At 63.0% G+C, this 45072-nt stretch carries 46 protein-coding genes (1 of these 46 only partly in view); 33 read left to right on the top strand and 13 right to left on the bottom strand.

Going from position 1 to position 45072, the window contains the following annotated elements; translation table 11 throughout:
• A partial coding sequence (locus NKI79_RS04805; RefSeq protein WP_352800169.1) for a transposase occupies nt 1-372 on the top strand: 372 nt, incomplete at its 5' end.
• A 284-nt stretch (nt 373-656) separates the two neighbouring features.
• Here NKI79_RS04805 and clpS read toward each other — a convergent pair.
• The 3 genes from clpS to NKI79_RS04790 form a co-directional block, all read right to left on the bottom strand.
• Nucleotides 657-962, bottom strand: coding sequence for an ATP-dependent Clp protease adapter ClpS (clpS, locus tag NKI79_RS04800; protein WP_023679498.1), 306 nt, complete (start codon nt 960-962; stop codon nt 657-659).
• Between the two features lie 256 nt (nt 963-1218).
• Entirely contained in the window at nt 1219-1434 is a 216-nt protein-coding gene (locus NKI79_RS04795; protein ID WP_352450529.1) for a hypothetical protein, read from the bottom strand.
• A gap of 36 nt (nt 1435-1470) precedes the next feature.
• Nucleotides 1471-1815, bottom strand: a complete 345-nt coding sequence (locus NKI79_RS04790; RefSeq protein ID WP_292665026.1) for a hypothetical protein — start codon at nt 1813-1815, stop codon at nt 1471-1473.
• 237 nt (nt 1816-2052) lie between these two features.
• On the opposite strand from NKI79_RS04790, the gene NKI79_RS04785 reads away from it, so the two are divergent.
• Complete coding sequence (locus tag NKI79_RS04785; protein ID WP_352800167.1) at nt 2053-2769, top strand: response regulator; 717 nt, start codon at nt 2053-2055, stop codon at nt 2767-2769.
• A complete protein-coding gene (locus tag NKI79_RS04780; RefSeq protein ID WP_352800165.1) occupies nt 2766-4175 on the top strand; it encodes an ATP-binding protein in 1410 nt (469 codons plus the stop codon). Before NKI79_RS04785 ends, NKI79_RS04780 begins: the two co-directional genes overlap by 4 nt.
• Before the next feature lie 70 nt (nt 4176-4245).
• Here NKI79_RS04780 and choV read toward each other — a convergent pair whose 3' ends face one another.
• The 3 genes from choV to NKI79_RS04765 form a co-directional block, all read right to left on the bottom strand.
• Nucleotides 4246-5427, bottom strand: coding sequence for a choline ABC transporter ATP-binding protein (choV, locus tag NKI79_RS04775; RefSeq protein ID WP_254819159.1), 1182 nt, complete (start codon nt 5425-5427; stop codon nt 4246-4248).
• Complete coding sequence (gene choW, locus NKI79_RS04770; protein ID WP_254819158.1) at nt 5424-6278, bottom strand: choline ABC transporter permease subunit; 855 nt, start codon at nt 6276-6278, stop codon at nt 5424-5426. The genes choV and choW overlap by 4 nt, the downstream gene beginning before the upstream one ends.
• Before the next feature lie 118 nt (nt 6279-6396).
• On the bottom strand, nt 6397-7332 hold the full coding sequence (locus NKI79_RS04765) for a choline ABC transporter substrate-binding protein (protein ID WP_254819157.1): 936 nt from the start codon (nt 7330-7332) through the stop codon (nt 6397-6399).
• 237 nt (nt 7333-7569) lie between these two features.
• Here NKI79_RS04765 and NKI79_RS04760 point away from each other — a divergent pair, with 237 nt between their 5' ends.
• The 8 genes from NKI79_RS04760 (at nt 7570) to NKI79_RS04725 (ending at nt 17653) form a co-directional block, all read left to right on the top strand.
• On the top strand, nt 7570-8181 hold the full coding sequence (locus NKI79_RS04760; protein ID WP_352800163.1) for a thymidine kinase: 612 nt from the start codon (nt 7570-7572) through the stop codon (nt 8179-8181).
• A gap of 126 nt (nt 8182-8307) precedes the next feature.
• On the top strand, nt 8308-8697 hold the full coding sequence (locus NKI79_RS04755) for a c-type cytochrome (RefSeq protein ID WP_352800161.1): 390 nt from the start codon (nt 8308-8310) through the stop codon (nt 8695-8697).
• Nucleotides 8698-8818: 121 nt separating this feature from the next.
• On the top strand, nt 8819-9907 hold the full coding sequence (locus NKI79_RS04750) for a hypothetical protein (protein ID WP_352800159.1): 1089 nt from the start codon (nt 8819-8821) through the stop codon (nt 9905-9907).
• Nucleotides 9908-9942: 35 nt separating this feature from the next.
• A complete protein-coding gene (locus tag NKI79_RS04745) occupies nt 9943-11088 on the top strand; it encodes a hypothetical protein (RefSeq protein ID WP_352800157.1) in 1146 nt (381 codons plus the stop codon).
• A 24-nt stretch (nt 11089-11112) separates the two neighbouring features.
• Nucleotides 11113-13023, top strand: a complete 1911-nt coding sequence (locus tag NKI79_RS04740; RefSeq protein ID WP_352800155.1) for an AAA family ATPase — start codon at nt 11113-11115, stop codon at nt 13021-13023.
• Nucleotides 13024-13221: 198 nt separating this feature from the next.
• Nucleotides 13222-14526: a DUF6638 family protein gene (locus NKI79_RS04735; protein WP_254819151.1), complete on the top strand. Its 1305-nt coding sequence runs from the start codon at nt 13222-13224 to the stop codon at nt 14524-14526.
• A gap of 15 nt (nt 14527-14541) precedes the next feature.
• Nucleotides 14542-15666, top strand: a complete 1125-nt coding sequence (locus NKI79_RS04730) for a DUF2333 family protein (protein WP_023679513.1) — start codon at nt 14542-14544, stop codon at nt 15664-15666.
• A 307-nt stretch (nt 15667-15973) separates the two neighbouring features.
• A complete protein-coding gene (locus NKI79_RS04725) occupies nt 15974-17653 on the top strand; it encodes a formate--tetrahydrofolate ligase (RefSeq protein WP_352702951.1) in 1680 nt (559 codons plus the stop codon).
• Nucleotides 17654-17725: 72 nt separating this feature from the next.
• On the opposite strand, the gene NKI79_RS04720 is transcribed toward NKI79_RS04725, so the two are convergent.
• Nucleotides 17726-18373: a cysteine hydrolase family protein gene (locus tag NKI79_RS04720; protein WP_352800152.1), complete on the bottom strand. Its 648-nt coding sequence runs from the start codon at nt 18371-18373 to the stop codon at nt 17726-17728.
• A 129-nt stretch (nt 18374-18502) separates the two neighbouring features.
• Between NKI79_RS04720 and NKI79_RS04715 the strand changes: the two genes are divergently transcribed.
• The 3 genes from NKI79_RS04715 to NKI79_RS04705 all read left to right on the top strand — a co-directional run bounded on the left by NKI79_RS04715 (nt 18503) and on the right by NKI79_RS04705 (nt 20666).
• A complete protein-coding gene (locus NKI79_RS04715) occupies nt 18503-19492 on the top strand; it encodes a helix-turn-helix domain-containing protein (RefSeq protein WP_352800150.1) in 990 nt (329 codons plus the stop codon).
• A gap of 188 nt (nt 19493-19680) precedes the next feature.
• The gene (parS, locus tag NKI79_RS04710) at nt 19681-20160 is read left to right on the top strand and encodes a type II RES/Xre toxin-antitoxin system antitoxin (protein WP_352638288.1); all 480 of its coding nucleotides are present in this window, start codon (nt 19681-19683) and stop codon (nt 20158-20160) included.
• Nucleotides 20157-20666: an RES family NAD+ phosphorylase gene (locus tag NKI79_RS04705; protein WP_352800149.1), complete on the top strand. Its 510-nt coding sequence runs from the start codon at nt 20157-20159 to the stop codon at nt 20664-20666. The genes parS and NKI79_RS04705 overlap by 4 nt, the downstream gene beginning before the upstream one ends.
• A 58-nt stretch (nt 20667-20724) precedes the next feature.
• On the opposite strand, the gene NKI79_RS04700 is transcribed toward NKI79_RS04705, so the two are convergent.
• Complete coding sequence (locus NKI79_RS04700; RefSeq protein ID WP_352800147.1) at nt 20725-21282, bottom strand: sugar O-acetyltransferase; 558 nt, start codon at nt 21280-21282, stop codon at nt 20725-20727.
• A gap of 147 nt (nt 21283-21429) precedes the next feature.
• On the opposite strand from NKI79_RS04700, the gene NKI79_RS04695 reads away from it, so the two are divergent.
• From NKI79_RS04695 to NKI79_RS04675, 5 genes are all read left to right on the top strand, one after another.
• The gene (locus NKI79_RS04695; protein ID WP_352800145.1) at nt 21430-21891 is read left to right on the top strand and encodes a DUF4126 domain-containing protein; all 462 of its coding nucleotides are present in this window, start codon (nt 21430-21432) and stop codon (nt 21889-21891) included.
• Nucleotides 21888-23264: an FAD-containing oxidoreductase gene (locus tag NKI79_RS04690; protein WP_352800143.1), complete on the top strand. Its 1377-nt coding sequence runs from the start codon at nt 21888-21890 to the stop codon at nt 23262-23264. The genes NKI79_RS04695 and NKI79_RS04690 overlap by 4 nt, the downstream gene beginning before the upstream one ends.
• 130 nt (nt 23265-23394) lie before the next feature.
• A complete protein-coding gene (locus tag NKI79_RS04685; RefSeq protein ID WP_352800142.1) occupies nt 23395-24462 on the top strand; it encodes a M14 family metallopeptidase in 1068 nt (355 codons plus the stop codon).
• Nucleotides 24463-24689: 227 nt separating this feature from the next.
• A complete protein-coding gene (locus NKI79_RS04680) occupies nt 24690-26879 on the top strand; it encodes an anthranilate synthase (RefSeq protein WP_254819140.1) in 2190 nt (729 codons plus the stop codon).
• A 33-nt stretch (nt 26880-26912) separates the two neighbouring features.
• A complete protein-coding gene (locus NKI79_RS04675; protein ID WP_502894339.1) occupies nt 26913-27842 on the top strand; it encodes a cation diffusion facilitator family transporter in 930 nt (309 codons plus the stop codon).
• A 223-nt stretch (nt 27843-28065) separates the two neighbouring features.
• Here the strand turns inward: NKI79_RS04675 and NKI79_RS04670 are convergent, their stop codons facing one another.
• Complete coding sequence (locus NKI79_RS04670) at nt 28066-29166, bottom strand: hypothetical protein (protein ID WP_352800140.1); 1101 nt, start codon at nt 29164-29166, stop codon at nt 28066-28068.
• 102 nt (nt 29167-29268) lie between these two features.
• On the opposite strand from NKI79_RS04670, the gene NKI79_RS04665 reads away from it, so the two are divergent.
• The 4 genes from NKI79_RS04665 (at nt 29269) to NKI79_RS04650 (ending at nt 32412) form a co-directional block, all read left to right on the top strand.
• The gene (locus NKI79_RS04665; protein ID WP_352800139.1) at nt 29269-29721 is read left to right on the top strand and encodes a DsrE family protein; all 453 of its coding nucleotides are present in this window, start codon (nt 29269-29271) and stop codon (nt 29719-29721) included.
• A 172-nt stretch (nt 29722-29893) separates the two neighbouring features.
• Nucleotides 29894-30691, top strand: a complete 798-nt coding sequence (locus NKI79_RS04660; protein ID WP_352800137.1) for an SDR family NAD(P)-dependent oxidoreductase — start codon at nt 29894-29896, stop codon at nt 30689-30691.
• 49 nt (nt 30692-30740) lie between these two features.
• Entirely contained in the window at nt 30741-31046 is a 306-nt protein-coding gene (locus tag NKI79_RS04655; RefSeq protein ID WP_352800135.1) for a putative quinol monooxygenase, read from the top strand.
• Between the two features lie 277 nt (nt 31047-31323).
• Nucleotides 31324-32412, top strand: a complete 1089-nt coding sequence (locus tag NKI79_RS04650; RefSeq protein WP_352800134.1) for an AbrB family transcriptional regulator — start codon at nt 31324-31326, stop codon at nt 32410-32412.
• Nucleotides 32413-32429: 17 nt separating this feature from the next.
• Here NKI79_RS04650 and NKI79_RS04645 read toward each other — a convergent pair whose 3' ends face one another.
• On the bottom strand, nt 32430-32744 hold the full coding sequence (locus NKI79_RS04645) for a nuclear transport factor 2 family protein (protein ID WP_254819134.1): 315 nt from the start codon (nt 32742-32744) through the stop codon (nt 32430-32432).
• 617 nt (nt 32745-33361) lie between these two features.
• On the opposite strand from NKI79_RS04645, the gene leuA reads away from it, so the two are divergent.
• The 4 genes from leuA (at nt 33362) to NKI79_RS04625 (ending at nt 38800) form a co-directional block, all read left to right on the top strand.
• Nucleotides 33362-35098: a 2-isopropylmalate synthase gene (gene leuA / locus NKI79_RS04640; protein WP_352800132.1), complete on the top strand. Its 1737-nt coding sequence runs from the start codon at nt 33362-33364 to the stop codon at nt 35096-35098.
• Nucleotides 35099-35241: 143 nt separating this feature from the next.
• Nucleotides 35242-37032, top strand: a complete 1791-nt coding sequence (locus tag NKI79_RS04635; RefSeq protein WP_352800130.1) for a tetratricopeptide repeat protein — start codon at nt 35242-35244, stop codon at nt 37030-37032.
• 213 nt (nt 37033-37245) lie between these two features.
• Nucleotides 37246-38049: an alpha/beta fold hydrolase gene (locus NKI79_RS04630; RefSeq protein WP_352800128.1), complete on the top strand. Its 804-nt coding sequence runs from the start codon at nt 37246-37248 to the stop codon at nt 38047-38049.
• Nucleotides 38050-38182: 133 nt separating this feature from the next.
• Nucleotides 38183-38800, top strand: a complete 618-nt coding sequence (locus tag NKI79_RS04625) for a hypothetical protein (RefSeq protein WP_352800126.1) — start codon at nt 38183-38185, stop codon at nt 38798-38800.
• A gap of 77 nt (nt 38801-38877) precedes the next feature.
• Here NKI79_RS04625 and NKI79_RS04620 read toward each other — a convergent pair whose 3' ends face one another.
• The gene (locus tag NKI79_RS04620; protein ID WP_352800183.1) at nt 38878-39822 is read right to left on the bottom strand and encodes a metallophosphoesterase family protein; all 945 of its coding nucleotides are present in this window, start codon (nt 39820-39822) and stop codon (nt 38878-38880) included.
• A 53-nt stretch (nt 39823-39875) separates the two neighbouring features.
• Here NKI79_RS04620 and NKI79_RS04615 point away from each other — a divergent pair, with 53 nt between their 5' ends.
• Both NKI79_RS04615 and NKI79_RS04610 read left to right on the top strand, forming a co-directional pair.
• Nucleotides 39876-40376 carry an NUDIX domain-containing protein gene (locus NKI79_RS04615; protein ID WP_352478058.1) on the top strand — a complete coding sequence of 167 codons (501 nt, stop codon included), beginning with the start codon at nt 39876-39878 and terminating at the stop codon, nt 40374-40376.
• 57 nt (nt 40377-40433) lie between these two features.
• A complete protein-coding gene (locus NKI79_RS04610; protein WP_352800124.1) occupies nt 40434-40913 on the top strand; it encodes an ABZJ_00895 family protein in 480 nt (159 codons plus the stop codon).
• Nucleotides 40914-41027: 114 nt separating this feature from the next.
• Here NKI79_RS04610 and NKI79_RS04605 read toward each other — a convergent pair whose 3' ends face one another.
• Nucleotides 41028-42017, bottom strand: coding sequence for a glutathione S-transferase family protein (locus NKI79_RS04605; RefSeq protein WP_352800122.1), 990 nt, complete (start codon nt 42015-42017; stop codon nt 41028-41030).
• 278 nt (nt 42018-42295) lie between these two features.
• Here NKI79_RS04605 and NKI79_RS04600 point away from each other — a divergent pair, with 278 nt between their 5' ends.
• The 4 genes from NKI79_RS04600 to NKI79_RS04585 all read left to right on the top strand — a co-directional run bounded on the left by NKI79_RS04600 (nt 42296) and on the right by NKI79_RS04585 (nt 44948).
• Nucleotides 42296-42832, top strand: a complete 537-nt coding sequence (locus tag NKI79_RS04600; RefSeq protein WP_254819127.1) for a GNAT family N-acetyltransferase — start codon at nt 42296-42298, stop codon at nt 42830-42832.
• Nucleotides 42833-42896: 64 nt separating this feature from the next.
• Nucleotides 42897-43658, top strand: a complete 762-nt coding sequence (locus NKI79_RS04595) for a 3-hydroxyacyl-CoA dehydrogenase (protein WP_352800120.1) — start codon at nt 42897-42899, stop codon at nt 43656-43658.
• A complete protein-coding gene (locus tag NKI79_RS04590) occupies nt 43630-44436 on the top strand; it encodes a HugZ family pyridoxamine 5'-phosphate oxidase (RefSeq protein ID WP_352800118.1) in 807 nt (268 codons plus the stop codon). Before NKI79_RS04595 ends, NKI79_RS04590 begins: the two co-directional genes overlap by 29 nt.
• Nucleotides 44437-44609: 173 nt before the next feature.
• Nucleotides 44610-44948 (top strand): ArsR/SmtB family transcription factor, encoded by a 339-nt coding sequence (locus NKI79_RS04585; RefSeq protein ID WP_254819124.1) that lies wholly within the window; start codon nt 44610-44612, stop codon nt 44946-44948.
• A gap of 72 nt (nt 44949-45020) precedes the next feature.
• On the opposite strand, the gene NKI79_RS04580 is transcribed toward NKI79_RS04585, so the two are convergent.
• Nucleotides 45021-45072, bottom strand: partial view of a L,D-transpeptidase gene (locus tag NKI79_RS04580; protein WP_352800115.1) — the 3' portion only. 953 nt of this gene lie beyond the right edge of the window; 52 of the gene's 1005 nt are visible here — the last part of the coding sequence; its start codon lies off the right edge, out of view — the gene reads right to left on this strand; the stop codon is at nt 45021-45023.

Below are 45072 nucleotides of genomic sequence, written 5' to 3'. Positions count from 1 at the left end.
ACGGTGATTACCACGCCAGCCAACGTCAACGACACGGTGATGGCCGATAACTTGATCTGCGGCGACGAGAAGACGGTGTGGGCGGACGCCGCCTACGACACCCCTGCCCGCCGCGCCCGGCTCAAGGCCGAGGGCAAGAAGGTGCGCATCGCGCGCCGCCCCAACAAGCACCATGCGCTGCCGCCGCGGCTCAAACATTACAACCGCCTGATCGCCAGACGGCGAGCGGCGGTGGAGACCACTTTCGCCACGCTCAAGAACGGCATGAAGCTGACCAATATCCGCTATGTCGGACTGGCGAAGGCCACCGCCCAGGTGACATTGGCGGCGATCGCCTTCAACATGCGCCGATGGGCCGCCATCACGGGATAGGTGCGCCCGCGGCCCGGCCGCCCGGGCCGAAACCGCCGCCGAAACCCCAAACATGGGGGCGGAGCTCACAAAGACGAGCGAAATCCCTGCGATCCCGCCCCATCCAAACATCCCCGGTTACTGCGCAACAGGCCCCTTGTGGGAGAAGGTGGATTGGCGCGAAGCGCCAAGACGGATGAGGGGTGCCGGAAGAAATGAGGCGTCGGCGTTCCCTGGAACACCCCTCATCCGACCGAGCTTCGCTCGCCCACCTTCTCCCGCAAGGGGAGAAGGGAAAAGGAGCCCTACTCCTCCGGCTCCGTCGTGAACATCAGCGGGTAGCCCTTGGCCTTGCCGGCATCGGTCGCCCGCGCTGCCTTGGTCTCGGCGACATCCCTGGTGAAGACGGCGACGACGCAGACGCCGCGCCGGTGCGCAGTAATCATTATCCTATGCGCCTGGTCTTCGCTGAGCTTGAACTCGGCCTTCAGCACAGTCACGACGAACTCGCGCGGCGTGAAATCGTCATTGACCAGGATAACCTTGTAGAGCTTCGGCCGTTCGACTTTCGGCTTTGTGCTGGTACGGGGTTTTGTCGTGATTTCAGGCATTGGACCGGCAATTGAGTACGACGGCTTTGCGGTCATTTTGACATGGGCAAAAGCGGTCGTCCATTCAACCGCGCGCGAGCGGCTTCCCGGCGGACGCAGTTCAAAAATCCGTGCCTATGTGGGAACTGCCGTCTGGCGTTCAACGGGGGTGTGGGCCGGGACTGCCCGTATTGTCTGCACGCAACAAAAAAGACGACCGCTCCAGGCAAATCGCAACTGGAGCGGTCTTCTCATAGGGTAGAAAGATGTCGCTTGATCAGGCCTTCGGAGCTGCCTTGACCGCGTGCTTCTTGTGCTTCTTGACGGTCTTCTTGGCAGCGACCTTCTTCACGGCCTTGGCCGGCGCAGCGGTCGTCGTTGTCGTCGCAGCCGGGGTGGTGGTCGCGGCATTGGCGCTGCTGGCGCCGAGAACCGGCATCGAGACGGCCAGCGCGATGGCGAGACCGAGGGCGGAGAGGAGAGACTTTTTCATGGCTTCACTTCCTTTTTGTGCAGATCGGATTGAGTGTCACTGAACGGGATCGATCGGTGTCACTCCAAGCAGCTTCAAGGCGTTCGCGAGCATCCGGATTCCCTGTGCCTGTTTCTTGTTGGCGCAGAACCGGTTTCCCTTTCTTTGAAGTGCTTTCGCCGCGGTGACCTGCGTTGCCGCGGCATGGGTTTCGAGGGCTTCGTCAAACTGGCGGTTCAGATCGATGCAACGCTCGCTGCGGGTGGTCGCCACCTTTGCATCGGCCGCCTTTGCATTGGCCACCTTTGCATCGGCCAGTTTTGCATCGGCTTGTTCAACCGCGGCCGTGACGAGCGAAATGGAAAGCAACGCACCCATCAGACTGATCGAGAACCTTTGCATTGCTCTATCCGTAATCCCGTAACGCGTGTCGCAGCCGATGACCTGACCGCCACGGCACCACTTATGACCTTGATTTTTTTCGGCAGTTTTTCCGGATTGTAGAATTTTGTTTCTGGATTGTTTCTGGGCAGCCCGGATCGGGCCGCCGATCTTCACTGGCCAACTTATGGCCTGAATTCTATCGTCTGGCTGACGGCCGAAGCACCGCTTGGGCGATCCAAAAATGACAGGTTTCCTGTGAAATCCGACCCTCACATACTGATCGTCGACGACGACAAGGGCATTCGCGACCTGCTTCAGGAATTCTTCCAGAAGCGAGGGCTGCATACATCTGTCGCCGCCGACGGCATCGAGATGGAGACCATCCTGCGCCGCGCCCAGGTCGACCTGATCGTCCTGGACGTCATGCTGCCCGGCAAGAGCGGGCTGGAGCTCTGCCGCGAGTTGCGCGCCAATTATTCGACGCCGATCATCATGCTGACCGCGGTTACCGAGACAACCGACCGCGTGGTTGGGCTGGAGATGGGCGCGGACGACTACGTGCCGAAACCCTTCGATCCGCGCGAGCTGCTCGCCCGCATTCGTGCCGTCTTGAGACGCAATGGCGCCGCCGAGCCGCGACGCGCCGCCTCGCGGCAGATCTACCATTTCGCCGGCTGGACGATGGACTGTTCGCGCCGCCGGCTGATGGCGCCCGGCGACGTCAGGATCGAGCTGACGATGGCCGAATTCAATCTCCTGCAGACCTTCGTCAAGAGCGCGCAGCGCGTACTGAGCCGCGAGCAGCTGATCGAGCTGTCCGGCGGCGACAGCGGCTACAGCTTCGACCGCAGCGTCGACATTCTGGTCAGCCGGCTGCGGCGCAAGATGGAGGACGACCCGAAAACGCCGAAACTGATCCTGACTGTGCGCAGCGGCGGCTACCAGTTCCTGCCTGAGACGACCTCCGAATGAGACGCATCCTGCCGCAAACGCTGCCGGTCTGGGTGCTGCTCATCGTCATCGCCGGCCTGCTGATCAGCCAGATCGCGACCCTTTACATCGTTTCGCGCGACCGTGCCGCCGCCAATGACGTCGTCGATCTCTATCGGCTGAACGACCGCGCCTTCTCCCTGGTGCAGCTGATGCATGATGCCACCCCAGAACAGCGCAAGGCGACGGCCTCCGGGCTGTTCAACGCCACCTATGCGCTCACCGTCTCCGACACGCCCGCCGTCACCTCGTCGATAGCGGGCGACGACGAGCTGGCCGAACTGGAAGACATATTGGTCGGCCGGCTGTCGAAGTTCGGCATCACCGATGCACGGGTCCGCCGCGACCCGGCAACGCACGAAGCCGACGCTCCCGGTGGGACGGTCGCCGGTCCCGATATCGGCCAGGTCGAGCGCGACCTGCTGGTGCTGGCGGCCGATTTCGCCCAGAGCGACAAGCTGACGGCTTCGCTTCGCTTTGCCGACGGCCAATGGCTGAACTTCACCGAACCGAACACGCCGGCCGGGCCGATACTGAGCTTCGATAGCCTGCCGCTCTATGCCTTGATCGCCGGGCTGGTGGTGGCTTCCTCGATCTGGTCGCTGCGCCGGCTGACGGCGCCCTACCGGATGATGGAGACCGCGGTGAAGCGGATCGGCGAGGACCTGAAAAGCCCGCCGATCGCTGAGAGCGGCAGCCGCGAGGTGCGTACCGCGGCAAAGGCGGTCAATGCCATGCAGGCGAGGCTGCGCGCCTACGTCGAGGACCGCGAGCATCTTGCGGCCGCACTGGCGCACGACCTGCGCACGCCGCTGACCAGGATGCGGCTGCGCCTCGAACTGCTGAGGAATTCGTCCGTGCGCGCCGCACTGGCGCACGACCTCGCCGACATCGAAGGCATTGCCAGCTCGGTCATCGACTTCGCCACTTTCGAGGTGACCGAGGAGAAGAGCGAGAGGATCGATTTCTGGTCGCTGGTAGAATCGATCGCCGACGGCTTCGACGAGGTCTCGTTCGAGAATGAAGACGGGCGCTCGCGCGGCCTGATCTGCATGGCGCGCCCGGTCGCGCTGCGGCGCTGCGTCACCAACCTCGTCCAGAACGCGGTGACCTATGGCAAGAGGGCGCATCTCAGCCTGGGTCAATCAGGCAAGACAATCACGCTGGCGATCCATGACGAAGGACCGGGCATACCGCAGGCCGAGCTCGACGCCGTGTTCGGCTCGTTCGTGCGCCTGGAACAGTCGCGCAACCGTCAGACCGGCGGCCTCGGCCTCGGCCTGACCATCGCCCGCAACATCGCCCGCGGCGCCGGCGGCGAGGTCATCCTGTCCAATCACCCCGATGGCGGCCTGTTGACGGAACTGAGATTGCCGCTGGCGGTTTAGCTTGCGGTATCGGGCTAAGCCGGCGTTCCTTCGCGCGGCGTTTGGTCTCGGTTCTCGCCACGGAGAAAAATTATCTTCGCAGCACCGCGCTCAGCACATCCCTGACGCCGATGGCGCCGACGAAGCGCGACTGGTCGTCGAACAGCGCCACCGGTGCGGTCTGCGAGCGATGCATGGCCAGCATCACGGTCTTCAGCGAGGTGCCGGGATTGGCCCAGAACACCTGCGCCGTCTCCTCCGGCTGGGCTTCGACATCGGCGCAGGACACCCATACCGCCGGCTTGCCGTCGCGCTCGGCCGCCGCCACCAACCCATGCTCGTCGATCTTGAAGCGCGTCGTCTTGCGCCGGTCGAGCCACACCCAGCCGTTCTCGCCATGTTCGAGGTCGCGGCGGTCGCGCATGACGTTCCACGCGGTCAACACCGACAGCGGGTTCACATTGGCGATGAAGTCGCGGACATAGTCGTTGGCGGGCCGCAGCACGATGTCTTCCGGCGCACCGGTCTGCACGATGCGTCCGCCCTCCATGATAGTGATGTGGGTGCCGATCTTCAGCGCCTCCTCGAGGTCGTGGCTGACGAAGATGATGGTCTTCTTCAGCTCGGCCTGAAGCTGCAGCAGCTCGTCCTGCAGCTTGGTCCGGATCAGTGGGTCGAGTGCCGAGAACGGCTCGTCCATCAGCAGGATCGGCGCCTCGGTGGCAAAGGCGCGCGCCAGGCCGACGCGCTGCTGCATGCCGCCGGAAAGCTCATGCGCGTATTTCTTCGACCACTGGTCGAGATGAACCAGCTTCAGTTGCTTATTCACCCGCTCCTTGCGCTCGGCTTCAGGCACGCCGGCGAGCTCGAGGCCGAGGCCGACATTTTCCTCCACCGTGCGCCACGGCAGCAGACCGAACTGCTGAAACACCATCGCCACCTGTTTCTGCCGCAACCGCCGAAGCGTCGCCTCGTCGCAGGTGACGACGTCGACCGTGCCGTCGCCGTCCTTGACCAGCACCTGGCCGCGCGAGACCACGTTCAGCCGGTTGACGGCCCTGAGCAGCGTCGATTTGCCGGAGCCGGAAAGCCCCATCAGCACCGAGATCTCGCCCTCGTTCACGGTGAGGCTGGCGCCGGCGCAGCCCAGTACGTTGCCGGTCTGTTCGAGGATTTCGGCGCGGGTGGCGCCGCTGTCGATCAGCGCCAGCGAGCCTGCCTGGTCGGCGCCGAAGACGATGTCGACATTCCTGAAATCAACGGCGACGGTCATTTCTTGCCTCCCACGCCGATGCGCGTCATTCGGTCGAGCACGATGGCAAGCACGACGATGGCCAGCCCTGCCTCAAGCCCTAGGTCGATCCGGCGCGAACCGAGCGCGCGGTTGATCTCGGTGCCGAGGCCGCCGGCGCCGATAAGGGCGGCGAACACCACCATCGACAGCGACAGCATAATCGACTGGGTCAAGCCGGCCATGATGGTCGGCAGCGCCGAAGGCAGCTCGACCTTCCACAGCAGCTGGCGTTTGGTGGCGCCGAACGCCTCGCCCGCCTCGACGATCGATTTCGGCACCGAGGTGACGCCGAGATGGGTGAGCCGAACCGACGTCGGAATGACGAAGATGATGGTGACGATGAGGCCGGGCGCATTGCCGAGGCCGAACAGGGTCAGCACCGGGATCAGGTAGACGAAGGTCGGTAGCGTCTGCATCAGGTCGAGCACCGGCAGCATGACGCGATACACCTTCGGCTTGTGCGCGGCCCAGATGCCGAGCGGCACGCCGATGGCCATCGACACGGCGGCGGCGGCGACCACCAGCACTAGCGTCTCCACCGTCTGCTTCCACAGGTTCTGGTTGAGGATGAACAGCAATCCAATGAATACCGCCAAAGCGAGGCCTTTCGAGCGCTGCAGGAAATAGGCGAGCAGAGCGATCAGCGCGATCAGCAGAACCGGCGGCAGCAACAGCAGCCCGTCGACGATGCCGTCGAGCAGGAAGTTGAGGCTGTTGGAAAAAGCCCTGAAGATGGTGTCGAAATTGTCGGTGAGAAAGCCGAAAAACGCCTTCCCCCATGCCCCGATGGGAATCTTGTAACTGACCAGGAATTTGGAGATCGGATCCATCTAGCCCCTCTTCTGCTGGCGCCGTCCTTCGCCGCACGGTCATCTTGTCACAGGATATGAAAAAGGGCAGCCATTTCTACCGTGGCTGCCCCTTGTCTCGTCATGCCAGATGATCGGGTCAGCTTCCGAGCGCCGTTTTCACCGCTGCCGCCGCATCGCCGCCGTCGAAGGTGGTGACGCCGGCGATCCAGGGGGTGATCGCGTCAGGGTGTTTCTTCAGCCAGTCGGTCGCGGCGGTATTGGCGTCGGCGCCCTTCAGGATCGCGTCCATCATCTCGCCTTCCATGTCCAGGTTGAACTTCAGATTGGCGATGAACTTGCCGGCGTTCGGGCATTCGCTCATGTAGCCCTTGCGCACATTGGTATGCACGGTGGCGGCGCCGAAGCCGCTGTCGCCCATCCCCTCGAGATAGGTGATCTTCATGGCGCCCATCACCGGATGCGGCGTCCAGCCGAGGAAGGCGATCCATTCATTGTTCTTCATCGACTGCTCGGCCTGGGTGAGCATGCCGGCCTCGGAAGACTCGACCAGTTCGAAGCCTTCGAGATTGGTCTTCGGATCCTTGATCATATCGAGGATGATGCGGTTGCCGTCATTGCCGGCCTCAATACCATAGATCTTGCCGTCGAACTTGTCCTTGAACTTGCCGAGGTCGGTCAGCGTCTTGACACCGGCATCGGCGACATAAGTCGGAACGACGATGCCATAGCCGGCACCGCTGAGATTTTCGCTGACGGTCTCGACCGAGCCTTCGGCGGTATAGTCCTTGATGTCGTTGGTCATCGACGGCATCCAGTTTCCAAGGAACACGTCGAGGTCTTTGTTCTTCAGCGATGCATAGGTCACCGGCACCGAAAGCTGGATCACCTGCGGCTCGTAACCGAGCGCCGTGAGCAGTACCGAGGCGACGCCGGTAGTCGCCTGGATGTCGGTCCAGCCGACATCGGACAGCCGCACCGTCTTGCAGCTTTCCGCATCACCGGCGAAGGCCCCAGTCGTGGATAGAAAAGCCGCCAGGCCGAGGCCGGCGACGAATGAACTCATGCGCGACATAGAAATTCTCCCATTTCAGTTCTCGGTGAAGCGAAGTGGCGGTTTTATCTCCACCTTTGTTCCGTCAGCCAAACACCATTCTGCTGCGGTTTCAAGCACTAAGGCAATCACGAACAACGGCGCAGACTGGCCGATCGGCGACACGCCCGCCGCTTTACGGATGGAAGTCGTCTTTTCCCGGTGGAATGTAGGCGCTCCCCCTCCCCGCTTTGTTGCAACTCGGCTTAAAAGGACGGCATGGCCAAGCTGTACTTCCATTATGCGACGATGAATGCCGGCAAGACGACGATGCTGTTGCAGGCCTCGTACAATTACCGCGAGCGTGGCATGACGACGATGCTGTTCATCGCCGGCCACTACCGCAAGGGCGATACCGGGCTGATCTCGTCGCGTATCGGCTTGGAGACGGAGGCCGAGATGTTCCGCGACGGCGACGATCTGTTTGCCCGGGTCGCCGAGCATCATGACCACGCCACGGTGCATTGCGTCTTTGTCGACGAGGCGCAGTTCCTCGAAGAGGATCAGGTCTGGCAACTCGCCCGCATCGCCGACCGGCTGAACATTCCGGTCATGTGCTATGGCCTGCGCACCGATTTCCAGGGCAAGCTGTTTTCCGGCTCGCGCGCCCTGCTGGCGATATCAGACGAACTGCGCGAGGTGCGCACAATCTGCCGTTGCGGCCGCAAGGCGACGATGGTGGTACGCCTAGGGGCCGACGGCAAGGTGGCGCAACAGGGCGAACAGGTGGCGATCGGCAAGGACGTCTATGTCTCACTCTGCCGCCGCCATTGGGAAGAGGAAATGGGCCGCGCCATGCCCGACGATTTCATCGGCTTCATCAAAACCTGACCAGCGCGTTGCGTCCATCCGACCGCCCAGCCAACATTCGTTCGGCAATCGCGTCATCGTGCGGCGCTTGTTAAGGCCTGCTTCCTATTTTCAAAACCTCTCAGCCAGAGCCGTCGGGGAGTTCCCATGTTTCGAGCCATCTCATCTGCAACTGCTTTCCTCTTCGTCGGCGCTCCTGCCGCGCATGCCGACGGCGATGCCGCTCTCGGCAAGAAGGTCTTCAACAGATGCATGGCCTGTCACGAGGCAACGAGCGAACGCGACAAGGTCGGCCCGCATCTGCTGGGTGTCGTCGGTCGCACCGCCGGTACCGCGGACAGTTATCTCAGCCGCTACTCGCAGGGGATGAAGGACGCCGGCGCCGCCGGCCTGGTCTGGGACGAAATAAACCTTGCCGAATACCTGCGCGCGCCGCGGCAGAAGGTCCCCGGCAATAAAATGGCCTTCTCCGGCCTGACCAGCGACGAGGACATTGCCAATGTCATCGCCTACCTCAAGGCCGATCCCAAGCCCTGAGCGTGACCCCAGTTGCCTCGTTTCCTGGTGTCGCCCGTCTTCCGTCTTTCATTCGCCAAACCCGGCACATATAGTCACGGCGGTTTGCGACACGAAACCGATGCCGAAGCGGGAGGCCCCAATGGCGACATTGCAGAATTTCGATGCCGAGATTGCCAAGACCAAGCAGGTCGTAGAGGACATGCGCGCCAAGATCGAGCAGTCCGGTAGCGTGCTCGACACGCTCGCCACCGCCGACAAGAAGATCGGCGACGCCAATTTCGACATCGAGAATGCCCGCATCGAGGACGTGCTGAAGCAGCAGAAGGTGATGGAAGGCAATATCGCCGACCTGATCATCGGCCTGGAGGACGCCACCAACGTCTTCGGCGCCGAATTCGAGAGCATGAAGAACTACACCGGCTGGGAGAATTTCGTCGGCGTCTTCTCCAGCCAGCGCAAACAGCGCATGCGCACCGACCGCGTCCGCAACATGTCGCTGGCCGGCAATTTGCAGGAGCTGTTGGCGAAATCCGACACCATCGTCGGCATCCTCAAGGCGCAGAAGCAGGTTCTCGACACGCGCTACAAGACCTCCGAGGCTAGCCTGTCACAGGTGATCGAGCGCCGCAAGACAACCATGTCCAATCTCGAGACCGTGCAGAAGCGCATCGAGGAACTCAACCCGATGCTGCTCGACATCGAGAACAAGATCGCCGCCTCGACCAGCCAGAAGGAGCGCACGCAGCTTGAAGGCGAACGCTCGAAACTGGCCACGGAATACAACGAAAAGCAGGCCAAGGAGCAGGAATTGCTGGCCGAGAGCCAGACGCTGGAGCGCTACACCTCGATGTTCCAGACCTTCGTCGATTCGCTCAACAATCAGATCGCGGCGCAATCGACGCTGATCAACAAGCTGACCATCGATACCGAGCAGCGCATCGTGCTGTACAAGGCCCTGGAAGATTCGCTGAAGACCGCCGCCCAGCAGGATGTCGCCCACAAGATCAACACGCTGGGCAGCCAGGTCGACAACACTGCCGAGGAGACCATGGCCGGCATTGGTGCCGCCTCGCAAAAGCACATCGGCGATCTGCTTGAAATGCACGAGAAGAACATGGTCGCCACCGCCGACATCCAGCGCCGCAAGAAGCTCGCCGACGATGCCTTCGCCCGCCGCTTCGACGATGTGATGAAGAAGCACAATTCGGCAAATTACGTGCAGTCGTAATTGCTGCACGTGCACTGCTCCCAAGGGCTGGCAGCATGACCCCCGAAAACGAAGCCGCGGCGCGCTATTTCTCGGCGATCGCGGCGGCACTTGGCGGCCTCGAAGTGTTCATGCGCGACGATCGCTCGCCGCTCTATCGGCACGGCATCGTCGCCAAGGTCGTCGCCGAATATATTGCGCGGCTCGACAAGTCGTTCTCGTGCTGGCGCAACCGGCTGGGTTTCACCGAGACGTTCCGCATCTCGCGCGCCGAAAGCGGTTTTCCGGTTTTCCAGAACCTGCTCGAACTGGAAAACGACCGCCTCCAGGCCGACAGCCGTCTCGCCGTCATCCCTTCGGCCAGCGAGCTGCGCGAGGAAATGGCCGACTTCATCCTGCGCCACAAGGAATTTCCCGAAGCGTTGCAGAAGTCGATGGCCGAGCGGCTTTACCTCGAAGACGTCAAGAGCGGGACCACCTTCGGCCCGTTCACGCTCGCGCAGACGGCCAAGGTTTCGGTCAACCCGAAGACGCTGCGGCCCTATTATCTGGTCCACTGGGCCTGCTTCGACGGCAGCGCCAACCTGCCGCTGGTCTACATGGCGACGGTCGAGGATTCCTCCGACGACATGATCCGGCAGCTGGTCGATAGTAGCGGCAAACTTAATGAGAGGGTCGATATTCCGCTGCCGGTCGACGGCTTGCTCAATCCCGAACTCGCCCACCGTTTCGACGATTTCACCGAGAAGAATTCCGCCTACACGCTGTCGCCGGCGACGATCGCGGTCAACCTCGACAAGGATTTCGAGACGCTGCATCCCAAGCAGCTGCGCCGCGTCGTGCTCGGCCCGTTCTATTCTGCCGGCATTACCGACAACAATTCGACGGTGAACGAAGTGCTGGCCAAAGTGCGCAAGCCGGAAAACGCCTGGCTGCTGACCTGGACCATCCAGGAGGTCTTTTCCAAGGCCGAGAAGCCCGGCCGCAAGGGGCTGTTTTCGAGCGAGAAGACGACGCAGGAATTCTTCATCAACACCGACGATCTCGAGGCCGCACGCCAGGGCGTGTCGAGCTACGAGAACCACGCGCTGATTCCACATGAGGCCTATCAGTCGCTTTACGCCGCCGGCGAGGCGCAGAAGATCTTTTCGGGCTACAAGGTCCATATCCTGTCCAAAGGGCAGGTCATCAGCGACGTCTGACCATCAAATCGCGGAGCATCCTCCATGGACACCGGTCTGACCACCATCCCGGAAGCGGCAATCGAAAAGCACCGCGCCACTGCGCAAAGTTTCATCACCCGCATCGTCGTGCTGGAAGACCCATCGCGCGAATCCGGTACCGCGCTTGCCGGCACCAACCGCCGCTTCGTCTCGACCGTTTCGGTCGGCTCGGTTCGCCGCACGCGCGAGGTCGAGCTCGCCAAAACCGTCGCTGCCGTCCATCCCGACGACCAGCTGCTGACCATCCCGCAGCACATGCTGCTGTTTCGCGCCCGGCGTGGGCTGGCCATTGCGTTGGCAATATCCGATGTCTTCGCCGAAGGCTCTGACCTCGAAAGCCTGCAGGCGAAAAACGCCCGCGCGCCGCTCGAAGGCGACGAGGCCGCCACATTCAAAAAGCTGCTGTCGGCTTCGGCCTATATTTCCGCCTTCAGCTTCGCCTCCTATCTGTTCCAGCTGATCGATAGCGACGGCGAGGCGCCGAACGACACGCCCGAGCCGGACTTTCTGTTCGACACGCCCCAGGACGCGGTGAAATCGATCGTGGCCGGCCTCGACAGGGCGATATCAGGCGCGAAGGACGACGCCGACCTGATGACCCGGGCGCGCGCCTTTGCCCGCATTGCCATCGATGGGCTTTTGGCGCGAAAAGGCCGCTTCGACGGCATCGGCCCGTTCGAGAACGCGCATATCCGCATCGACGTCGACGATTTCACGCTCGATGGTTTCGACGTCGCGCCGGGCAAGCGGGCAAAACCGTTGGTCATGACCTTCAAAAAACCAGAAGAGGTCGTCGGCAACCACATCGCCAAATACCAGTCGGTCAAGCTCGCCAAGATGCTGATGGCCTACGACTTCGAGCGCGAGCTGAACCCGTTTGTCGAGCTTGGCGGCTTCCTGTTCACCTTCATCGGAGACGGCGCGCCCGGCACCGGCAAGACGACGCTGATCCAGATGATCGCCGGTCTCGTCAACGGCTACTGCCAGGTCGCCGGCTATCCCTTCGCCTACGAGAATTTCGGCGTCGACCAGATCTCCTCCTACCAGGGCAAGTCCGGCCAGAACTGCCGCCAGTTCATCAACAATGTGCTGAACCCGCGCGTCATCGGCTTCGGCACAATCGACGATATCGACCAGGTCGCCGCACGCCGCTCAGACGACCGTGCCTCTGCCGGCCAGCAGGAAATCACCGGCGTCCTTATGGACGCGTTCGGGGGTGCCGGCACCGTGGTGCGCGGCAATTGCTCGTTCGGCATGTTTTCCAACTATCCCGAGAACGTCGACGACGCATTGCGCCAGCGCGCCGGCGCGCGCTGGCTGGTCGATGGCCCGCAGAGCCGCGACGACTACATCGACATCTTCGTTCTGCTCGCCGGCAAGAACCACAAGATCCCGCTCGGCGATCACAAGCTCTATGCGGCGCAAGAGATCCAGCGCGCGGTGATGGAAGCCTATGAGGAGCATGAAAAGCCGCACGAAGACGGGCTGATGAAGGTCTACGAGCGCTATATGAAGGAGAACGGCGCACCGAAGACGATGGCCGACATCGGGACTTATCTGCACATGATCAAGGATGCCGAACCGCGCTTTACCGGCCGCGCCATCAAGAACGTCACCGACGCGATCAAGATGCGCGCCATGGACATCGAATTGCCCGACGAGTGGTTCGAAAAGCCGGAAGCCTTCATGCACAAGGGTTACGACGACAAGAAAGCCATGATCGAGGAACTGCGCGGGCCATTCTCGATGGACATGGTCATGCAGGAGATCAATCGCTATGCGGATTCCGAATTCCGTTATTCCGACAAGTCCGACGACGCCGCGGTGAGCAAGATGATCCGCGATACTCGGCTGCGGGAGCGTGCCGTCCGCGAGATCGAGGAGATGAAGAAGAAGGGGCTATGGAATGCGTGAGATGCGCCGACGCCCCCTTCTCCCCTTGTGGGAGAAGGTGTCGCCGAAGGCGACCGATGAGGGGTATTCGTCAAGCTGGAACACCCCTCATCCGACCGAGCTTCGCTCGGCCACCTTCTCCCACAAGGGAAGAAGGAGCGTTCGCGCTCCTCATCCGCCGTTCGGACACCTTCTCCCCGTGAACGGGAAGAAGAAAGCATGAGCCCCGCCAAGAAGCCCGATCTGTTGCGCGACAACGAGCTGATCTACGGCCGGCTGCTGACGATCGACGAGCCGCACCTGATCCAGCGCTACAACAAGGCGATGATCGCGTTCGGCTTGAAGCCGACCAAGTTGAAAAGCTTCGAGATCGATCGCACCGGCTTCTCGCCGCAGGTCGCCGAGGAATGCGGCGACTACAGCTACCTCGATCCGAACGAGGTCAACCGCCGCTTCATCATCCTGACGCCGTCGCAGATCGACCTGCCGGTGGTGCACACGGCATTCTCCAACACCTCGCTGCTGATGTACGAATTCATGTCGAAGAACCAGCGCGCCATCGATGCGCTGACGATCAAGGACGTCATCTACGGCGAGATCGAGGACTCGGTCCCCAAGGTCGACGACATCGAGGACCTGCTGTCGATCAACCAGGTCGAATTCAAGGTGCTCTCGGCCGAGGATGTGCTCGGTAAGGCCGCCGAACTCGGCAAGCTGGTCGACCGGCTGAAGCAGGAGCCGGATGCCTGGCGCGACAACGCCATGCTGGCCCACATGGTCGAGCTGGCGAAGATCTGCGGCGACATCCGCGAGAATGCGCTGGTGCCGGACCAGGTGATCTTCCGTCACAATGCCTATTGGACCAGCCATTTCGGCGGGCTCTATGTGTTCGTCGATCCCGACGTGACGACGGTGATCAGCGACCCGGCAGCGCCCGGTTTCCGCCGCTCACGGCCGTGGCAGGTGAGTTACCTTTCGATCCACGATGCCGACAAGGTGTTCAAGTTCCTCGCCTCGACCGGGCGCATCGAGCTGCCGCGCGCCTCATGGATCGAAACCTCCGGCTATCTCGAGCATCGCGCCGAAATGGTGGTGCGCGCGCTGATCCGCGACGCCGAGCCCGACCGCAATCTGACCGATGTCGACAAGGTCTGGCTGCAGACCTGGATCCACGGCCATGCCGATCTGATCACCAGGGACGGCAATTTTCCCTTCCTCAACGCCGCCAAGCGCGAGATCGCCCAGCTCGGCCATCTCAAGATCGAGGATGTGTTCCCGCAGCAGCGCTTCCTGGTCATCCGGGCCAAGCCGGACCATCCCGACGCCTGGCTGACCAACCAGCTGATCTCGGACTTCGTGCCGCAGGACTTCGTCTCGCGTTACGTCTTCAACAAGCCGGGCTTCTACAGGGATTATGACGGCTTCAGCGACGCCTGGCGATCGCATGTTGTGGACGTTCTGAAAACCACATATTTGAAGGACAAGGTGGCGTTTCGCACACGCCTCTACGGCTTGACTGACTGAGGGGGTGACATCGCCATGCTTGATCCGATCGTGAATTTCTTCACCCGGATTTTCCAGTGGATTGGCCGCGGCATTGGTCTGCTCATCGGCGCGATCCTGTGGCCGTTCCTGTGGGCGGGGCGCTGGTACACGCAACGCGGCTGGATCCTGAAGGCGGTGCTCGGCCTGGCTGTGCTCGTGCTGATCGGCCTCTATGTCAATTTCTTCTATGCCACGCAGTGGTGGAACAATTTCGACCCGAATTACGTCGACAAATACACTTTCGAAAAACGCAACAGCTCCGCCGGTGAACAGGTTTCCGCCGGCGCCGGCACCGACACGGCCAAGACCTGCGGAAATTCAGCCATTGCCCAGGTTGCTGCCGACCTGACCGACTTCAACGTCAACCAGAATGCCTGGGTGTCGTCGATGATCCTCTACAAGCTCGGCCTGTTCGGCATCGACTGGGACCACACGCCGTTCATGGACAACAAGGCTTCGTTCCAGCGCGGCATCAACCAGGCGGTGCGGCGTACGGCGACCGAGCTTGCCGATAATCTCGGCCGCGTCCGCACCACCTCGCAGATCGACGCCGACCTGCAGGACGCCCGCGGCAATCTGCAGTTCGATGAGGAAACCTGGTATTTCGGCTTGAACCCGTTCGGCCCCAAGACGCCGACGCCGAGCTACTATCGCGACGCGGTGCGCAAGCTGCGCTCCTTCAACGCCCGCCTCGCAGCCTGCCAGGCGACATTCGATGCCCGAGCCGACAATCTCAAGCAGTATATCGACCGCATCTCGTCCGATATCGGTTCGACCTCGGCGATCCTCAAGGAGCGTGCCGAAAACCACAATAATGGCTGGTTCGACACGCGCGCCGACGATCGCTTCTGGTTCGCCTATGGCCAGCTCTATGCCTATTACGGGCTGATGAAGGGCGCACAGGCCGACTTCGAGGACGTCATCAAGGAAAAGCACCTGCAGAACCTGTGGGATACGATGGACGCGCAATTCGTCTCGGCGCTGCGCATCCAGCCCTTCATCATCGCCAATGGCCGCGAAGACGGCTGGCTGCTGCCGACACATCTGACGACGATGGGGTTTTACATACTCAGGGTGCGCTCGAACATGGTCGAGATCAGCAACGTGCTGACGCAGTAGCCGATCGTTCCGCACAGCCGGCGCTGGTGAATTTGCGCCGTTGCTTCTGTCGCTTTTCGCGTATTAGGCGGCTGTTTTGAGACGGCGGAAGCGCCCCTGCTCTGGCTTCTATACGGCGCTGCGACCGGCGCAAAAAAGAACCTGTAGCAGAGCGGCCGGCGGCAGAGGTATTTTCTTCGCAGGAAACATAGTTGCATGAAAGTTGACGCCGCGGCAGCGACAGGGGTAGAACATGCTCGCGCCTGCAATGCCGGGCTGTTCTTGCGACCACACTAGTCAAATCCGTCCAATCCAGAGGGAAGCCGTCATGGCCGAAGTGAAGTCCGACATCGAGATCGCGCGCGGCGCCAGGAAGAAGCAGATCCAGGAGATCGGCCAGAAGATCGGCATTCCGAGCGAACATCTTCTGCCCTACGGCCATGACAAGGCGAAGATCTCGGCCGAGTTCATCAAGTCGGTGAAGGGCAACAAGGACGGCAAGCTGATCCTCGTCACCGCCATCAACCCGACACCGGCCGGCGAAGGCAAGACGACGACGACGGTGGGCTTGGGCGATGGCCTCAACCGCCTCGGCAAGAAGGCCATCGTATGCATCCGCGAGGCTTCGCTCGGACCGAATTTCGGCGTCAAGGGCGGTGCCGCCGGCGGCGGCTACGCGCAGGTCGTGCCGATGGAGGACATGAACCTCCACTTCACCGGCGATTTCCATGCCATCACCACCGCGCATAATCTGCTGTCGGCGCTGATCGACAACCACATCTATTGGGGCAACGAACTCGGCATCGACACCCGCCGTGTCGTCTGGCGCCGCGTCATGGACATGAACGACCGGTCGCTGCGCGAGATCATCTGTTCGCTCGGCGGCGTCGCCAACGGTTTCCCGCGCGAGGCCGGTTTCGACATCACAGTCGCCTCGGAAGTTATGGCCATCCTGTGCCTGTCGACCGACCTGAAGGACCTGGAAAAGCGCCTCGGCGACATCATCGTCGCCTATCGTCGCGACAAGTCGGCCGTCTATGCCCGCGACCTCAAGGCCGACGGTGCAATGGCCGTACTCCTGAAGGACGCCATGCAGCCCAATCTCGTGCAGACGCTGGAGAACAACCCGGCTTTCGTCCACGGCGGCCCCTTCGCCAACATCGCGCATGGCTGCAACTCCGTCGTTGCCACCACGACGGCGCTGAAGCTAGCCGATTACGTCGTCACCGAAGCCGGTTTTGGCGCCGATCTCGGTGCCGAAAAGTTCTTCGACATCAAATGCCGCAAGGCCGGCCTGAGGCCGGCAGCGGCGGTCATCGTCGCCACGGTTCGCGCCATGAAGATGAATGGCGGCGTCAAGAAGGAGGACCTCGGCAAGGAGAACGTCGAGGCGGTCAGGAAGGGATGTGCGAATCTCGGCCGCCACATCGAGAACATCCGCCAGTTCGGTGTGCCAGCTGTGGTCGCCATCAACCATTTCTACTCCGACACAGAGGCCGAGATCCAGGCGATGAAGGACTACGTCGCCTCGATGGGCGAAGAGGCGATCCTGTGCAAGCACTGGGCCCAGGGATCGGCCGGCATCGAGGAACTGGCCAAAAGGGTCGTGGCATTGGCCGAATCCGGCGCGTCGCAATTTGCCCCGCTCTATCCCGACGCCATGCCGCTGTTCGAGAAGATCAACACCATCGTCCAGCGCATCTATCGCGGTTCCGAAGCGATCGCAGACAAGTCGGTGCGCGATCAGCTCCACGCCTGGGAGCACGCCGGCTACGGCCACCTGCCGGTCTGCATGGCCAAGACGCAATATTCCTTCTCGACCGATCCGAATCTGCGCGGCGCGCCGACCGGCCACACCGTACCGGTGCGCGAGGTCAGGCTGTCTGCCGGCGCCGGCTTCGTCGTCATCATCTGCGGCGAGGTCATGACCATGCCCGGTCTGCCCAAAGCGCCATCCTCGGAAAAGATCTTCCTGAACGAAATCGGCCAGATCGAAGGCCTGTTTTAGGGATAATCAGTGCTCGTACGGCAAAGGGCGCCGCAACGCTGCGGCGCCCTTCTGCCTGTCCGCAATGGTCTCCTACGCTGCGCTCCGCGCCAGCGCGCGCTGGTTGGAGGCATAGGGTGTGTCGTGCTGGGGTACCACGCCGGTCTTCAGGCACTCGATCCATTCGGCGGTTTTGAGAACGGCCGCGAAGCGCGATTGCAGGACGATCGTCACGACGCGATGGATTTCCTCCCCCGACGCGTAGCCGGCGCTGTTGGCGTATGGCAACGACCCCGTTGCGTCCGATAGGAACTCAACCTCGAAGCCCATATGCACGGCGTGGATGACCGTCGACAGGTCACAATTATGCGTCATATAGCCGATGACCGTGATCGTATCGATAGAGTTGGCGCGCAGCCACTCCTCAAGGTCTGTGCCGGTGAAGGCGCTGGGCAAGTTCTTTTCGATGTAGTGGTCACGGTTTCGCCTGGCGATTTCCGGGTGCAACTCGGCGCCATGGCTGCCCTTGGCGAAGACCGGCGAGGTTTCCGGTGCCAACTGCTTGATGACCACCACCTTGACGCCTGCCTCGGTGGCCGCGTCCATCGCTCGCGCCACATTGACGACGCTGTCGCGGAAGGGCGGATGCTGGATGGCGAGGTTGCCGCCGTCATAGTCGTTTTGAACATCGATGACGATGAGGGCGCGGCGTGGAGCTTTGCCTTTGGCTGGTTCCGACATGGGGTTTTCCTTTCCTGTTTGAAATTAATGGGGTGGACGATAAGCTCGGCGTCGGATCGCAAAAAGTGTCCCAATTGACATTATTCGAAAGAATTGGGACAATCGGCCTCGCCCGTTGCTGGAGCTCCCATGACCGATCCTGCCGTTGCCGCCATCGCCTTCGATGGCATCAGCCCGTTTCATCTCTCCGTGCCGTGTCTCGTGTTCGGCGCGGATCGCACGGAGCTCGGCCTGCCGCGCTTCGACTTTCGGGTCTGCGCGATTGAGGACGGGCCGATCCGCACCGATGCCGGGCTGACCATCAGCGTCCCGCACGGGCTTTCCGCGTTCGATGACGCCGACATCGTCATCGTGCCAAGCTGGAAGGATCTCGGGAGCTCGCCTCCAGCCGCATTGATCGACGCGTTGCTTGGCGCGCACGAGCGCGGCGCGCTGATCGTCGGGCTGTGCTTGGGAACGTTCGCTGTTGCGGCGACCGGACTGCTTTCGGGGCGGCGAGCGGCGACGCACTGGGCCTACGCGGATCAGCTGCAGGAACTCTATCCCGACATTCTCGTCGAACCGGAAGTGCTCTACATCGACAATGGCGACGTCGTGACATCCGCCGGCGTCGCCGCCGGGCTCGACTGCTGCCTGCACGTCGTACGGGCTCGTTACGGCGCGGAGGCGGCACTTCGCCTGGCCCGGCAGATCGTGCTTTCTCCGCATAGGCAGGGCGGGCAGGCTCAATTCATCGAACGTCCCATCGCCAGGACCGGCAATGCGGACCGCTTCACCCAGGCTCTCGAAGCGGTGCGCAAAACCCTGGGTGAGCCGCACAGTCTGGACAGCGTTGCCGGTGACGCCGGCCTTACCCGCCGGACGTTCACGCGCCGTTTCCAGAAAACGATCGGCACCAGTTTCGGTGACTGGCTGACCGAACAGCGCGTCCAGCTGGCGCAGCGGCTGCTGGAGGCAACGGAAAAATCGATGGACACGGTTGCCTTCGAGGCCGGTTTCGGCAGCGCCACCTCGCTGCGCCAGCATTTCGCGGCGCGGCTCAGAACCTCGCCGGCGCAGTACCGGCGCGAATTCTCGAAGAGTGCTCAGGAGGAGCGCGTGGCGCACATGCCGAGGTGAAATTCGGCTCGCGCTCGATTCCAGGGCAATCGCTTCAGTGCCAACGTTGGACTGCCATCTGGCCCGAGCAGGCTATCTTTTTTTCTCGAAGCGATTGCCCTGCTCTCGATCCTGTCGTGCTTGAAAGGCTCTGCGTCATCTGTCATATATTAAAGCGACAGATGACGCGAAGAGGGCTCGCCGTGGCGATGGCATTGGAAAAGGCTGCGCCAGCAGCAAAAAACAATGAACTTCAGAAGGTGGCGAAATTGCTAGGCGGAAGCCGCATTCTGGCAAGGCGCCTCAGCAGCGCTCTGGATGCCCACGAGTTGCTTCTGCACGGCCTGCCGGCTTCAGCGCTGGACCATCTTATCGGGCAACTCGTCTTCATCCAGAAGACTGATTCGCTGGAGAAGGCCGTCGGCATGAGCCTGCGCACTTACCAGCGCCGCAAGGATGCTCCTTCCAAGCCTCTCAGTCAGGACCAGAGCGGACGAACCTGGAAGTTCGCGGAGATCCTGTCGAAAGCGACCGACGTGTTCGGTTCGCAGGCAGAGGCAGAGCAATGGCTGGAGCGCCCGGCGATTGGGCTCGACCAGCGTCGTCCAATCGACCTTCTGGCGACACCGGCGGGGATCGAGCTTGTAGAAGACTATCTGGAACGGCTTGAATATGGCGTTTATGCATGACGCCGCTGCCGGCGGCGCTTGGTGGTTCCGACCTCATCGGATGGCGCCTCGATCAAGCCGCGTTTGCGCCTGCATGGGATAGTGGCGAGGGCGCATACAGGGTGGGCGGACGCTGGAACAGCAAGGGCGTGCGCGCCGTCTACTGCTCGATCGATCCGTCGACTGCGATCCTCGAAGTTGCGGTCCATAAGGGCTTCAGGGTGCTCGACACGATAGCGCATGTCATGACGGCAGCGATCGTCAGCGATGTCGCGGATGTGCATATCGTCGACCCCGCGGCCGTGCCCAACCCCAACTGGTTGCGCCCGGGCATTCCGAGCTCCAGACAACAGGTGTTTGGCGACGATCTTCTGCAACGGCACCGGTTCGTTGTAATTCCGAGCGCCGTATCGCAGCATAGCTGGAACCTGATCTTCGACGCGAGCCTCGCCAGAGGGGCATACGCCATGAAGACGCAGGAGGCGTTTGCGCTCGACACACGGTTGCATCCACCTCCGGCCAAGTAACACAGCCGCCCCCATGTCCATCAGAACGAGGACATGACCGGCGACGGAAGCACGGTGCTCAGCCGTTGCTGATTATCCGTGCCGGACTGCCGACCACCGTGGTGTTCGCCGCGACGTCGCGCGTCACCACGGCACCGGCGCCGACGATGGCGCCGTCACCGATCCTGACCCCGCCGAGGATGATGGCACTGCCGCCGATCCAGGCATTGTCGCCGATCTCGACGGGCCTGGCGATCTCCAGCCCTGCCTGCCGCCCCGCAGCCTCTTTGTGGTGCTCGGCGCAATAGATCTGCACATTGGGGCCGAGCAGCGTTCCCTTGCCGATGCGCACTGGCGCCGTGTCGAGGATGGTGCAGCCGGCATTGAGGAAGACGCGGTCGCCGAGAAAGATGTTGAAGCCATAGGCACAGTGGAACTGCGCTTCGATCCGGGCGCCCTCGCCCGCAGCGCCGAGCAGCGTCCGCAGTCCAGGCCCGATATCGCCACGCTGCCGCGGTGGCAGGCTGTTGTGCTCGAACACCGCGTCGCGCGACGTAATGCGCAGCGCCTCCAGTTCCGGATCGAGGCAGCAATACCACTCGCCCGCCGCCATTTTCGTGCGTTCGCTCGCCGTCATGGCCGCAACTCCAGTTTCAACTTTGCCAAAGCACAAGTGGTGAAAATACGGAAGCGCCGGCGGCGACACCACCTCTGGTCAAATACCCGACCTATGGTAGCTTGCTCTCTCGGACCTGTCCCAAGCCGGCCATCGAGGGGATCGATCATGCTGTACATTCTTGCACTCCTGATTGGCGTCGTTGCCGGGCTTCGCGCCATGACTGCGCCCGCCGCGGTCGCCTGGGGCGCCTGGCTTGGCTGGTTGCCGGTCGCCGGCACCTGGGCGAGCTTCATGGGCCACTGGATCGCCGTCGGCGTCTTCACCATCCTGGCCATCGCCGAACTGGTCACCGACCAGCTGCCATCGACGCCGAGCCGCAAGGTGCCGCAGCAATTCGGCACGCGTATCGTCCTGGGCGCTTTCACCGGCGCGGTGATCGGCGCCACCGGCGGCGCCATCATCGGCGGCCCGATCGCCGGCGCCATCGGCGCGGTGATCGGCACGCTGGGCGGCGCCGAGGCGCGCAAGCGCCTGGCCATCGCCTTCGGCAAGGACCCGCCCGCCGCCTTCATCGAGGACGCGGTGGCGATCGCCGGCGGGCTTCTGATCGTGGCGGCGGTGGCATGACGGCAAAGACATTCGATGCCATCATCGTCGGTGCCGGGCAGGCCGGCCCGCCGCTCGCCGGCCGGCTGAATGCGGCCGGCATGAGCGTGGCGCTGATCGAGCGAAAGCTGGTCGGCGGCACTTGCGTCAACACCGGCTGCACGCCGACCAAAACGATGGTGGCAAGTGCCTATGCCGCGCATCTCGCCCGCTCCGCCGCGGATTACGGGGTGACGCTCTCCGGTCCCGTCGGCGTAAACTACAAGGCGATCAAGGCGCGCAAGGACAAGGTCTCCAACGACGCCCGCGGCAATCTCGAAGACTGGATTGCCGGCATGGACAAATGCACGCTCTATCGCGGCCATGCGCGCTTCGTAAGCGCCAACACGGTGCGCGTCGGCGACGATCTGCTGAGCGCCGAAAAGATATTCCTCAACACCGGCGGGCGCGCCTCGGTGCCCGACCTGCCCGGCATCGACGGCATTTCTTACCTGACCAACTCGTCGATGATGGATCTCGACGAGCTGCCGCGCCATCTCATCGTCGTCGGCGGCAGCTATGTCTCGCTCGAATTCGCGCAGATGTTCCGCCGCTTCGGTTCCGAAGTCACGGTCATCGAAAAAAGCCCGCGGCTGATCGGCCGCGAGGACGGGGACGTCTCGGACGCCATTTTGTCGATCCTCGAAAACGAAGCCATTGCCGTCCATCTCGGCGCCGACGACATCCGCTTCGCCAGGCGAGGCAACGAAATCGCCGTGACCTTCTCGCCAGGCAAGGCGGCTGCGGTCGGCTCGCATGTTCTGCTGGCGCTCGGCCGCACGCCAAACACCGACGATCTCGGCCTCGACAAAGCCGGCGTCGAGGTCGACAAACGCGGCTTCATCGTCGTCGACGACCAGTTGCGCACCAGCGTGCCCGGCATCTGGGCGATGGGCGACTGCAACGGCAAGGGCGCCTTCACCCACACCTCCTACAACGATTACGAGATCGTCGCCGCCAACCTGCTCGACAACGATCCACGCAAGGTCAGCGACCGCATCGAGGCCTATGCGCTCTATATCGACCCACCACTCGGCCGCTGCGGCATGACCGAGACAGCGGTAAGGAAATCCGGCCGCCGCGCCTTGGTCGGCCAGCGGCCAATGACCCGCGTCAGCCGTGCAGTCGAAAAAGGTGAGACGCAAGGCTTCATGAAGATCCTGGTCGATGCCGACACCAGGGAGATCCTCGGCTGTTCGGTGCTCGGCCCGGGCGGCGACGAGGCGGTGCACTGCGTGCTCGACCTGATGTATGCCAAGGCGCCGGTCAGCACGCTGGCGCGCGCCGTGCACATCCACCCGAACGTCTCGGAGCTTCTGCCGACCATCGCCCAGGAACTCAAGCCGCTGGTGTGAACCGGGCGTATCGCGCGAACCCTCGCGCATCCCGCCGAGAGGCTCATTGCGCCCATAGCGCCGCTGGCTGGACCAATCGACAAGCGCGCCGGCGACGGGCATGTCTTCCGAACTCTTGACGGAGGACAGCATGCAGAAATCCATCGAACGCATCGCCGGCGACAGCGAAGGCGTTTCCTACGAATTCCCCGTCTTCCGCTTCGCCGGGTCGGACAAGACGGCGCCTTCCGCCTATCTGCAGGCGGCGCTTCATGCCGGCGAATTGCCGGGCGTCGTCGCCATCGACACGCTGATGCCGATGCTCAGCAAGGCGGAAGCCGAAGGCCGCATCACCGGCAATATGACCATCGTGCCCTGGGCCAATCCGATAGGCCGCGCGCAATATCTTTACGGCGACCATCAGGGCCGCTTTCATCTGGGCACGCGCACCAATTTCAATCGCGGCTTTCCGCGGCTCGCCGCGCCCGACGTCGCCCTGCTGCCGACGCACGGCACGGTCGACCAGCGGCTGAAAACGCGGCTGCTGCAGCTCTCCATCGGCCACGACATTGTGCTCGACCTGCATTGCGACGATGAGGGCCTCGCCTATCTTTATGTCCACACCAGCCTGTGGCCGGCCATGGCGGATTGTGCAGCGGCCATGGGCGTCGATGCGGTGATGCTGTGGCACGAAGATCCCGACGGCACCTTCGAAGGCGCCTCGATCATGCCGTATCAGAACGCTCCAGCCGACGTGGCGCGCCTGGACCGGCGTGTCGCCACCACGGTTGAATATCGCGGCATACTCGATGTCGACGGCGCCCTGGCCGGCGCCGATGCCGAAGGGCTTTACCGGCTGCTGGTGGCGCGCGGCGTCATCCAGGATCAGGCGCTGCCCGCGCTTGGCAGCTTCGTTGGGCCCAGTTTTTTTACCGGTATTGTCGCGCCGCTCGAAAACATCGAGATGATGCCGGCGCCCCGCTCGGGCGCGATCCTCTACGACGTGAAGCCGGGCGACCGCGTCACCAAGGGTGCGCGCCTTGCCACCATCGTCCACGCGCCCGGCGAGCCCGACGGCCGTACGGAAGTGTTGGCGCCGCAGGCGGGCCTCATCCTGACGCGGCGTTCCCGGCGCATCATCCGCGCCGGCGAAGACCTCTTGAAGCTGGTCGGCGACAGGACGAGCGCCGATGCAAGGTCGGGAACGCTGGAGGACTGAGGGCCTTCATTTGAATCCAGTTGCGCGGCCGTCCAATCGCCGCTATGGGAATCGCCATGAATATGCGTTCGATCAAGACCATTTGGTGGTGGGCTCGCTGACAGCGGCCTGTTCGAACGCGTTCGCGTGACAATAGAGGGTGGCCGCAGCGGAATGTCCGGGCGGCCATTTGTTTTTTCAAGCCATTCCCGGGTCCGTTGCCCCAAAAGACGCTGATGGAGACGGCAATGACGACGAAAATTCTGGAGAATGGAGCCGAGCGCTTCGTCACCGCGGGTGGCGTGGCGATCACCCGCCAGCGCCACGACCGGCCGTATGAGGGAGCGATCGATGGCTATGTCGACGGGCTGAATTCGCGCCGCGGCGCTGTGTTTTCCTCGAATTACGAATATCCCGGCCGCTATACGCGCTGGGACACCGCCATCATCGATCCGCCGGTGGTGATCTCGGCACGCGGCCGTGCCATGCGCATCGAGGCGCTGAACCGCCGCGGCGAGGTGCTTTTGCCGGTAATCGGCACGGTGCTTGCCGGCCTTGACGATGTCACGATCGCCGAGACGTCGAACAAACTCGTCCGCCTCGAAGTCGCCAAGCCCGGCCGTGTCTTCACCGAGGAGGAACGCAGCCGCGTTCCCTCCGTCTTCACCGTGCTGCGCGCCATCACCGCCTTGTTCAAGACCGAGGAAGATGCCAATCTCGGCCTCTATGGCGCCTTCGGCTACGACCTCGCCTTCCAGTTCGATCCGGTCGACTACAAGCTCGAGCGCAAGCCAAGCCAACGCGATCTCGTGCTGTTCCTGCCCGACGAGATCCTCGTCGTCGACCACTATTCGACCAAGGCCTGGACCGACCGCTACGACTATTCCGGCGATGGCTTCTCGACCGAAGGCCTGCCGCGCGACGAAATCGTCGAGCCGTTCAGGACCGCCGACCGCATCCCGCCGCGCGGCGACCACGAGCCCGGCGAATATGCCAAGCTGGTGCGCAAGGCGATGAAGAGCTTTGAGCGCGGCGACCTGTTCGAAGTCGTGCCGGGGCAGATGTTCTACGAACGCTGCGAAACCCAGCCCTCCGAGATTTCCCGCAAGCTGAAGAGCATCAACCCTTCGCCCTATTCCTTCTTCATCAATCTCGGCGAGGGCGAATATCTGATCGGCGCCTCGCCGGAAATGTTCGTGCGCGTCAACGGCCGCCGGGTCGAGACCTGCCCGATCTCCGGTACCATCAAGCGCGGCGACGACGCCATCTCCGACAGCGAGCAGATCCTGAAGCTGCTCAATTCGAAGAAGGACGAATCCGAACTCACCATGTGCTCGGACGTCGACCGCAACGACAAGTCGAGGGTCTGCGAGCCGGGCTCGGTGCGCGTCATCGGCCGCCGCCAGATCGAAATGTATTCGCGCCTGATCCACACCGTCGACCATATCGAGGGGCGGCTGCGCGAAGGCATGGACGCCTTCGACGCCTTTCTGTCGCATGCCTGGGCCGTCACCGTTACCGGGGCGCCGAAATTATGGGCGATGCGCTTCATCGAGCAGAACGAGAAGAGCCCGCGCGCCTGGTATGGCGGGGCGATCGGCATGGTCAATTTCAACGGCGACATGAACACCGGCCTGACGCTTCGCACCATTCGCATCAAGGACGGCATCGCCGAGGTGCGCGCCGGCGCCACGCTGCTCTTCGACAGCATTCCCGAGGAAGAAGAAGCCGAAACCGAACTGAAGGCATCCGCCATGCTCTCCGCCATCCGCGACGCCAAATCAGGCAACGCCGCCAGCACCGAACGCAGCACCGCGCGTGTCGGCGATGGCGTCAATATCCTGCTGGTCGACCACGAGGACAGTTTCGTCCATACGCTCGCCAACTATTTCCGCCAGACCGGCGCCAACGTCTCGACGGTGCGCACGCCGGTGCCGGACGAGATCTTCGACCGGCTGAAGCCAAACCTGGTCGTGCTGTCGCCCGGCCCCGGCACACCGAAGGACTTCGACTGCGCCGCCACCATCAAGCGGGCCCGTGCGCGCGACCTGCCGATCTTCGGCGTCTGCCTCGGGCTGCAGGCGCTGGCCGAGGCCTATGGCGGCGAGCTGCGCCAATTGCACATCCCGATGCACGGCAAGCCGTCGCGCATCCGCGTGTCGAAGCCGGGCATCATCTTCTCCGGCCTGCCCAAGGAGGTGACCGTCGGCCGCTACCATTCGATCTTCGCCGATCCGGTGCGGCTGCCCGATGGTTTTGTCGTCACCGCCGAGACCGAAGACGGCATCATCATGGCCTTCGAGCACCGCAAGGAGCCGATCGCCGCGGTGCAGTTCCATCCGGAATCGATCATGACACTCGGCCACAATGCCGGCATGCGCATCATCGAGAACATTGTCGCGCACCTGCCGCGCAAGGCCAAGGAAAAGGCCGCTTAAATTCGAGGGCTCAGTGTTGGGATTTCTTCCCCAGTGACCGCGGTGGATAACAAAGCCGCCGCCAGGCAGAAGGTCGCCAGCCTCGCCTTCTGGTCGATCGTCGTCGCCTTCGTCGTACTCGGGCTGAAGCTGGTGGCCTGGTACGTCACCGGTTCGGTTGCGCTTTATTCGGACGCGCTGGAATCGATCGTCAACGTCATTGCCTCAGCGGCCGCCTATTGGGCGATCCAGGTCAGCTACAAGCCGGCCGACCAGGACCATCCGTTCGGCCACCACAAGGCCGAGTATTTCTCGGCCGTCCTGGAAGGCGTGCTGATCGTCCTTGCCGCCCTGCTCATCCTCAACGAGGTCTGGTGGTCGTGGCAGCATCCGGCCCCGCTCGAACAGCCATGGACCGGCCTCGCCATTAACGGCGTCGCAACGGTCATCAACGCCGTCTGGGCCTTGACGCTTATCCGCACCGGACGACGTGAAAAATCACCGGCGCTCGTCGCCGACGGCAGGCACATCATGACCGACGTGGCGACCTCGGTCGGTGTGTTTATCGGCCTGGTCGGCGCCGTGCTGACCGGCTGGCAGGTTCTCGATCCGGCTCTTGCCGTGATCGTCGCGCTCAACATTCTGTGGCAGGGCTGGCACGTCATCGGCTCGTCGATGAACGGCCTGATGGACCGCGCCGTCGATACCCAGGAACATATCCGTATCCGCGACATCATCTCGGCCAATTGCAAGGGCGCGCTCGAGGTCCACGACCTGAAGACGCGCATCGCCGGCCGCGCCACCTTCATCGAGTTCCATCTGGTTGTCGACGCCGATATGTCGGTCGGCGCCAGCCACGTCATTTGCGACCGCATCGAAGACGCGCTGAAGGCCGAAATCCCTTCCGTGCGGGTCATCATCCATGTCGAACCCGACGACGAGGCGAAACTGCCCAAGGGCACGACGGCCGTGCCCTTCGCGTGAGGTGGCGTCGCAGAGAAAACATCGCTCAGTCGTGATCCTTCGCGCCCCCTCTGTCCTGCCGGACATCTCCCCCTCTAGTGGGGAGATTGGATGTCGCTTCGGGCTTCGCCAATCTCCAACGACAAGCGCTGTCGGCGAAGCTGCCGATCTCCCCCCTTGAGGAGGAGATGTCCGGCAGGACAGAGGGGGGCGCTGTCCCGCCGGCATCGCGGTTCTCAACTGCTCAAAGCCCGCAGGCAGCCTGCGGCATCGGCTGCAGCCGGTAGACCTTGTCGTCGGACATTGTGTCGCCTGCCGCCGCCTTCGAGCACAGGTCGACGATCGGCAGGCCGCTGTTCGGGTTGGCCAGCATCATCGTGCCGTTGGCGCCGCGGCGAAGGAAGACCTCCTTTTGCGCGATATCGCAGGAGGCAGCACCCGTCTTCGCGCTCGCCGCGCAGCGCCACTGGTCGCCCTCGCCCTGACAGTTGTAGACCTGCGTGACCTTGGCAGATTTCTGCCGCGTGGTAACCGAAACGGCGATATCGGCGCCGCTTGGCCAATTGGCCGGATCGCCCTCCTTGGCGAAAGACGCCAGCTCGACCGGTCCGCGGAAAACCCTGATCGACTGGGTCAGCTGATCGGGATGCGAGCCGAGATGCGCGGCGTCGTAGTCGCGTCCGTAGCAGAAGGCCTGGTCCGGCTTCAGTCGCTCGCGCAATGGCGGGCCAAGGGCCGGATCGATCGGGTCGATGCGCGCGAACTCCGCCTTGCAGGTCGCGGCCGGCATCGGGTCGAGCCTGAAGCCGTTATCGTCCTTGCCCAGCGCCTGCCTTTCGTACTCCGCCTTGCCGAGCTCGTCTTCCGAGCCGGCGTCGAGATAGAGGTCGGGCTGCACGTCCGAGACAATCAGCCGGCCTTTGTCGTCGACCTTCAGCGAAGCCATGGTGCGGTCGCAGTCCATGCCGCAGCGGATCGGGCCGGTCTTGCCATCCTCCGACTCATGACTGCACCAGCCACCGAGCCATTCCGGCGCCTCGGCGCCGCGCACCGTCGTCGCCATGAAGCCATTGTAGGAGGAGTCGATGCCGGCGCTTGGCTCCTCGTTTGGCCGGCTGACCGGATCGCGGCCGTAATAGAAGAAGATGCGCGCCACCTTCTGGTGCGGATGCGACTTGAGATGCGCGGCGTCGTAGACGCGGCCGAAACAGGCGTCCTTGCCGTCCGGGCTGAGCTCGGTGAGTTTGAGCATGTCATCGGCGAAAGCAGCGCCGGCGACGGCGGCAAGCAAGGCAACCCCAACTCCGGCGCCCACAATGGTCCCCATTATGGTCCTCGACGTCATGCTACCCCTCCATTGCCCCGACAAGACGTGGCGTCAATTTATGCTAGGATCGCGGCCGAGGCCACGCAATTTGCGCCGGCCGGCCAAATGGGAGATGAAGCCATGCGACGCCGCGATATTTTCCGCGTCGGTCTTGCCGGAGTTGCCGGGCTTTTCGGGCTGCGCCCGACCAAGGCGGCAGCCATTGAAGTCAAGGCCGTCGAAGAGGAAAGGCAAAAGGTCGCCTATCACCTCAGCGACCTCGACAAGGTCAATTTCGTGCTCGGCAACATCAAGAACCACTTCGAAGGCACCGACGGCAATGTCGACATCGCGCTTGTCGTGCACGGCCCAGCACTTGCCGCCTTCAAGTCGAAGGGCATATCGGCCGCCATTTCCGGGCGATTCGCCGGCCTTGTCCAGGACGGGCTCAGCCCGCACGCTTGCGCCAACACCATGCACGGCATGGATATCGGCCTGGCCGACCTGCTCGACGGCTTCCATGCAGCCGACAGGGGCGGCGTCGTCAAGCTCGCCGAATTGCAACGCCAGGGCTACGCCTATCTCAGGCCATAGGGCAATTCCAGGAAAAGTGTGAAACGGTTTTCCGTCCGGAATTGCGTCAAGACAAAGAAGGAGCGGTTCGCCGTTTCCGTGAAACAGTGAACCACTCTAAACTTTTACGGACTTGAATGCGAGGACTGCGAGGGCCTACGAAGAGCAGGCAGAGTCCCCCGGAGGAATAGACGTGCCAGCCACCACCACCCTTGTCAGGCCCTCTCTGGTCATCCCCGACCTTGCCGGAAAGGCGGTGCTGGTCACCGGCGCCTCGACCGGCATCGGCGCGGCGCTTGCACTTGCCTACGCCGCGCAGAAATGCCGCGTCGCGCTGCATTACAATTCGAGCCGCGCGGCTGCCGAAAACCTGGCCGCGACCATTCGCAACGGCGGCGGCGACGTGTTCCTCGCCCAGGGCGATTTCTCGATCCCCGCCGATGTCGAGCGCGTTGTCGAGGACAGTGCGCAACATTTCGGCCGGCTCGACGGCCTCGTCAACAATGCCGGCGGCATGCTCGGCCGCGTGCCCTATGCCGAGCAGACCGAAGCGCATTACGACGCGGTGATGGATCTCAACGCGCGTTCCGTGCTGACAGCTTCGCGCAAGGCGATCCCATGGCTGAAGCGGCAGGGCGGCTTCATCGTCAACACCTCCTCGATCGCCGCGCGCAACGGCGCCGGTGGCGGCGCCGGCCTTTACGGCTCGGCCAAAGCCTTCGTCTCCAACGTCACGCGCGGCATGGCCAAGGAGCTGATCGGCTTCAACATCCGCGTCAACGCGGTGGCGCCCGGCACCATCGCCACCCCTTTCCACGAGCGCTACTCGACCGACGACCAGATGAAAGGCATGATCGCCACCATCCCGCAGGGCCGCGCCGGCACGGCCGAGGACTGCGTCGGCGCCTATCTGTTCCTCTCCTCCGATCTGTTGAGCGGCTACATCATCGGCCAGGTGATCGAGGTCAATGGCGGGCAGTTGATGCCGTAGACGGCGAACTGCATACTCCTGGTTGCGTCATCTCAACGGAGCAAAGCGAATGTACGGACTGATCGGCAAGATGCGGGCGATGCGCGGCCAGCGTGACGCAATGATGGATATCCTGCTCGCCAGCACCGGCGCCATGCCCGGCTGCCTGAACTACATCATCGCCACCGATCCGGCCGATGCCGACGCGATCTGGGTGACCGAGGTGTGGACCGATGCCGAAAGCCACAAGGCTTCGGTGCAGCTGCCCGAAATCCAGGCGGCAATCGCCAAGGCACGGCCGATCATCGCCGGGTTCGAGTTCCAGGTGGAGACGCATCCTGTTGGCGGGTTCGGCTTGCCAGTGAAGGCGGAATAGAGGGAGAGGCCGGCGGGACAGCGCCCCCCTCTGGCCTGCCGGCCATCTCCCCCTCAAGTGGGGAGATTGTCCGTCATCTCGGCTTTCGCCAATCGCCAAACGCCACAGGAATGAGCGGGGCCCTGGAACAGCCGATCTCCCCCCTCGTGGGGGAGATGTCCGGCAGGACAGAGAGGGGCGCGAAGGATCGCCACAGAAGCCGTAGTGCAGTCGTCACCCAAGGCCAACCCCGCAAAAAGGGTTCGCATTTTTTCGCGGCCGGTCTAAGAGCCCATCTATGGATTCTTCCCCCAACCCGCCGGCCATCGAGCACCTGGCGCGGATCCACAAGGCCTGGCAGTGGCCCGTCCTGGTGGTGGTCTCGGTGCTGTTTGCCGGCGCGCTGGAACTCGCCGCCCTGCCGGCCGCGCTCTTGATCGGACCGATGCTGGCGGCCATCGTCGCCGGCACCAACGGCGCCACGGTGCGCGTGCCGCGGGTTCTGTTCGGCTCAGCCCAGGCGGTCGTCGGCTGCCTGGTCGCCAGTTCCATCTCGGCCGATATCTTTCCCGTCTTCTACAAGGAATGGCCGCTGTTCCTTGGGGTCGTGATGGCGACGGTCGCGGCATCCAGCCTGCTCGGCTGGCTGATCAGCCGCTGGCGCATCCTGCCCGGCACCACCGCGGTCTGGGGCTCGTCGCCGGGCGCCGCCACCGCCATGGTGCTGATGGCCGGTGCGTTCGGCGCCGACCAGCGCCTCGTCGCCTTCATGCTTTATCTGCGCGTCATCTGCGTCTCGATGACGGCAGCCCTGGTGGCCAAGCTCTGGGTCGACACCTCGGGCATCGAGGTGCCGGCCATCGTCTGGTTCCCACCGGTCGACCCGCAAGGCTTAGCCGCGACTTTCGGCGTGGCGCTGGTTGGCGGCCTCGCCGGCAAGATTTTCCGGCTGCCGTCGCCGTTCTTCCTCGGCACCTTCATTTTCGGCACCGTGATCCATCTTGGGCTCGGCGTGACCATGCAGTTGCCGCCCTGGCTGCTTGCCTTGAGCTATACGACGATCGGCTGGAGCATCGGCCTGAATTTCACCAGGGCCATTTTGCGCCACGCGGCCCGCGCGCTGCCGCAGATCGTCGGCTCGATCATTGCCCTGATCGGCTTTTGCGGCGCCCTCGCCTTCCTGATCAGCCGCCTGCTCGGCATCGATCCGCTGACCGCCTATCTGGCAACCAGCCCGGGCGGCATGGACAGCGTCGCCATCATCGCCGCCGCCGCGCAGCATGTCGACATATCCTTCGTCATGGCGCTGCAATCGGCACGCTTCCTGATCGTGCTTCTGGTCGGCCCAAGCGTGGCGCGGCTGGTGGCGAGAAGCCTGCGGGAGTAAAAACCAGCTGGGCTGCGTCAGCTGATCACCAGGCTCGATATACGCTCGCCGTCCAGCGTGAAGACCATATCGCCCTCGCCGTTGAAACCGTTGCCTTCGACGGCAATGCGAACGCGGCAGGTGCCGTCCGCTGCTGCGATGCCGAGGATGCTGAACCTGGACTGCACGCCGATATTGTCCGACTGGTTCCAGCGCGCAATCTGCTCGCGGCCCCGGAACGACCGGCCCCAGTCGCTCAGAAAGGCATCCGGCGTGAAACTGTCCAGGAAGGCTTCGGTGTCGCCGGCATTGGTGGCTTCGACAAAGCGGCGGATGGGATCGGGCGTGTCCATGTCTTTCCTCCTGGACCGGATTCCGGTGCTCTGGAAGGAGCGGCCGGATGGGACGATAGGGTAGTCCTCGAAGCATGACGCCGAAAATAAAAACCCGCCTCGGGAGGCGGGTCGTTGGAGCCAATTAGCACCATACCCAGATTAGTAGCATAGCTGCCGGCACAAAGCAAGAACAAAATGTGGCTACCCCGGACAATCGCGACAGGTCTGCGCCGCCCCGAGTGAGGGGCAGCGCCGGCATCGGTCATCCGTTTGATTGATTTCCCTGGCATCGAGAAGCCCCAAGCCGACAGCGAGGCTCCCACTTGCCTCGCTTTGCCTGCTCCTGTATGAAAACCGCCATGAGCCCGCGCGCCACCTCTTTCGCGTCCCGTCCGACCGGCATTGCCGGCCAGACCGTTCGCGCGCTTGCCTCGACCCTGCTGCTTCTCGGCCTTATCGGCGATCGCCGGGTTCGCTGAAGGAGCGCCCGGCGGTCGAACTCGCCGCTCACGCGCACGCTCCTTGGCCAGTCTGCAAATTGGCACGTCACATCAAGCGAACGAAATTCTGGTAAAGGCGCCGCTCGCCACCAATCCGCCTGAAGCTGGATCCGCGAGCCGCCGGGAGAAAAGACGATGAACGCACGAGAAGATATCCGTCTGAACGTAGAGGAAACCGCCAAGCCCGCGAGGGGCATGCCGGACGCTGCCCGCAAATACCAACCCTATCCGACCGTCGGCCTTGCCGATCGCACCTGGCCTTCGAAAGTGATCGACAAGGCGCCGATCTGGTGCTCGGTCGACCTGCGCGACGGCAACCAGGCGCTGATCGATCCGATGGGCCAGGAACGCAAGGCGCGCATGTTCGCCCTGCTGCTCGACATGGGCTTCAAGGAGATCGAGATCGGCTTCCCGTCGGCCTCGCAGACCGACTTCGATTTCGCCCGCTGGTGCATCGAACAAGGCAACGTGCCCGCCGACGTCTCGCTGCAGGTGCTGGTACAGTGCCGGCCGGAACTGATCACCCGCACTTTCGAGGCGCTGAAGGGCGCCACCAAACCGATCGTCCATTTCTACAACTCGACCAGCGAGCTGCAGCGCCGCGTCGTCTTCGAGAAGGACGTCGCCGGCATCAAGCGGATCGCCACCGATGCGGCCAAGATGATCACCGACATGGCGGCGAAGGCCGGCGGCGGCTACCGTTTCGAATACTCGCCGGAGAGCTTTACCGGCACCGAGCTCGAAGTGGCGCTGGAGATCTGCAACGCGGTCACCGAGATCGTCAGGCCGACGGCGGAAAACAAGCTGATCATCAACCTGCCCTCCACGGTTGAGATGTCGACGCCCAACATCTATGCCGACCGCATCGAATGGATGTGCCGCAATCTCGACAATCGCGAGAACCTGTTGATCTCGCTGCACCCGCACAATGACCGCGGCACCGGCATCGCCACCACCGAACTCGGCCTGATGGCGGGCGCCGACCGCGTCGAAGGCACGCTGTTCGGTAACGGCGAGCGCACCGGCAATGTCGACATCGTCACGCTGGCGCTCAACATGTACACGCAAGGCGTCGATCCCAAGCTCGACTGCTCCGACATCAACCGCATGAAGGACGTCTACGAATACTCCAACCAGCTGAAGATCCCCGAGCGCCATCCCTATGTCGGCGAGCTCGTCTACACCGCTTTTTCCGGTTCGCACCAGGACGCCATCAACAAGGGCATGAAGGCGCTGCGCAAGGCCAACACGCCGCACTGGGAGGTGCCCTACCTGCCGATCGACCCGGCCGATGTCGGCCGCAGCTATGAAGCCATCGTCCGCATCAACTCGCAGTCCGGCAAGGGCGGCATCGCCTATGTGCTGCATGCGGATTACGGCCTCAACCTGCCGCGCAACCTGCAGATCGAGTTCAGCCAGGCCATCCAGGCGATCACCGACGCCGAAGGCAAGGAAGTGCCGGCCAGGCGCATCTACGAGCGCTTTCTCGACACCTATGTCGACCAGCCCGGCGCGCGGCTGAAGTTCCTCGACCACCACACCTACCCCGACACCGAGGTCAAGGGCCGGCGCGTGGTCGAGGCGGTGATCCTCGACAAAGGCAAGGAGGTGACCATATCAGGCACCGGCACCGGCCCGATCGACGGCTTCGTCGATGCCCTGTCGCGCCATGTCGGGGTGCCGATGTCGGTGCTGGATTATTCCGAGCATTCCATGCAGCGCGGCTCGAATGCCTCGGCCATTTCCTATGTCGAGATGGAACATCCGGACGGCAAGCTGTTCGGAGCCGGCATCAACACCAACATCGTCGCCGCCTCGCTCGAAGCCGTGGTTTCGGCCGCCAACCGCATCGTCGGCCGAAAGCTCGGCTAGCCGAGACTGCCAGACTCGCGCCATCGGCCCACCGGACTTTTATCCGGTGGGTACGCTATCGCACCATAAGCACACGCTTGTAAGGCGCCGCCAGCGCTATATGATTGTACCTCAACCTGTGCCGAATTCGAAGGGATCGACACTTGCAGCATACCACGCCTGCCGCCCCCGCAGTGCGCGAAACGCTGGAGCGATTGCTTGCCAGCGAAACGTTCGGACGATCCGAGCGCGCGCGCAAGCTGCTCCGCTACCTCGTCGAGCGCGAGCAGGCAGGCGAAGCCGACCGGCTCAAGGGCTTCTCCATAGCGATGGACGTCTTCGGCAAGGACGGCGATTTCGATCCGTCGACCGATGCGGTGGTGCGGGTGCAGGCCGGCAGGCTGCGCGAGCTTCTGCAGCAGTATTTCGCCAATGAGGGCGTTGCCGAACCGGTCCGCATCGCCATTCCGCGCGGCGGCTATGTTCCATCCTACGAACTCAATGCCATTCGCTTGCCGGCGGAGGTGGAGGCAAAGAGCAAGCCGCAGCCGGCGACAGAGGAGGCGGCGACAACCGCCCCGCCCGGATCGCTGGAGGACGCCCGCAACCGGGCACATCCGGCTGCATTGCTGAGCGTTCCAGCCGTCGCCCCTGCTGCACCTTCGCTGCAGCGCCATTTGCAGTTCTTCTGGCTGGCGATCGCGCTGGTCATCCTCATGCTGGGTGTGCTGATCCTTCGCCAGGGCAGCGTGGTATTGCTGACCGGCGGCGACACGGCGGTCGAGACCGCGGTGGCGACCGCCAGCATTGCAGCGCCTCCGGTTGAAAACCTTCCCCAGGTCTACATCGCCATCAAGGCCGACAGCGACGTGGCTCGCCGTGTCGCCGCATCGCTGCGCGCCGGCCTTAGCGGCTTCGACACCGTCAATTTCATCGGCCGTGATGCCGACAGCCCGCCCGATCCAGTTACCGACGCCGCCAGCTTCGTATTCGATGTCCTGCCCGGGCCGCGCAGCGGCGACATCATGCTCGAGCTGCAAAGCGTGGCGACAGGCCGCGTGCTGCTGTCACGCAACCTGACCGCCGGCGACAGCGCGAACACCGCCATCGAGGACCAGATCTCCGGCATTTTGAGCTCGGCCCTTCCCGCCTCGGGCACGATCTACAACTACATCGAGCAGAGCGGCATCCAGACCGGGCTGACGGCGTGTCTGGTGCTCAACGGCAAATATTATCTCGACCAGAACGCCCAGACGCACGAAGCCGCCTACCGCTGCCTTGAAGATCTTGCCAACGCGAAGGCGAAGTCGTCACTCGTCTATTCGGAACTCGCGTCCCTGCATCTTGAAGCGGTCACCGACCACTATCCCTACCCCGCCGACGCGACGATCGACAAAGCGATGACGTTTGCCCATCGCGCCATCCAGATGGGCCCGACCAGCCCCTACGCGCACCGCGCCCTTGGTTATCTCAACTCGCGCATGGGCGATTCCGCGGAATCGATCCGCTGGATGCGCAAGGCCTATGAGCTCAATCCCTACGATCTCGCAATGGCCGCCGCCTATGGCTACGGGCTGGTTTTCGCCGGCAGGTACAGCGAGGGCACCCCGATCATCGCTCACGCGGTGGACATCGCCAGCGCCCATCCGACATGGTGGGATTACGGGCTGTTCGCCGGAGAGTTCATGATGGGCGACATGAACAAGGCGACGCTTGCCGGCGACGGCTTGCGAACGACGGAAATGAAATCGCATTATCTGGCCGCGCGGCTGATCGGTGCCAAGGCTGCCGGCCGCGAGAAGCTGGCGAGCAGGCTTCTGCAGGAACTGACCACCAAATTCCCGAAATTCGCAGCCGATCCGCGCGCAACCTTCGTCGAACGAAGATATCCCGCCGATCTGACCAACCGGCTGGTGGAAGCCCTGCGCGCCGCCGGGCTTGGCGGCGCCAGCTGACGTCTCCGGGCGCGTGCACGACGTCAGGTGATCGCGAAGATTTTACTGGCCATCCGGACGGCCAAAGCGCAATTCAGACACAATTTGAACCGGCCAATCCGATCCCACATAGGTCTGATCGCGCATAAGACTGATCTCCGCATAAGTCTGATCTCCCGCAAAGACTGATCCTCGCATAAGACCGCCCCCGGGCATCTGATCCATAAAGTTTGCATGAGCCCATCTCTTTACGCTGCCGAACGGGGCACCGGCCCGACAACCATCGCCTTGCTGCATGGTTTCGGTGGCTGCCACGACGACTGGCGCGAGGTGGCCGCGTCCCTGGCACTCGGCGCGCGGACGTTGGCCTATGATCTGCCGGGGCATGGGCTGTCGCTCGATTTTCCGGGCAGCGGTCCGGCCAGGATTGCAGCCAGTGCCGTCCTTACGGATTTTTCCGCTCGCGGGATTAAGCGGGCCCATCTCGTCGGCCATTCGATGGGCGGCGCCGTGGCCGCCCTGATGGCATTGAACGAGCCGGAAAAAATAGCCTCGCTGACGCTGCTGGCACCGGGCGGTTTTGGTCCTGAGATCAATGCTCCGCTGCTGCGTCGTTACGCCGCCGCTACCGGCACGGATGAAATCCGCGCCTGTCTTGCCGCCATGTCGGGACCACAAAGCCGACCTTCGCAGCATAGGGTCGATCTCGTTAGCGAGATGCGACAGCGTCCCGGTCAGCTACGGACACTTGTCGAGCTCGCAGCCGCCATGACCAGGGATGATCGGCAAGGCGTCATCCCAAGCGAGCGGCTTGAAACGCTGAATATGCCAATCATGGTGGTTTGGGGAACCGACGACGCGATGCTGCCAGTCAGCCAGGCGGACGGCCTGCCGAAGCATTTTCATCTGCACCACGTGCTGGAGGCCGGCCATATGCTGGTCGAGGAAGCGCCCGGCCTGGTCGTCGAGGCTGTCCGTCGCAACATGCGGCGCCGCAGCAGGCGGCTTCGTCCAGAATTGGCTGGGGCGGCGAGCTGATCCGTCCTCGCGCGGGACGGCCGCGGCGCAGGTGCTCCTTCCACCGAACCCTTGCCGGCCCGTCGATCTGGCAAGTGCATTTTGCCGGCGGCTGTGTTAATTCGGTGTTAACCAAACCCGCGAGGCAACGCCGATGAAGGACGCAGGCGAGAACATCACCCAGATCGATCAGTCGCGAAAACTGTCCGATGCCATTCGCGACGTCAAGAACGCCTTCGCCGACCGCGACGACGTCGTCGTCGACATGCGCGAAGCGCATCGCATGCGGCTCGATCTGCTTGCCGCCGAACTCGCACCGGTCTTCGGCGACGTGCCCACCGACATGGACAGTTTCGACTTCGCCGTCTCGTCCGGCCTGCAGCCACGGCTGTGGATCGACGCCGTCAGCCATGTCGCCATGGGACGCGACCGCCGCACCTACCGCTTTCTCAAGGACACGCGCATCGGCCGCGTCGTCCTCGCCGAATCGACCGACATGAAGATCGTTGCCGACCAGGTGACGCGCTATGTCGCCGAGCGCGTTGTCGAACGCCAGAGAATGATGGAAGGCGGCATCGAGCAAGCCGTCGCCGGCCTCAAACGCGCCCTGGTGGCGGAGGCCGAGCCGCCGCTGCAGATCGCCGCGCGCAGCAACGGCTGGTCGGCGTTCTTTTCCGGCCTCGGCCTGATCGCCGCCGGCGCCCTGGTCGGCCTGGCGATTTCGCTCGTGCTGTTCTGGGACCGCATCGTCGCGATGAAAATCAGCTTCTAAAGCGGTTCAGCGTTTTCACCGAAATGCTGAACGGCTCTATCTCTTTGTTTTGACGCAATTCCGGACGGAAAACCGCTTCACACTTTTCCTGGAATTGCTCTAGCCATCGACGCCTCGGCCTCGACGCCAAGCTCCAGCGTCTGCAGGTCGCTGGGCGGCAATGCCGGCCCGGTCAGGCCGCGGCGCGTCAGCTTGATCCGCCAATTGTCCTTTTCACCGTCGATGTCGAGCAGATTGTATTGCGCCGGCGCATGCGAACTGCCGGGGGCCTGCCCGGCGGCGGCGACCCCGACCACCGGGATTTTTGTCTTGCGGGCACCGATGAAGAACAGCGACGGCACATGCGAATGGCCATGCAGCACAAGCTCGGCGCCGTGCCGGTGAAGAACCCTGTGGAAGCGCGAGATGCCGAACAACCGCTTGTTCTGCGAAACGGCGCCGCGCATCGGCGGGTGGTGGATCATGATCACCCGGAACAGGCCGCGCTTGCCTGTGGCGTCGAGCATGCCGCGCAGCCGTTCCGCCTGGCCTTCCAGAAAGAAGCCGTTGGCCATGAACGGAGCCGTGGCGCGCGCCGTGGAGACGCCGATCAGCGCAACATCGCCGCGTACGCGCAGATACGGAAAGGTGTTGCGGTCGACCGGCGTATTGATGCCGTCGCCGGTCATCCACGCCGCCCACGACCGGCAGGTCTTGTCGAAGGCGCCCGGCACATAGGCGTCATGGTTTCCCGGCACGACCGACACGTCGTTGGGCGAGCCCAGCGTCTCCAGCCAGTGCTTGGCCATCTCGAGTTCGCCGTCGAGCGCCAGATTGACCAGGTCGCCGGTGATGGCGAGATGGTCCGGCCCGCTGGCCTTCATGTCGGCGACGATCGTGTCGATGACGGCGTCGTGCATGTGGCGGCGGCGGTTGCGCTGCCAATTGACGTAGCCTACCACGCGCTTGGAGGCGAGATCGCGATAGGTTACATCGGGGAGCGGCCCCAGATGGACATCGGAAATATGCGCGAGCCTGAACATCTTTTCTTCATAGGCGAGGCGCGCGCCGCTTTCCACTCACGGTTTCGCGGACGATGACGACGCCGGATCCGGAGCAAGCCCTGCGCCAGACCGGCTGGCCGGGCCTCAGGGCGAGGCTGTTTCACCTGTACTTCGTACTGCGGCGGCCGATGACGCTCGGCGTTCGCGGCTTGATCCACGACCGAGCCTCCAACTCCGTCTTCCTCATCCGCCATACCTATGTTCCTGGCTGGCACCTGCCCGGCGGTGGCGTCGAGCCGGGCGAGACCATGATCGAGGCGCTGGCGCGCGAACTGTTCGAGGAAGGCAACATCGCGCTGACCGGATCGCCGGTGCTGAAATCGCTGCATTTCAACCGCCGCGCTAGCCGCCGCGATCATGTCGGCCTCTATCTGGTCGAGGAGTTCAACCAGACAGCACCGAAACTGCCCGACCGCGAGATCGCCGAAGCCGGCTTCTTTTCGCTCGATCGCTTGCCGGAAGGCACGACACCAGCGACTTTGCGGCGCATCGCCGAGATTTTTGGGAGTCAACCAACACTACCCTATTGGTAGGCTTGCTTGGCTATTTGAAAAATTCCAAGCTATCGCTCACGAAATGGGGGCAATACCATGGATGTCGGACAAGCAAGATCGGTGAACGTCTGGCCCTATGTAGGGGTCTATAGTCTGGTAATGATGGGCCTGACCGTCATATTTATGGGCATATCGATCATGTTCCCTTCGTTACCGGACAGCTTCGGCAACGCCACCGGCATTGCAATTGCGTTTGGGTCGACCTCCTTCGTCTCTTACAAATTCATCAGGAAAAACCTTCGACTTTTTAATCGCGACGAATATTGGAAAATAACGCTTTTTTCGTCTTTAACCTCGTGTCTGCTTTCGCTGATACTGGGAGGCCTAGCTTTTGCGGCTGGAACCATCCCGGGGGGCGACGCCATCCCTCTCTTCGTCTGGGTCTTTGTCCTGCTGTTTGGCGGACTTGTCGTCTTCGGCATTAATGCCGCAGGCTACTCCAGTCGCATGGGCAAGAATTTTCTGAAAGCAGAGCTTGCCAGACAGGCCCGTATCAACACCGAAATCTTCCGCTAATGCATGTCGCGCAAAAGTGTGCAGCGGATTCGCGATCGCGACATGCATCAAAACAAGAACCTGAAGCGTACCGCATAAGGCCGGGTCGAACGATGCGCTTTAGGTCCACCGGTCTCACGCCGCCTTCCTGAATCGCGCCCGATCATGCGGGGCGGAATAGTCGAGCTCTGGCCCGACGGGCACGATCCGTGTCGGGTTGATGGTCTCGTGGCTGCGGTAATAATGCGCCTTGATGTGGTGCAAATTCACCGTGCCGGCGACGCCCGGCACCTGGTAGAGGTCGCGCAGATAATTCGACAGGTTCGGATAGTCGGCGATGCGGCGCAGATTGCATTTGAAATGGCCGACATAGACCGGGTCGAAGCGGACCAGTGTCGTGAACAGCCGCCAATCCGCCTCGGTGATGCGGCCGCCGACGAGATAGCGCTGCTTTGACAGGCGGTCCTCCAGCGTGTCGAGCGCCGAGAACAATTCGCCGAATGCCTCCTCGTAGGCTGCCTGCGTGGTGGCGAAGCCGGCACGGTAAACGCCGTTGTTGACCGCGGGATAGACCAGCGCATTGATCGCATCGATCTCGCCGCGCCACGGTTGCGGATAGAAATCGAGCTTGGCATCGCCCCATTCGTCGAAGGCCGAATTGAGCATGCGGATGATCTCGGAGGATTCGTTGGAAACGATGGTCTGCTCGCGTTTGTCCCACAGCACGGGAACGGTGACCCGGCCCGAATAGCCGGGATCGGCCCTGGTGTAGATCTGGTACAGGAAATCGAGGCCGTAGAGCGTGTCGCCGGTGGCGCCGTCCTCGGCCAGGAACGTCCAGCCGTCGGCGCCCATGAAATGATGGACGACCGAGATGGAAATCACGTCCTCGAGTTTCTTGAGCACGCGAAAGATCAGCGTCCGATGCGCCCACGGGCAGGCGAGCGAGACATAGAGGTGATAGCGGCCGGGCTCGGCCTTGAAGCCGCGTTTTCGCCCTTCGGCCGGCGCGCCGTCGCGGTTCACCCAGTCGCGCCACTGTGACTGCGCGCGCACGAATTTGCCGCCGCTCTCCCCGGTATCGTACCAGCGGTCCTGCCATTGGCCTTCGACTAGCAATCCCATGAAATATCCTTTCGCGTTCCTACCCGATGTAGGGCAGCAAGCGGCCCCGCGGAAATCCCCGACGCTGAACAGATCGTCAACGGCTGCGTCGAGTGCATGTCGGCTGCGCCGGCCGATTGCGGCGGCTGAAAATTGGTGGTAGCGGACATCCGCATGTTTGACTTTGCCGTGATCCGGTTCGACCGACGACGAAAGAGCGCCCGCGCTTGATGAAGCGCTGACTGGCGAACGCTGCCGCTTGCAGCAAACCTTTCCTCGTATACCGGAACGCAAAGACCATGAGCCTTGCCGACGTGAAATACCTGCCGGAAACTCCGGCGCACGATCCTGAAATCGAAGCCATCAACAACGAGGCTTTCGGGCCGGGCCGTTTCGTGCTTGCCGCCTACAAGATCCGCCAAGCTGGCTCGCACGAACGCGCTTTGTCATTCGTGGCCGTCGACGGCGCAATCGTCGTCGCCTCGGTACGGATGACGCGTATCGCCGCCGGTGCCGGCCGCGCGCTGATGCTCGGGCCGCTCGCCGTGCGGCCGGCCTTCAAAAATCTCGGCATTGGCCGCAAGCTGGTGGCAATCGCGCTGGAAGCCGCCGCCAAGGCCGGCGCGCCTGCCGTGATGCTGGTCGGCGACGAACCCTATTACGGCCCGCTCGGCTTCAAGAGGCTGCCGCGCGGGCAGATCTCGATGCCGCGTCCGGTCGATCCCGATCGGCTTTTGGCGCACGAGATCATGCCGGGCGCGGTGGCAAGGCTGGTGGGCGAGGTTTGCCACGCCGACCAGGCAAGGATTGCCGAGCACATCGCCGCGATGGCGTGACCGTTCCGGCGCTGTTGCACGGTGGCTTCGCAGCATTAGTCTGGGCAGGGAGGCGAACGTCAAGATGAACCCGAACGGCCAGATTGCGATCGTCACCGGCGGCGGCTCTGGCCTTGGCGAGGCGACGGCGCGCGCTCTTGCCGTCCGTGGCGCCAGGGTTGCCGTCCTCGATCTCGGCATTGACCGGGCGGCCAAGGTGGCGGCCGACATCGGCGGCATCGCCGTCCAATGTGATGTGAGCGACGCGGAGAGCGGTGCCGCTGCTGTCGCGGGAGTGGGTGAGACGCTCGGCGAGCCGCGCATTCTGGTCAATTGCGCCGGCATCGCCATCGGCTTGAAGACGATCGGCAAGGATGGAGCGCACCCACTCGATCAATACCGCAAGGTGATCGAGGTCAATCTGATCGGCACCTTCAACATGATCCGCCTGGTCGCCGACCGGACCGCGAGGCTCGAACCGCTACAGGGCGGCGAGCGCGGCGTGATCGTCAACACCGCATCGGTCGCGGCCTATGACGGCCAGATCGGCCAGGCGGCCTATTCCGCGTCCAAAGCCGGCGTCGTCGGCATGACGCTGCCGGTGGCGCGCGATCTCGCCCGCTTTGGCATTCGCGTCTGCACCATCGCGCCTGGCATCTTCAGGACGCCGATGATGGCCGGCATGCCGCAGGAGGTGCAGGATTCGCTCGGCGCCGCAGTACCCTTCCCTTCCCGTTTGGGCGAGCCTTCGGAATACGCGGCACTTGTCTTGCACATCGTCGAGAACCAGATGCTCAATGGCGAGACCATTCGCCTCGATGGCGCGCTCCGCATGGCGCCGAAATAAAAGCGACGGTGGTGCTTTGGACGAACCCAGGAAAGATGTGATCCGCGCAACCGACGCCGAGGCGATCAGGTTGGCAAAGACGCTGATCCGCAGCGCCCGTTTCGGCGCGATGGCGGTGCTCGAACCAGGGACCGGTTCGCCGCTGGCCAGCCGCGTCGGCGTCGCCACCGACATCGACGGCACGCCATTGATCCTGGTCTCGATGCTGTCCGCCCACACCGGCGCTATCCTTGCCGACCCGCGCTGCTCGTTGCTCGTCGGCGAACCCGGCAAGGGCGATCCGCTGGCGCATCCGCGACTGACGCTCGTCTGCCGCGCCGTGCGGCTCGAACGCGGATCGAACGAACACGCCCGCGCCGAGCGGCGCTACCTCAACCACAATCCCAAGGCGAAGCTCTATGCCGGACTCGGCGACTTCTCGATCTTCCGGCTCGAACCGGAGCGCGCCAGCCTGAACGGCGGCTTCGGCAAGGCCTATCTGCTCGACCGCACCTATCTGGTCGCGACGGGAGCGATCGTCGAAGAGCTTGCCGTCGGCGAGCAATCGGCACTCGACCATTTGAACGCCGACCATCTCGATGCGATTGCCCTCTACGCAAGTCATTTCGGCGGGGCCGAGGGCGACGGCTGGATCGTCACCGGGTTCGACGCCGACGGGATGGATCTCGTATCCGGCGACGATGTCTGTCGGGTCTTCTTCCCCGAGCCGCTGGCAGCGGCACGCGACCTCAGGCCTGTCCTGGTCGATATGGCAAAGGCCGCCCGATCGGCAAATTAATCACAGCCGCACAGTTAATCGGCTTGCATGGAAAGCAAGCCTTGAGATTTGAGCGAAATGTTCTACCTTTGCGAGCGACGCTGAATCGCTGGCGTGCATCTATAGGGAAAGTCTATGGAATCCGACGCTATTGCCCCCATAGCGGCGGATGAGCAAGAAGGCATGGGGGATCTATGGTCTCGAACAAACTAGTCGCCAACGCCGGAACCGCGGCTGCGTTTCTGACGCTGATGGGCAACGAAAAACGTTTGTTGATCATGAGCTATCTGGCCGAGGGCGAGATGTCGGTCGGCGCCATAGCCGAGAAGGTGTCGCTCAGCCAATCCGCCCTGTCACAGCATCTGGCCAAGCTCAGGGCTTCCGACCTTGTCGAGACCCGCCGCGATCGGCAAATGATCTATTATTCCTGCAAATCCGGGGCGGTGCGCGAATTGCTGCACATGCTGGACGGCATTTTCGGCGAAGGTGAACTGTCCCAGATGGCTCACCGGCTGCGTCGCGCCGGGACTTGAGCGGCCGAGGCGGAGAACGCCCCGCCAAATCCGCTTTGCCGCCAAATCCGCCTTGCTGCCAAGTCGGCGTTGCTACTGAACACGCTCGTCGGCGGCCTGCGCAACCTCCTCCTTGAACTCGACC

The organism is Mesorhizobium sp. M0340 (assembly GCF_040321535.1).
GTDB lineage: Bacteria > Pseudomonadota > Alphaproteobacteria > Rhizobiales > Rhizobiaceae > Mesorhizobium.
Note: the sequence above shows the minus strand (reverse complement) of the source record. Positions and strands in the feature narration are given on the sequence as shown.

What these genes read in the sequence shown, in the direction of transcription:
- clpS (WP_023679498.1), bottom strand. Translation starts at nt 962, where the DNA reads ATGCCTGAAATCACGACAAAACCCCGTACCAGCACAAAGCCGAAAGTC.
- NKI79_RS04795 (WP_352450529.1), bottom strand. Translation starts at nt 1,434, where the DNA reads ATGAAAAAGTCTCTCCTCTCCGCCCTCGGTCTCGCCATCGCGCTGGCC.
- NKI79_RS04790 (WP_292665026.1), bottom strand. Translation starts at nt 1,815, where the DNA reads ATGCAAAGGTTCTCGATCAGTCTGATGGGTGCGTTGCTTTCCATTTCG.
- NKI79_RS04780 (WP_352800165.1), top strand. Translation starts at nt 2,766, where the DNA reads ATGAGACGCATCCTGCCGCAAACGCTGCCGGTCTGGGTGCTGCTCATC.
- choV (WP_254819159.1), bottom strand. Translation starts at nt 5,427, where the DNA reads ATGACCGTCGCCGTTGATTTCAGGAATGTCGACATCGTCTTCGGCGCC.
- choW (WP_254819158.1), bottom strand. Translation starts at nt 6,278, where the DNA reads ATGGATCCGATCTCCAAATTCCTGGTCAGTTACAAGATTCCCATCGGG.
- NKI79_RS04765 (WP_254819157.1), bottom strand. Translation starts at nt 7,332, where the DNA reads ATGTCGCGCATGAGTTCATTCGTCGCCGGCCTCGGCCTGGCGGCTTTT.
- NKI79_RS04760 (WP_352800163.1), top strand. Translation starts at nt 7,570, where the DNA reads ATGGCCAAGCTGTACTTCCATTATGCGACGATGAATGCCGGCAAGACG.
- NKI79_RS04755 (WP_352800161.1), top strand. Translation starts at nt 8,308, where the DNA reads ATGTTTCGAGCCATCTCATCTGCAACTGCTTTCCTCTTCGTCGGCGCT.
- NKI79_RS04750 (WP_352800159.1), top strand. Translation starts at nt 8,819, where the DNA reads ATGGCGACATTGCAGAATTTCGATGCCGAGATTGCCAAGACCAAGCAG.
- NKI79_RS04745 (WP_352800157.1), top strand. Translation starts at nt 9,943, where the DNA reads ATGACCCCCGAAAACGAAGCCGCGGCGCGCTATTTCTCGGCGATCGCG.
- NKI79_RS04740 (WP_352800155.1), top strand. Translation starts at nt 11,113, where the DNA reads ATGGACACCGGTCTGACCACCATCCCGGAAGCGGCAATCGAAAAGCAC.
- NKI79_RS04735 (WP_254819151.1), top strand. Translation starts at nt 13,222, where the DNA reads ATGAGCCCCGCCAAGAAGCCCGATCTGTTGCGCGACAACGAGCTGATC.
- NKI79_RS04730 (WP_023679513.1), top strand. Translation starts at nt 14,542, where the DNA reads ATGCTTGATCCGATCGTGAATTTCTTCACCCGGATTTTCCAGTGGATT.
- NKI79_RS04725 (WP_352702951.1), top strand. Translation starts at nt 15,974, where the DNA reads ATGGCCGAAGTGAAGTCCGACATCGAGATCGCGCGCGGCGCCAGGAAG.
- NKI79_RS04720 (WP_352800152.1), bottom strand. Translation starts at nt 18,373, where the DNA reads ATGTCGGAACCAGCCAAAGGCAAAGCTCCACGCCGCGCCCTCATCGTC.
- NKI79_RS04715 (WP_352800150.1), top strand. Translation starts at nt 18,503, where the DNA reads ATGACCGATCCTGCCGTTGCCGCCATCGCCTTCGATGGCATCAGCCCG.
- parS (WP_352638288.1), top strand. Translation starts at nt 19,681, where the DNA reads ATGGCATTGGAAAAGGCTGCGCCAGCAGCAAAAAACAATGAACTTCAG.
- NKI79_RS04705 (WP_352800149.1), top strand. Translation starts at nt 20,157, where the DNA reads ATGACGCCGCTGCCGGCGGCGCTTGGTGGTTCCGACCTCATCGGATGG.
- NKI79_RS04700 (WP_352800147.1), bottom strand. Translation starts at nt 21,282, where the DNA reads ATGACGGCGAGCGAACGCACGAAAATGGCGGCGGGCGAGTGGTATTGC.
- NKI79_RS04695 (WP_352800145.1), top strand. Translation starts at nt 21,430, where the DNA reads ATGCTGTACATTCTTGCACTCCTGATTGGCGTCGTTGCCGGGCTTCGC.
- NKI79_RS04690 (WP_352800143.1), top strand. Translation starts at nt 21,888, where the DNA reads ATGACGGCAAAGACATTCGATGCCATCATCGTCGGTGCCGGGCAGGCC.
- NKI79_RS04685 (WP_352800142.1), top strand. Translation starts at nt 23,395, where the DNA reads ATGCAGAAATCCATCGAACGCATCGCCGGCGACAGCGAAGGCGTTTCC.
- NKI79_RS04680 (WP_254819140.1), top strand. Translation starts at nt 24,690, where the DNA reads ATGACGACGAAAATTCTGGAGAATGGAGCCGAGCGCTTCGTCACCGCG.
- NKI79_RS04670 (WP_352800140.1), bottom strand. Translation starts at nt 29,166, where the DNA reads ATGACGTCGAGGACCATAATGGGGACCATTGTGGGCGCCGGAGTTGGG.
- NKI79_RS04665 (WP_352800139.1), top strand. Translation starts at nt 29,269, where the DNA reads ATGCGACGCCGCGATATTTTCCGCGTCGGTCTTGCCGGAGTTGCCGGG.
- NKI79_RS04655 (WP_352800135.1), top strand. Translation starts at nt 30,741, where the DNA reads ATGTACGGACTGATCGGCAAGATGCGGGCGATGCGCGGCCAGCGTGAC.
- NKI79_RS04650 (WP_352800134.1), top strand. Translation starts at nt 31,324, where the DNA reads ATGGATTCTTCCCCCAACCCGCCGGCCATCGAGCACCTGGCGCGGATC.
- NKI79_RS04645 (WP_254819134.1), bottom strand. Translation starts at nt 32,744, where the DNA reads ATGGACACGCCCGATCCCATCCGCCGCTTTGTCGAAGCCACCAATGCC.
- leuA (WP_352800132.1), top strand. Translation starts at nt 33,362, where the DNA reads ATGAACGCACGAGAAGATATCCGTCTGAACGTAGAGGAAACCGCCAAG.
- NKI79_RS04630 (WP_352800128.1), top strand. Translation starts at nt 37,246, where the DNA reads ATGAGCCCATCTCTTTACGCTGCCGAACGGGGCACCGGCCCGACAACC.
- NKI79_RS04625 (WP_352800126.1), top strand. Translation starts at nt 38,183, where the DNA reads ATGAAGGACGCAGGCGAGAACATCACCCAGATCGATCAGTCGCGAAAA.
- NKI79_RS04620 (WP_352800183.1), bottom strand. Translation starts at nt 39,822, where the DNA reads ATGTTCAGGCTCGCGCATATTTCCGATGTCCATCTGGGGCCGCTCCCC.
- NKI79_RS04615 (WP_352478058.1), top strand. Translation starts at nt 39,876, where the DNA reads ATGACGACGCCGGATCCGGAGCAAGCCCTGCGCCAGACCGGCTGGCCG.
- NKI79_RS04610 (WP_352800124.1), top strand. Translation starts at nt 40,434, where the DNA reads ATGGATGTCGGACAAGCAAGATCGGTGAACGTCTGGCCCTATGTAGGG.
- NKI79_RS04605 (WP_352800122.1), bottom strand. Translation starts at nt 42,017, where the DNA reads ATGGGATTGCTAGTCGAAGGCCAATGGCAGGACCGCTGGTACGATACC.
- NKI79_RS04600 (WP_254819127.1), top strand. Translation starts at nt 42,296, where the DNA reads ATGAGCCTTGCCGACGTGAAATACCTGCCGGAAACTCCGGCGCACGAT.
- NKI79_RS04595 (WP_352800120.1), top strand. Translation starts at nt 42,897, where the DNA reads ATGAACCCGAACGGCCAGATTGCGATCGTCACCGGCGGCGGCTCTGGC.
- NKI79_RS04590 (WP_352800118.1), top strand. Translation starts at nt 43,630, where the DNA reads ATGGCGCGCTCCGCATGGCGCCGAAATAAAAGCGACGGTGGTGCTTTG.
- NKI79_RS04585 (WP_254819124.1), top strand. Translation starts at nt 44,610, where the DNA reads ATGGTCTCGAACAAACTAGTCGCCAACGCCGGAACCGCGGCTGCGTTT.